Consider the following 48,021-nt stretch of genomic DNA (forward strand, 5'->3'; position numbering starts at 1 on the left):
CGGGCGTTGCGCTCGGGGTCCTCTGAGGATTCGCCCGCGCCCAACGGCCCCAGCACGATGAGCTTGCGGCCCAGGTCCATCTGATGGTGGAGCCATTCGTGGTAGACGTGGGACTCGAACACTTCCGAGGAGTTGAACGAGACGATGACGGCTCGCACGCCTTCCATGGCCGCGTCGTCGGGCATGGGGCGCGCGGCCACGTCGGCGGCCAGGGCCACGAGGCCGAAGTAGTTGAGCACGGTCTGGAAGCCGTGGAAGGCCACCGTGTTCACGATAGATTGGCCCGTGGCGCTGTTGTAGAGGATGAGCACCTTGCGGTCCACGGGGCGCGGCCACGCCTCCACCTGCGCGGCGGAGGCTTCCCGCGCCGCGCCGATGGCGAGCCAGACCAGAACCGCCAGGACGGCGGCCAGCCTAGCGGCGCAGCGTGCGCGTGGAGACTCTGTCCAGGGCGACCGTGGCGACATACGGCACCAGTCCGTTTTTTCTCGCGTGGGCGATGGCTTCGTCGATGCGCTTGGCATCCTTGGGGTCGGCATAGTCGAGGCTCAAAAGCGTCAGGCGCGGGTTGGCCCGCTTTGCGGCCCGGGCGGCTCCCAGGAGTTGATCGCGGTCGGAGGCGCTGGTGGCCCGGTATTTCTTGGTCTCGAAATCGTAGTCGGAAAAGAGGCACTCCAGCAGGGTGAAGTCGATCTCCGGGGCGAGGCGCTCCAGGATGGGCGCGGCGCGGTTGACGCAAAGGAGCACGCCCGGGTGTCTGCGGCGGATTTCCCGCACGAACTCCACGGCCGCGTCGATCATGCCCGCGTGGCGTTCGGGGTCGGTCTGTTCCAGGTGGATGCTGGAGTCCAGGGTGTCCAGGAAGAAACCGTCGTAGCCGCGCTCCAGGATGGGGGGGAGGATGCGCTCCAGCACGAAGGCGCGCCAGGCGGGATCGCGGATGTCCACGAAGCGGGAGTTCCAGGAGTTGTTCTTGCCCAGCACGAAGGGCTTGTCCTGCACGTCGCCCCAGAAGCGGCCGTCCATGTCCACCTCGCCCAGGCTGGCGTAGCCCAGGCTCAGGGGGCGGCCCTTGCGTTTGGCTGGCGCGGGCAGGTTGGAGCTTTCCAGGGCAAGCAGGTCGAAACGCGTGAGGGAGGCGATCGGCTTGGCCCCGTAGTAGCAGGCCCAGGAACGCACGGGCGGCTGCGAGGGCTCGGCGGCGTGCGCCTGTCCGACGGCGACGAGCGCCAGCAGGAGGGCGAGGAGCGTCAGAACGCGGGCGGGCATGGCGCGGGCGTCAGTTGGCGAGGGGCTTTCCGGCGACGCTCGCGCCGGGTCCGCCGTTGATGGGGGTGGAACCCGAAGATTGCGGCCTGGGCGCGGCGGTTTCCTTTGCCGGTGGCGCGGCCGTCGGCTCCTTGCGGATGGCCGCCTCGATGTCCGCGGCCATCTGGCGGCAGATGGTCTGGGCCGAACGGCTCAGGGAGTCCTTGCAGAAGAGGTCGCAGCCTCCCACGCGCGAGATGGTGGCCACCCAGAGCACCTGGCCCGAGGCCACGTCCATCAGACGCAGGGTGATGCCCACGGCGGGCTCCTCGTCGAGGCCGCGCTTGTAACGGAATTCCGTGACCGCGCCGAAAAGCACGGCGTCCACGAGAAGGTCCTGTCCCAACTGGCGCGCGCGCTGGGTGAGCGCGGCGTCCTCGATGTCCTGGTCCTTGCCGGCCATGCGGTTCCACACTTCCGTGTTTTCCAGAAGGCGGAACGACTGCACCGTGCGCAGTTCCGTATAGAGCAGGTCGCTTATGATCTGCCCCGCGCTGGGGTGCGTGGTCAGGTTGGCAAGGGGCATGATGGCCACCGTGCGCTTGGCGCGCAGGTTGGCCCCCGGAGTCACGTAGACGGAAACGCTCTCGCCAGCGCAGCCGGAAACCGACAGGACGAAGAGAACAAACAGGACGAGTCCGAGGAGCGGAGATGCTGCCTTCGGAAAGTTCCAATTCGTTCGGGGGAGAGGTGTGCGCGGCGTTTGATGCAAAGGGGAAGGGGTCACGGCAGCATCCTCGCTTTGAAATACGTTTAGTTCCTACAATCAATGCGTTCGGTTCACAAGAGGAAAGCACGGCTGGAAAGGTTTGGATGGTGTTTTTTTTGAGACGTGTGATTGATGGTTTTGTCGTTATTTCGGATTTCCCATAGGCATGTTCAACTGTAGCGTGCCCTGCGAAGTGTGCGGCATTCGCCTCCCGGTCCGTGACCAGTCGTCATGAGCCGAAACGAATCGCATTGCGGAGAGTTCCGCTCTCACTGCGCCTGTCATGCGCGGTGTCCCCGCTTTCGTCGCTCTCCGTGAACATATCCCCCGGGAACCCACGGTGACAGGCCTTCGCGCGTGGGCTCTGGACAAGCGGGCGCGATCGGTTACAATCACCGGCAAGCCTTGTGATGGAGGAACGATGACCCAACATCCCCAAGAGAACGACGCCGCCCTCCTGGCGGCTGTGGAGCAGGTCCGCTCGGGCCGGGATAAGGCCGGGCTTCTGGGCCTGACGGCAGGCCTGGAGGCCGTGGTGATCGCCACCGAACCGGACCGCTTCCGCGATGGCGTGCGGGAACTGCTCGAAACCACCGGCCATGCGCTTTCGGAGGCCTTCACCACGCGGGAGGGCGATTTTGCAGTGCTCTCCCTGGAGGGCTCCGCCGATCTGGTGGTGCGCACGCGCGCCGGTTCGGGCAACCCCTTCCGGGAAGCCAACAAGGGGGTCAAAACGGGCGATGTGCCGGGCACACGCCTGGAAACATTCATCTTTCGTTGCGAGGACGTGGAGCGCTACGTGGGGCTCCAGCAGGCGCGAGGCACGGCCTTCCTGGAGGAAGACCCCTTCGGGAACGCCGGACGGCGCTTCGCCCAGACCGCGCCCTCGCCCTTCACGGGCAACTCCGTGGGCCTGCTGGAGCGTCGTGACGCCTCCCGGAGCTATGCCCCGGCCGACGCGCGGCCCCTGGACCTCGCGCTGGCGAAAAACGAAGCGCCCCACCTGGCGCGCATCGGCAGGCTCGACCATGTGGCCACGCGCGTGCGCGCCGAGGAGCGCGACGCCGCCATCCTGGAGTTCATGGGACTCACCAGCTACGACTTCGCCTTCGCGGTCTACGTGGAGTTCCTCAATTCCATCACCAACGTGGCGCGGCTGGCCCCGGGCGAATACGCCCAGGTGTTCACCTCCGGCATCGCGCCCTTCACCACGCCGGAGACTTCCGGCCCCACGGAACTGTTCATCCACAACTACGGCCCGCGCAGCCACCACATGGCCTTCGACACCCGGGACATCGAGGACGTTGTGGAGGCCCTCAAAGCCCAGGGCGTGGGCTTTCTCTCCGAACTGGTGGGCTCTCGCGAGGAGGGCCTCAAGCAGATTTTCACCAAGATGAGCCGCAACACGCTTCTGGTGAACGAATACATTCACCGTTACGACGGTTTCGACGGCTTTTTCACGAAGTCCAACGTGACGCTTTTGACGCAATCGACGCTCAACCAGTAAGCAGGAGGTGTGCCGTGGCATTGGGACGCACGGGATTGACGGCTTTGTTTCTGGCCCTGGCGCTGGCCGCCGCGACGCAGGCCCGCGCCCAGGCGAACCAGTTTCCCGTGATCACGGGCGAACACTGGGTGAATGCCACTCCCGAGGAACGGCTGGCCTTCATCGCGGGGCTGACCACCATGGTCGAGCTGGAAAAGGAAGTGCAGGGAGACAACCCGCCCCCGGACCAGCGCACCTTGGTGCCTGCCTGGGTGCAGAGCCTTTCGCGCTTCAAGCTCAAGGAGATCGTCGCCGCCCTTGACGAGGTGTTCGCCAAACAGCCGGACATGAAGGCCAAACCCGTGGTGGAAGTGCTCTGGTACGAGGTGGCCTTCCCCAAACCAGCGAAGCAATAGGAGGTCCGCCATGACCAGAACCATCGCATCGGGCGTCCTGGTGATGACGCTTCTCTTCTCCGGGGCCTGCACCAACATGTCCAAGACCCAGCAGGGAACCCTGAGCGGCGCGGCCATCGGCGCGGGCGCGGGCGCGGGCATCGCGGCCATCTCGGGAGGCTATGTGGGCGTGGGCGCGGCCGTGGGCGGCGCGCTGGGCGCGCTGGCCGGAGGCCTTTACGGCAATTCGCAGGAAAGAAAAGGCAGGTAACCCAAATGGTTCAAAGGGCCGTCCCGTGGGGCGGCCCTTAGTGTTCCATCGCCGGGAATCGGGTGTTGCAGGGGCGGTGGGGGGCTGCCTGGTTCCGTGGTGGTTCGTATGACGTACTGGTCCGGATTGTCGGGCGGCGGCCGCTCCGCAGGGCTCACGGCTGTCCGGGAGGATGCCCTTGTCAGCCGCGCTCCTTGCGCCTTGCCGCGAAGAAGCGGGTGAGCGTCGCGCCGCACTCTGCGGCCAGCACGCCGCCCAGCACCGGGAAACGGTGGTTCAGGAAGGGCAGTTCCACGCCCTTCAGGGCGGAGGATACGGCCCCGGCCTTGGGGTCGGCCGCGCCGTAGACCAGCCCCCCGATGCGCGCGTGCACCATGGCCCCCACGCACATCAGGCAGGGCTCCAGGGTCACGGCCAGGATGGCCCCGTTCAGGCGGTAGTTGCCCAGCGCCCGGCCCGCATCGCGCAGGGCCAGGATTTCCGCGTGGGCCGTGGGGTCGTTGGCCTCGATGGGGCCGTTGCAGGCCTCGGCCAGGATGCGCCCCGTGGCGGCCTCGAGCACCACCGCGCCCACCGGGGCCTCGCCCCCGCGGCCCGCCCGCCAGGCCTGCCTGAGCGCCCGGGTCATCACCAGACGCCAGGATTTCCAGCCCGGAGGCGGCTGGGAGAGGAGGGCGGAGGGGGGCGTTGTCGGTTTCATGGAAGCGGCTGCGCCCCGGGCGTCCGCCCCGTCGTCGCGCGGGGGGCAGGCGCGCGGCTCCTTCGGATCGACGGCGGCGGCCCTGTCGGTTGGTCTACGCGTTCCCTTTCAGGTGGCGCACGGCGTTCTCCAGAAGCGCGATGCCGAGGCTCGGCCGTTCGCCCCGGGTCCAACCCGGGTGGTTGGTGGGGTCGTTGAAGGCCTCGGGGTGCGGCATGAGCCCCAGGATGCGCCCGGAGGGGTCCGTGAGTCCGGCGATGGCCATGGGCGAACCGTTGGGGTTGTAGGGGTATTCCATGGTCGGCAGGCCCGAGGCCGGGTCGGCGTATTGCAGGGCGATGAGGTTTTCCGTGACGATGCGCGAGAGCGTGGCGTTGTCCTGGGGGATGATCATGCCCTCGCCGTGGCGCACGGGCAGGTCCAGGTGCTCGATGTCCTTGGTGAACACGCAGGGGCTGGCCCTGTTCACGCGCACCTTGACCCAGCGGTCCTCGAAGCGGCCCGAGTCGTTGTTGGAGAGCGTCACCTGGCGCTCGAAATATTTCTTGTCCAGCGCGGGCAAAAGCCCGAGCTTCACCAGGAGCTGGAAGCCGTTGCAGATGCCCAGCACCAGCCCGCCCCTGTCCAGGAAGGCGCGCAGCAGCTCCAGAAGCGGCGTGCCGTCCTTCGTGGCCGCGAATTTCCAGCGGATGGCCCCGGCCTGGCCCGCGCCGAGGTCGTCGCCGTCCAGAAATCCGCCTGGGAAGATGAGGAAGTTGTAGCCGGGCAGGTCCACCCTGCCGGCGGTGATGTCGGAAAAGTAGACGATGTCGGTCTGGTCGGAACCGGCCAACCGCGCGGCATGCGCGGACTCCGACTCGCAGTTGGTGCCGAAGCCGGTGACCACCAGGGTTTTCACGAGGGCCATGCTGGGAGCTCCAAGGGGTTTCTTGAAAAAATCGGACCGGTCGCTTAGACGTGTCCGGAGGAAGATACTTGCCCCCGCCCAATGCGTCAACTGGGCCGGGGTTTACCACTTTTGCCGGTTCCAAGGAGGCAGGGCCGCATGAAGACAAAGTTTCTATTCGTCACGGGGGGCGTGTTGTCCTCCCTGGGCAAGGGGCTGGCCGCCGCCTCCATAGGCGCGCTCCTTCAGGCCAGGGGCCTGAGGGTGACCATCCAGAAGCTCGATCCCTACATCAACGTCGATCCCGGGACCATGAACCCCTTCCAGCACGGAGAGGTCTACGTCACCGACGACGGCGCGGAGACCGACCTCGACCTGGGGCACTACGAGCGCTACCTGAGCCTCCCCATGTCCCAGAACAACAATTTCACCTCCGGGCGCATCTACAACACCGTCATCCAGAAGGAGCGCCGGGGAGACTACCTGGGCGGCACGGTCCAGGTGATCCCCCACATCACCGACGAGATCAAACGCTCCATCCTCGGCGTGGCCAAGGACGAGGACGTGGCCCTCATCGAGATCGGCGGCACCGTGGGCGACATCGAAGGCCAGCCCTTCCTGGAGGCCATCCGCCAGCTGCGCTCCGACCTGGGCAAGGACAACGTCCTCTACATCCATCTGACGCTCATCCCCTACATCCGCGTGGCGGGCGAGCTGAAGACCAAGCCCACCCAGCACAGCGTCAAGGAGCTGCGCTCCATCGGCATCCAGCCCGACATCATCATCTGCCGCTCCGAGATCGACCTCGACCAGTCGCTCAAGCACAAGATCGCCCAGTTCTGCAACGTGGACCCCGACGCGGTGTTCACCGCCGTGGACGTGAACAACATCTACCAGCTGCCCCTCAAGCTTTACGCCGAGGGCGTGGACCAGAAGATCGCCATCCTCCTGCGCCTGCCCGCCAAGAACGCGGAACTCGCCGCCTGGAAGGACCTCACCCACAAGCTGGCCAACCCCCAGGGCGAGGTCTCCATCGGCATCGTGGGCAAATACGTGGACCTCAAGGAGGCCTACAAGAGCCTCCACGAGGCCCTCATCCACGGCGGCGTGGCCAACGGCGTGCACGTGAACCTGCTCTACGTGAACTCCGAGGAGGTCACTTCGGCCAACGTGGCCCAGCGCCTGGCCGGACTCGACGGCATCCTCGTCCCCGGCGGCTTCGGCTCGCGCGGCGTGGAGGGCAAGATCGCCGCCATCCGCCACGCCCGCGAGAACAAGATCCCCTTCTTCGGCATCTGCCTGGGCATGCAGCTGGCCTGCATCGAGTTCGCCCGCAACGTCCTGGGGCTCACCGAGGCCAACTCCGAGGAATTCAACCGCCTGAGCCCCGATCCCGTGATCTACCTCATGCGCGAATGGTACGACTTCCGCACCAAGAAGATCGAAAAGCGCGACATGGACTCCGAAATGGGCGGCACCATGCGCCTGGGCGCCTACCCCTGCGTGGTTCAGCCCGACACCAAGGCCATGGAGGCCTACGGCAAGGCCCAGATCGACGAGCGCCACCGCCACCGCTACGAGTTCAACAAGGCCTACCACGCCCGCATGGCCGAGAAGGGCATGGTCTTCTCCGGGCTCTCTCCCGACGAATCCCTCGTGGAAATCGTGGAGCTGCCCGGGCACCCCTGGTTCCTGGGCTGCCAGTTCCACCCGGAATTCAAGTCCAGCCCCATGAAGCCCCACCCGCTCTTCCGGGAATTCATCCGGGCCGCCAAGACCCAGCGGGAATCGTAATAAAACCTGCGCCCCGTCGGCCTTCTCCGGCCGACGGGGCCTTCCTCTCCCCCCTCATGCGACCCTTCAAACGCCCCGCGCGCCCCGGCCTCAGCCGCCGCGCCCTGGCCCTGGCCCGCGACGTGCGCCTGCTCGTGCTCGACGTGGACGGCGTGCTCACCGACAACCGCCTCTGGCTGGACGAGCAAGGGCAGTCCCTCAAGTGCTTCTCCATCCCCGACGGCATGGGCCTGAAGCTCCTGGAGCGCGCGGGCATCGAAGTGGCCGCCCTGAGCGGGCTGCCCAACCATCAGGCCGAGGAGCGGCTCCGGCAGCTTGGCGTCACGGCCTTCCACGGCGGCCACCTGCGCAAGCTCCCCGTCCTGGAACGCATCCTCTCCGAGCGCGGCCTCGACTTCCCGCACCTGGCCTACATGGGCGACGACTGGCTCGACGCCGCGCCCATGCGACGGGCCGGGCTGCCCATGGCCCCCGCCGACGCCCAGCCCGAAATCCTGCGCCTGGCCGCCTGGGTCTCCCGCCTGCCCGGAGGGCACGGCGCGGTGCGCGACGCCGTGCGCCTGCTGCTCACCGCCCAGGGAAAACGCGAAGCCCTCTGGCGCGACATCGCCCTGTAGCCGATACGTCGGGCGAAATGCGGCGATGGCCGCCTGTCCGGCCGCGCAGAACCCGGTGAAACCCGCGAAGCCACCCGGGAGTGCGGAGGGCGAAGCCCTTTGCGCGCCGGAAGGTTCTCCCCGGACTGCCCGTTCGTCCGCCCCCGCCGTCCTTGGCGCTTCACGGAAAAAGCCGTCAAGTCTTGCTTCCGGTTCGGTTTTGGTGCATAACCACCGGGCTAGGCGGGCGTCCGGCATTCTTCTTGCTAGCCGCCCGGTCCAATCCACAAGGAGACGACAGCACGATGGCACTTGAGCTCAGGCAGCAACTCAAGCTTTCGCAGCAGCTGGTGATGACGCCCCAGTTGCAGCAGGCCATCAAGCTGTTGCAGCTTTCCCGTCTGGAGCTGGTGGAGACGGTGCAGCAGGAGCTCATGGAGAACCCGCTGCTCGAAGAGACCCAGTTCGACGACGAGCGGCCCGAGCCCACCATCGCCGAGGACTCCCACGCCCCCGACCCCACCCAGGAGGAGGGGGCCATGCAGCGCGAGCTGATGAAGACGGCCGAGTGGGACGACTACCTGGGCGATTTCGCTTCCACCTCGCGCCAGGCCACGGTGCGCGAGCACGAGACGCCCGAGGAGGGCATGTCCTTCGAGGCCAGGCTCACGGCCAAGCCCTCGCTGGAAGGCCACCTGGCGTGGCAGATCAGCCTTTCTCCCCTGGACGCGCGGCAGCAGGCCATCGCGGACGAGATCGTGGGCAACCTCGACTCCGGGGGCTATCTGCGCTCCAGCGCGGAGGAACTCGCCCAGGTGCTTGCGGTCACTCCCGAAGAGGTGGAGGTTGTCATCCAGGTGCTGCAGCGGCTCGATCCCGTGGGCGTGGCCGCGCGTTCGCCCCAGGAGTGCCTGCTGGTGCAGCTGGAGGTGTACGGCTACACGGACCCGGTGCTCCTGGAGATCGTGCGCGACCACCTGGAAGACCTGGAGAAGAAGCGCTACAAGCCCCTGGCGAAAAAGTTCCGCTTGAGCATGGAGGAGGTCAAGGAGTATCTGGAGATCATCCAGACGCTCGACCCCATGCCCGGCTCGCATTTCAGCTCGCCGGACCCGGTGTACGTGAGCCCGGACGCGTTCGTGTACAAATACGGAGACGACTTCGTGATCGTGCTCAACGAGGACGGCCTGCCCAAGCTCCAGCTTTCCCCCTACTACATGGAGGACATGGGCCGTTCCAGCGCCAACAAGGAAAAGGAATATCTCCAGGACAAGATGCGCAGCGCCCAGTGGCTGATGAAGAGCCTCTATCAGCGCCAGCGCACGTTGTTCAAGGTGCTCGAATCCATAGTGAAATTTCAGCGCGAGTTTTTCGAGGACGGCGTGACGCGGCTTCGCCCCCTGATCCTGAAGGACGTGGCCGACGACATCGGCATGCACGAATCCACCGTGAGCCGCATCACCACGAGCAAGTACGTGGCCACCCCGCACGGCATCTACGAGCTCAAGTTCTTCTTCAACTCGGCGCTGGAACTCGACGACGGCTCCTCGGTGGGTTCGGAGTCGGTCAAGGCCGTGATCAAACAGCTCATCTCGGCCGAGGACCCCAAAAAGCCCACCAGCGACGAACAGATCGCGGAGATTCTCAAGCAGCGCCTGCAGGTGAACATCGCGCGGCGCACTGTGGCCAAGTACCGCATGGCCATGGGCATCGAGTCCTCCTCGAAGCGCAAGGACGTTTTGTAGTCAAATCCGCCGCCACGCGGCGTCACCCCCGGAGGTCATCATGAATATCGCTTTCAATTTCAAGAACTTCGAGCCGTCTCCCGGCCTGCAGGAATATGCTGCCAAGCGTTTCGACAAGCTCTCCAAGTACATGAGCAATTCCGACAACGCCGAAGTGGTGGTCACTCTTTCCGTTGAAAAGACCCGCCAGATCGCCGACGTGGTCATCGACGCCGACGCCATGCACATCTCGGCCCACGAGCGCTCCGACGACATGTACTCCACCATCGACATGATCACGGACAAGCTCGACGCCCAGCTGCGCAAGCTGCGCGAGAAGATGAAGGACCGCCGCAAGGCCACCCAGGGCGACGTGACCATGGGCGTGGTGAGCTTCACCACCGAGGGCAAGGTCCACGCCATCGAGGAATCCGACAAGTACAGCCCCAAGCCCATGAGCGTTGAAGAGGCCGCCGAGCAGCTCGACGCCATGCACTACGAATTCCTGGTGTTCCTCGACGCCGAAACCGAGCGCGTCAACGTGCTCTACAAGCGTAAGAACGGCGACTACGGCCTGATCGATCCTGGGGTTTCCCTCTGATGCGCCTGGGGGAATACCTGCGCAAGGACTTCGTCCTGGAGGACCTGGCGGCCGGGGGCAAGCCCGACGTTCTCGCGGAGCTGGTGGCCCCCGTGGCCGCCGCCTTCCCGGACGTGGACCCGGCAAAGGCGCTGCGCGTGCTCATGGACCGGGAGAATCTCGGCACCACGGGCATCGGCGACGGCGTCGCCATTCCCCACGGCAAGATGGATTCGCTCAAGGAGATCGTCATCGTGGCCGGGCGCAGCCGTGCGGGGATCGATTTCGAATCCCTGGACCACAAGCCCTGCCGCATCTTCTTCCTGGTGCTCGCGCCCGAACACGTGGCGGGCATGCACCTGCGCATCCTGGCGCAGATCTCGCGGCTTCTCTCGGACGAGGGCTTCCGGCGCTCCTTCCTGGACGCAGCCGACCACGAGGCTCTCTGGAAGGTGCTTTCCAGCCACGCGTGAACCTGCCGGGCCCCGTGAGGGCCGGCGGCTTCGTCACGCAAACGGACGCGATGTGTGATAGGCCGGTCCCCGCCGCGCGACCACGCGGCGGGGACTTTTCACAAGGAGCGATGCCATGCCGGGAGCGAGCGTCCATCTGCCCGTGGTGGTGATCACGGGCCTGTCGGGGTCCGGGAAATCAACGGCCCTCAACGTTTTCGAGGACATGGGCTATTTCTGCGTGGACGGCCTGCCGCCCGTGCTCATGCCCAAGCTGGCCAGCCTCTTCCAGGGGCAGGCGGCAGTGCGCCACCGGGGCCTGGCCCTGGGACTGGGCGCCACGGACCTGGACGACAGCTGGGAAACCGCCCTGGGCGAGATACGCGCTTCGGGTAGCCACATCCAGATCGTGTTCGTGGAGGCCTCCACCCAGGAGATCATGCGCCGCTACGCCACCACGCGCAGGCCCCATCCCTACGAGTCCGAGGGCTACGGCCTGGGCGAGGCCGTGGACGAGGAGCGCCGACGCATGGCCCCCCTGCACGACGCCGCCGATCTGGTGATGGACACCACCGGCTTCTCCGTGCACGACCTGCGCCGCCAGCTCCAGGAAAAATGGATGTTCCTGGAGGGCCAGGGCACGGCCATGAAGGTGCACGTGATGAGCTTCGGCTTCAAATACGGCATCCCGGCCGAGTCCGACCTGGTGTTCGACCTGCGCTTCCTGCCCAACCCCTATTTCGAGGCCGGGCTCAAGCCCCTCTCCGGGCAGGACAAGGCCATCGTGGACTACGTGCTGGAATCCCCCCAGGGCAAGGCCTTCCTGCCCCGGCTGGTGGATTTCCTGCGGCAGATGCTGCCCCTCTACGCCCAGGAAGGCCGCTACCGGCTCACCGTGGCCGTGGGCTGCACAGGCGGCCGTCACCGCTCCGTGGCCGTGGCCGAGGCGGTTTTTGACAGCCTGCGCGAGGCGGGCTACACCATGACGCTTGAACATCGACACATCGAAAAGGGCTGATCCGACCAAGATGAACGACCAGACCGAAGCGCGCAAATCCGTGGGCGTGATCATCGTCACCCACACCGACTACGGCGACAAACTCCTCAAGGCCGCGGAAATGATCCTGGGTCCCCAGCAGGACGTGCGCTGCGTAAGCGTGAACGTGGGCGTGGACACGGCCGAGACCGTGAAACAGCTCGACGCCGACATCCGCGCCCTGGATTCGGGCGGCGGCGTGATCATCGTCACGGACATGTTCGGCGGCACGCCCACCAACCTCTCGTTGTCCCTCATGGGGCAGCGCCTGGTGGAGGTGGTCACGGGGGTGAACCTGCCCATGCTCATCAAGATTCTTTCCACGCGCACCAAAGCCCTTTCGCAGCTGGCCGCCGACGCCAAGACCGCCGGGGTGCAGGGCATCGTGGTGGCGGGCGAGATCCTGCGCAAGAAGGTGGCGGGGGAGTAGGGCGTGTTCTGGGTGCGCATCGACAACCGCCTGGTGCACGGTCAGGTGATCGAATCCTGGCTGCCCTTCACCGACGCCCGCTACATGGTGGTGGCCAACGACGAACTGGCCCAGGACGAACTGCGCCAGCAGATCATGTCCATCGCCATCCCGCTGGGCATCGACTTCTCCTTCGTGAAGGTGGCCGAGGTCCAAACATATCTGGACTCGCGCAGGCTCATGGAAAGGGACGTGCTGGTGCTCTTCGCCTCCTGCCCGGACGCCCGGCGCGCCTTCGAGGCCGGGCTGGACTTCCGGAAGCTCAACCTGGGCAACCTGCACTACGGCCCGGGAAAGCGCCAGGTCTGCCAGCACATCGCCCTGAGCAAGGAAGACGAAACCTGCCTGGACTTTCTGCGCGGCAAGGGCGTGAACCTGGACTACCGCTGCATCCCCAGCGATCCCGTGGACCTGCCGGGCTGACGCGCCGCGCTTTCCTTTTCCCGCCGATTGGTGCATAGATGGCGAAAGCGCTTCGCCCCGGACAACCCATGGAACTGCCCGCATCCTCCATCACCTTCATCCTGGCCAACGCTTTTTTTTTGCCCTCTTTTCGAGCTTCCGCTTCCTGATCAATCTGCCGCTCCTGGACAGGCCGCTCACCCTGGGCTTCGTCTGGGGCCTTTTCACGGGCGACTGGGCCGCCTGCCTGGGCGTGAGCCTGTTCTTCGAGCTGCTCTGGCTGGACGTCATCCCCGCCGGGACCATCATTCCCCCCAACGCCCTGGCCCCCACTCTGGCCTGCCTCGCGGCGCTCCATCTCTACGGCATCTCGTCTCCGGCCGTTGCGGCAGTGCTCATCGTGGCCTGCCTTCCGCTGGGAAGGCTCTTTTCGCGGCTTGAGAACTACCACCGCGTCTTCTGCAACGAAGGCTTCAACAGCTTCGTGCTCTGGGTGAAGAATCCGGGCCGCCCGGGCGGTCCCGCCGCCATGACCCGGCGCTCCATTCTGGTGATGTTCCCCATCAACATGGCGGCCTTCACCCTGGCCCTGGCGTGGCTTCTGGCCCTGGCGCACCTGGGGCTGCCGCTGCTGGCCCCGGAGCTGTCGGAACTCAAGCTCACGTGGCCGCACCTGTGGGCCGTGGGGAGCATCGGCGCGGTGCTCTCGCTGCGCCACCGCCCGGCCTACGCGGTGGTGCTGGCAGGCGCGTTCCTCGCGGTGTTCAGCCGGATCATCCCATAAGGCTCGCACGGCGCGGGACGAAGGTCTTGGCAAAGGCGGACCTTTGTGATATTTTCCCCAAAGTAACTTCGCACATCACCTCAGGAGGGATCCGATCATGGCAGCGTACGTCGTTGGACACAAAAACCCGGACACCGACTCCGTCGCCTCGGCCATCGCCGTGGCCGACCTGATGAGCAAGCGCGGCATCGAAGCCGTCGCCGCCGCCCAGGGCAAGACCAACCCCGAGACCGATTTCGTTCTTTCGAAGTTCGGCGTGAAGGCTCCCGAGATCGTCACCGACGGCGCGGGCAAGCAGATCATCCTGGTCGACCACTCCGACCTGGCCCAGAGCCTGGAAAACCTCGCCAAGGGCGAGATCCTGGGCGTCGTTGACCACCACAAGCTGGGCGACGTGACCACCCCCAACCCGCTGGAAATGTGGGTCTGGCCCGTGGGCTGCACCTGCACCGTGATCGCCAGCATGTACGACTTCTACGGCATCGAGATCCCCAAGGCCATGGCCGGCATCATGCTGTGCGCCATCCTTTCGGACACCGTGATGTACAAGTCCCCCACCTGCACCCCCGCCGACAAGGCCGCCTGTGAAAAGCTGGCCAAGATCGCCGGCGTCTCCGACATGATGGCCCTGGGCATGGAGATGTTCAAGGTGAAGTCCGCCGTGGACGGCACCCCCATCCGCGAGCTGGTCTTCCGCGACTACAAGGACTTCAACATGTCCGGCACCGCCGTGGGCATCGGCCAGCTCGAAGTGGTGGACCTGTCCATCCTCGACAAGTACAAGGCCGACCTCCAGGCCGACATCGCCAAGGTGAAGAGCGAGAAGGGCCTGCACTCGGTGTTCCTGCTGCTCACCGACATCATGAAGGAAGGCTCCGAGATGCTCATCGTCACCGACGACGCCGCCGTTGTCGAGAAGGCCTTCGGCGTGAAGCCCGCCGGCGCCTCGGTGTGGCTGCCCGGCGTGATGAGCCGCAAGAAGGACGTGGTTCCCAAGTTCGAGAAGGTCTTCGCCGGCTGATTGCCGCCGCAAAGCACGCTTAAGGATTGATCAGGCCCGGGGCGGGAAACCGCTCCGGGCTTTTTTGCGTCCGGGACCAGGCCGATTCCCTAAACACGCGCGGGAGGTCGATGGACACCCCTGGCAGGGCCGTCACCCGGACCACGGAGCTGGTGGCCTCGTCGCTCTCGCCCGGCTCGGGCAGGCGCACGTCGAAGGGGGCCACAAAGACTTCGCAAGGCCTGCCCTCAAGGGGGTAGGCCAGGATGCTGGCCAGACGCACCACAACCTGCTGGTGGCTCCGCGACCGCGCGGGCGTCCAGGCGTGGGCCTCGCCGGGGAGGAAATCCCAACGCTCGTCGTCTTTCCAGGCCAGATAGTCGCCGTAGGTGTGCCGCGCGTCGGCCCGTTGCGCCAAGCCCAGGCTCTGCCTCCGTGGAGGTTCCGCCGTTTCTCTCGAAACGTAACGCCGCCTGGGAACAAGGCGAGCCCGGCCGGGGTCGGCCGGGCTCGCGTCCGTTCGCGCCCTTCGTCAGCCTGCCGTACGTGCGGCGAGGTCGCGGATCAACTCCAGGGCCTCGGGGCCGGGCGCGCGCTCCACGCGCCGGTAGACCCGGCCGTCGGGCGTGCGCGCCAGCAGGCCGTGGTCGAAGAGCTCCCGGCGCAGCAGGGCGTGGTCCCCGAAGAGATGGGCCTGGCGGATCACCTCGTTGACTCCGGGCTCGTCCATGTCGCGCCCGGCGGGCACCCTGGCCCAGAGCGCCCAGAGGCAGGGTTCGCGGTGGCTGTGCTTGCCCGGCCAGCGGATCAGGCGGCCCTGGGCGTCGAAATAGCCCGTCAGGCGTCTGAATCGCCGGGCCTGGGCCGCCGCGTCACGGGCGTTGCGCGCGCCGGGGGGCACCGTTTCGCCCGCCTCGTTCGTGGCGCTGGCCGCGGCCGGGGCGTTCTGGCCATCCGGCCGGACGGGAGCCGCCGGGGCCGCGCCCATGCCCGCGCGCGCCACTTCCGCTTCGCGTGGAGCCGCTTCGACGCCGTATCCGCCGCCGAGCGGGGTTTCAGCCAGGACAGCGCCGTGTTGCTCAGACCCGCCCGGAGAAGCGCCCAGGGCTTCCGGGCCCTGCGCCGGGTCGAGGGAGTCGGGGGCGTCGGGCAAAGCCGATCCGACGCCCTGGGCGGCCCTGGCATCCAGTGGGTCGGCGCGCAGATGCTGGAAATTGCGACGACCGCCCGCGCGGGCGAGCATGTTGAGCAGTTCGAGGTGGCTGGGGATGCGGCCCAGGGAATCCATCTGGGAACGCAGGGACTTGGCCAGGGCGGAAACGTCGCCCACGGCAAAGGGCAAAGGAATGCGTGACATCGCTCATCCTCTCGGACGCGCCTATCCCACGGGGGGATCGCCGGTGGTCGCCGTCTTCCGACTCGGCACGGGGACAAGGTGTCGAGGGAGTGGAGGGAAAGGGCAGGTTTAGCACCCCTCGCGGGGCGGCGACGCCTGGGTGAACTGCCGACCGGGAGCGCTTATACGAAAGCGGGGCCGCCATGGCAAGCCCCTGCCGGGCCGCTGAAGCGCACTGCTGGCAGCGAAGGCCTCAGACGCGAGGGAATTTTCTGGACCGAAGTCTCGGTTCCGGGCAAGGGGTGTCCCCGGTCCGTGGGGGGGAGGGGGAGGCTGCAACGCTCCAACAAAAAAGCGCGCGGACTTTCGTCCGCGCGCCATGGTTCGCGTGTCCGGGGCGTCTAGAGGATGCCTGCCTTCTTGAGCACGTCGGCCAGTTTGGCCTCGTTCTCCTTGCCCATGTTCACCATGGGCAGGCGCAACTCGGGGGTGACTCGCCCCATGAGGCCAAGAGCGGTCTTGGCGGGGATGGGGTTGGTCTCCATGAACATGGCCCGGTTGAGAGGCGCGAGGGCGTAGTGCAGTTCGCGCGCTTTGGCCGTGTCGCCGTCCTTCCAGGCCTTGCACAGGCCGCTCATGAGGGCGGGGGCAACGTTGGAGACCACGGAAATCACGCCGTGGCCGCCGATGGCCAGGGTGGGCAGCACGGTGAAATCGTCCCCGGAGAGGATGATGAAATCCGGCCCGCAGAACTCGATCACCTCGGAGATCTGGCAGAGGTTGCCAGTGGCCTCCTTGATGCCGACCACTTCGGGGGCGCGCTTGCGCAGGGCCGCCACGGTCTGCGGCAGCAGGTTCACCGAGGTGCGCCCGGGCACGTTGTAGACGATGAAGGGCATGGGCACTTCCTTGGCGATGGCCGCGAAGTGCTCGATGAGCCCAGCCTGGGTGGGCTTGTTGTAGTAGGGGGTGATGAGCAGCGCGCCGTCGGCCTTGGCCTCCCTGGCGCAACGTGTCAGCTCGATGGCCTCCCGCGTGTTGTTGGAGCCGGCCCCCGCCAGCACGGGCACGCGGCGTTTCACCTGGTCCACGCAGATGGAGATCACTTTGGCGTGCTCCGCGTGGGACAAGGTGGCCGATTCGCCCGTGGTTCCGCAGGGGACCACGCCGTTGATGCCCTGTTCGATCTGCCATTCGATGAGGGCGCGGTAGGCGTCCTCGTCAACCTGGCCGTTCTTGAACGGGGTGACGAGCGCGGTGAAAGCTCCAGTGAATTGCATTGCCGACCTCCGATGGATTCGAAGCGCCCGGTGGCTACTTCGCTTGCTTGTCGCCCGGGTCCTCCACGCCCTGGAGCAGTTGCTCCATGGCCGGAGCCGGGGGATACGAGTCGTCGAGCACCACGGCCTGGGTGGTGTAGTTCGTGCCCTGTTCCCACTTGAAGCCTTTGTCGGAGGGCATCTCCAGCAGGTCCAAGGTGTAGATGGCCTTGCCTTTGGTGTAGGAGCGCATGTGCAGCACGCGCCCGCCCTCGGCCGGCTTGGCCGAGAAGCCCACGCCCGAGCCCAGCCCCAGGAGGATGTCCAGCCCGGGTTTGGTCTTTTCCAGGAAGTCCGACTCGGCGTGGGAGCCCCAGGGGCTCACGCCGACGACGAGCTTCGCCTGGGAACGGGCCTCCTTGACGGCGCGCTGGATGGCCGAGAGCTGGGCCTCGGAGGGATCCTCGCCGGGCTTCTTGGCTTCGGGGAAATAGATCACCGCGACCTTTCCCCTGGCCGAGTCGATGAAAACGGTTTTGGGCTCCTTGGGGTCGAGCGTCACCCATTTGGAGGGGAGTTTCACGCCGGCATGGGCGAGCTTGCCCGCCTCGGCCGGGCTCACGGCCATGGCGTCGTAGTCCAGGGCCTGGTAGGCCTGGGCCAGCGGCCCCCATGCGCCCGGGGTGGCGTGCTCGGCCCCGTCGTCGGAGACGAATTCATAGGGGCCTCCGATGAAGAGGAGGTTCCCCTTGGCGCCCTGGGCGCGGAACTTCTCGAATGCGCTGGCCCGCCGGGCCAGTCCGCCGATGGTGCGGTTGCCTCAGGTGGGGCAGGGCTTGAGGTAACCCCAGGAGTTGCCTGAGAAGACGATGGTCAGGGGCGGCTCGGCCGAGGCCGGAGCGCCCTGGAACAGGAGCGACAGAAGGGCTGCGAGAGCCAGATAAAAGCGCATACGGTGCCTACTTGTTGAGGAATTCCTTCAGTTCCTTGCCGGGCCTGAAGAAGGGAAGGCGCTTGGGGGCCACGTCGACCACCTCGCCGGATTTGGGGTTGCGCCCCGTGTAACCTTTGTAGCCTTTCACCTTGAAGCTGCCGAAGCCGCGGATTTCCACGCGGTCGCCTGCGACAAGGGCCTGCTTGATGGAGTCGATGAACGAGTTGACCACGGCCGAGGCCTCGTCCACGTGGATCTGGCGGGTTTCGGCCAGGGCGTTGATGAGCTCGCTCTTGTTCATGACAGCCTCCATGAGGGGCGCGCCGCTGGACGGTCGCGCGGTTTCCGATTCCAAAGTCTTGTTTTTGTTGTATTGCGGATAGCTCAGGGGCCGTCAAGTCAGGCGGCGGTAATTTTTTTCAAAATCGGCTTATCCATGAGCAGGGCTTTGTTTTCGGCGCGGTGGCGTCCGATCTTGATGGCCAGGCTCAGGATGTCCTGGGAGGCCCGGCAGCGGGGCGCGTGCTTGATGAGCGGCACCTGGCGGCGCACGGCGTCGGGCACGTTGGGGTCGGTGTGCACGCAGCCCAGGTAGCCGATGTCCAGGTCCAGGAAGCGGCGGCAGGCGGCGTTGAGGCGTTCGAAGGTGGTCTGGGCCTCCTTGGCGCTGGAGGCCTGGTTGACCACCAGTTGGAAGTCGCGCACGCCGTGGCTGGCGTTGAGCACCTTGATGACGGCGTAGCAGTCGGTGAGCGAGGTGGGCTCGGGCGTGGCCACCAGGATGCGCATGCGCGTCATGGAGGCCAGGGAGAGCACGGTCTTGCCGATGCCCGCGCCCAGGTCGAAGAGGAGGTAGTCGTACTCGCCGAGCACGTCGTTGAGCTTGTCGAACACCTGGTCGCGCATGTCCTCGTCGAGTTCCAGGAGTTCGGGCACGCCGCTGGCCGCCGGGAGAAAGTCGAAGCCGCCGGGCTCCACCTCGGCCACCACGTCGCGAGGCGTCACGCCCGGGCGCAGCAGGTCCTGGAGGGTTTTTTCGGGGGAGATGCCCAGGAGCACGTCCACGTTGGCTAGGCCCACGTCGAAGTCCATGACGAGCATCTTGTGGTTGGCCCGGTAGAGGGCGTAGGCCAGATTGAGGGTCAGGTTCGTCTTGCCGACCCCGCCCTTGCCCGAGAGGATGGAAAGGCTCAGCGTGGAGCGCGGATTGACGCTTTCTTGGCTCATGTGTCTGGTCCCGTGAAGAGGAATTTCTTCTCCTGGGCATGCACCAGCGTGGCCCTGGAGGTGTCGAAAAGATCGGGAATGGGGGCTTTCACCAGCCTGTCCTTGCCCTGGCGCTTGGCCTCGTAGAGGGCCTTGTCGGCCAGGTCCACGAACTGCTCCACCGACACGGGCGCGCGTCCCTTGGTGCACACCACCCCCGCCGAACAGGTGACGCCCACGGCCGGGTCCACTCCGTCGCAGGCCACCTTGCGCTGGCGTATCTCCTGGAGGATGCGCTCCAGGGTGGTCTCGGCCTGGGCCAGCCCGGAACCGGGCAGCACCAGGGCGAACTCCTCGCCGCCGATGCGCGCGGCCATGTCGTAGATGCGCTTGTGGCCCAGGAGCGCCCCGGCCAGGGAGAGGAGCACGCGGTCGCCGCAGGGGTGTCCGAAGCGGTCGTTGACGGCCTTGAAGTCGTCCAGGTCGAGGATGGCCAGGGAGACGGGGGTGCCGCCCCGGTAGGCGCGGTCGAGCTCCATCTTCAGGTTGCGCTCGAAGGCGCGGCGGTTGGCCAGGCCGGTGAGCGGGTCCTGCCGGGTCTGGTGGGCCAGTTCCTCGATGGTGCGCTGGATGCGTTCCAGGTGGGGCGTGGCGTCGCCGCAGGCGGGCAGGGCCAGCCACTGGAGGAAGTGCCCCTCGCGGGCGATCTCCTCCCACTGGTCCAGGGTGAGCCCGGCGCACATGCGGGCGATCACCAGGCCCTGCGGGCACTCGCCAGGCGTCTCCCCTGCCCGGCGCACCAGTTCGTCCCTCAGGCGCGAAATCTCGGCCATGAGGTCCGCCTGGGATGCGTCGAGGTTCGGGGGATGGTCTGGCTCAGGCATGGTAGTGCAGCAGGTACTGTCGGATGAAGGTGTCGATGTCGCCGTCGAGCACGGCCTCCACGTCGCCCGCATCGCAGCCGGTGCGGTGGTCCTTGACCAGGCGGTAGGGCTGGAGCGTGTAGGTGCGGATCTGGCTGCCGAAGCCGATGGCGTCCTTGGACTGGTATTCGGCCTGGCGCAGGGCCTGCTGCTTGCCCAGTTCGAGATCGTAAAGGCGGGCCTTGAGCACCTTCATGGCCGACTCGCGGTTGCGGTGCTGGCTCTTCTCGTTCTGGCACTGCACCACGATGCCCGAGGGCATGTGCGTGATGCGGATGGCCGAGCTGGTCTTGTTGACGTGCTGGCCGCCGGGGCCGCTGGCGCGGAACACGTCCACGCGGATGTCCTCGTCCTTGACCTCGATCTGGATGTCCGCGCCCGCGTCCGGGTAGACGTCCACGGAGGCGAAGGAGGTGTGGCGGCGGCCGGAGGAATCGAACGGCGAAATGCGGATCAGGCGGTGGATGCCCTTCTCGGCCTTGAGGAAACCGTAGGCGTAGGGGCCGTTCACCTGGAGCGTGACGGACTTCACCCCGGCCTCGTCGCCGGGCAGGAAGTCCAGTTCGTCCACGGTGAAGTTGTGGCGCTCGCACCAGCGGCGGTAGAGGCGCAGGAGCATCTCGGCCCAGTCCTGGGCTTCGGTGCCTCCCGCTCCGGGGTGGATTTCCAGGATGGCGCCGGAGGCGTCCTCGGGGCCGGAGAGCAGGGTGGCCAGTTCGGCCTCCTGCACCAGGGCGCCCAGGGTGGCGAGCTGTCCGAAGAGTTCCTGGAGCACCTCGGGATTCTGGTCCTCCTGGGCCATGGCGAGCCATTCGTCCAGGTCTTCCCGGGCCTTCTGGAGGGTTTCGCAACGCTCCACCTTGGCGGTGAGGTCGGACTTTTCGCGCAGGAAGGGCGTCATGCGCTCCGGATTCTGCCAGGCGTCGGGCTTGGAAATCTCGGCCTCGATGGCCGCCAGACGCGCGGTCTTTCCGCCCACGTCAAAGACGCCCCCAGAGCGAGTCGTACTGGTCCTGGAGTTCCTTGGCCTGGGTTCTCAGTTCGGGGTATTGCAGCAGTGCCATGTGCTCGTCTGGCCGTCTCGCGGCCGGGTGACCATCGCCCACACCAGCATGACCAGCGCGGCGGCCAGGGCCGCCCCTTCGATCAGCCCGTACAGGCGGTGGTAAAGGGTTGTTGCCGTGATCAAGCCCACGCCGGAGACGGCGGCGGCCGCTTCCTGGAAGAGGGCCGTCTCGCCGGAAACGCGGCCTCGGGGATCGAGCAGGGCTGTGTAGCCGGTGTTGGTGGCGCGCAAGAGGTAGCGCCCCTGCTCGACGGCCCGGAGGGTCGCCAGCTCCAGGTGTTGCCTGGGGGCCGCGGAGCGGCCGAACCATGCGTCGTTGGAGATGTTCACCAGGACGTTGGCCCCGTTGGCCACGCGCTCCTGGGCGAGTTCCGGAAAGATCGATTCGTAGCAGATGAGCATGCCCATGGCAAGGCGGCCGCTGCGCAAAGGGGCCGTGGTTCGCCCGGGGGTGAAGCCGCCCACGCCCTGCAGGAGCGACGAGAGCAGGGGGATGTCCTCCCCGAAGGGGGCGTACTCCCCGAAGGGCACCAGGTGCTCCTTGTCGTAGTGGCTCTCCAGGCCCTTGTCCGTGATCAGGAAGGCCCGGTTGTAGATGCGAAGCTTGCCCCGGGCGCGGTCGAAGCCGGGCGCTCCTGTCACCAGGGGCACGCCGGTCTCCCGGGCGAAGCGAAGCACCCGGTCGCTCTGGGGCGAGGGCTCCTCGGGGAAGAAGGTCAGGGCCGTTTCGGGCCACAGCACCACCTCGGGGCGCGTTCCCAGCACCGAGCGAGTGAGGGTCTCGTATTCGCCCAGGGTGCGCCCCAGGGATTCCTCGTCCCACTTGCGGGCCTGGTCCACGTTGCCCTGGATCATGGCGGCGGCGAACCGGCCCTCCTCGGGCAGAGGGCGTTCCAGAGCCCAGGGGCCGTAGGCCGCCGCAAGCCCCACCACGGCGCAGGCCGCCAGGCGCGGCCGCCAGCCAGGCCCGGCCAGCCAGACGCCGCAGGCCGCGACGAGGCCCGAGAAGGCGTAGGCCCCCATCAGGGCCAGGCCCTGGATGGCCGCTGGCCACGGGGCGAAGGCCCCGGCCAGTTGGAGCCAGGGGAAGCCGGAAAAGAGCCAGCCGCGCGCGGTCTCCAGGCCCGTCCAGGCCAGGCCCGCGAAAAGGCCCAGCGCCAGGGGGCCGAAGCGACCGCCCACCGTGCGCAGGGCCCAGCAGAAGAGGGCCGGGTAGCCGCCGAGCACCGCGCCCATGAGCAGGGGGCAGGGCACGGCCAGCACCCAGGGCAGGTAGCCGTAGTCGTGCACGGGCAGGGCGATCCAGTAGAGGCTGGCCGAGGCCGCCAGGGCGCCGCAGAGCCAGCCGTGGTAGAGGGCCGCGCGGCCCGAGGGGGCGCGCCGGGCCAGGAGCGCCAGGACCAGCGGCCAGGCCAGGATGGCCGGGGGCACGCGCAGCAGGGGGTTGGCGAACCCCAGGAAGGAGGCCAGGGCCCCCAGGAGGATGAGGCCCCAGGGCGCGGGGGGGCGGTGCGAAACGGAGCGGAAAAGGGCGGTCATGGATGCCGGGCCGTGTTGGGAGGGTTGGCGGGCCTGGCGGGCAGGCCCCTCGCGCCCGGCGGGGCCGGGCGGGGACATGGTGGCGCGTCTCGCCGCGTCAGGCGGGGAGTTCGTCGCCCCCGGGCTCTTCGGGGAGCGGTTCGGCCAGCACCCAGCGCACCTGGCGGCGGTCGGCCTCCACCACGGTAAAGCGCCGTCCGGCGGCTTCAAAGGATTCCCCGGGCCTGGGCACGCGTCCGGCCAGGTCGGAGAGGTAGCCGCCCAGGGTTTCCACCTGGTCGGAGTTGAGCTCGATGCCGAAGCGTTCGGCCAGTTCCTCCAGGGGGAAGCGGCCGTGGAAGCGGTAGCTGCCGTTCTCCAGTTCCTGGAATTCGGCGGGGCGTGTGGGGTCGTGTTCGTCCTCGATCTCGCCCACGATCTCTTCGAGCACGTCCTCGAGGGTGACCAGCCCGGAGGTGCCGCCGTATTCGTCCAGCGCCACGGCGATGTGGATGCGCGCGCGCTGGAACTCGGCGAGCATCTCGCGCAGGTTCTTGGTCTCGGGGATGTAGAGGGGCTTGCGCATCACCCGGGCCAGGGGCGGCGGGGGGGCGCTGGCGTCCATGAGGAAGCGCAGCAGATCCTTGGCGTGGACCACGCCCAGGATGTGGTCGCGGTTCTCGCGGTAGACGGGGATGCGCGAATGGCCGTGCTCCACGATGAGCCGCGTGACCTCGGCCACGCCGTCCTCCTCGTCCGCGCAGACCATGTCCGTGCGCGGCACCATGATGTCGGCCACCTGCTTCTCGCCCAGTTTGAGCACCTTGAGCAGCACCAGGGCGTCCTCGGGCTTGATCTCTCCGTCCTGCTGGGCCGACTCGATGAGTTCCGCCAGGGGCAGGTCGTCGCGCCCCTTGAACAGGCGGGTGAACAGACTCCAGAATCGTCCTTCCGGTCCTTCTTCCAACGTGGTCCTCCCTGTTTGCGTCCCGGCCGGTCGGCCGGACGGCGTTTGCTGGCGGTCTCCGGGGCCGCGAGAGCCTCTCGCGGAGGGGGCGCCGCCCTTCTCCAGGATGCGTTCAGCCGGTTTGGCCGCCCAAGGCGGCGGGGTCGGCAACCCGCGGGGGCCTGGCGCACGGTGCGCCACCCGACGGCCCGGCGGGCCGGACTATGCGATGCCTTTGTTACGATACAATTCCAGGTGCAGCTCGTAGGCCCAGTCGTCGATTTCGCGCACGCCGAAATCGCGATTGACGCTGCGCCAGCGCAGCCCCGTAAGGGGCGGGTCGTTGGGCACGCCCACCGTTGCGAAGGCCATGCCCAGGGAGAGTTTGCTCCTGGAGTCGCAGTCGTCGAAGCATTTGAGCACGCGCAGGGTCACGTAGTGGGTGGCGAAACCCGAAAAGTCCGGGGCGGCCACGGTGAGCTGGGCGTAGTAGTGCTGGTTCACGGTGATCTTGTTGTCCACGGTACGCAGCGCGGCCGGGGCGATCTCCACGCGAACGCCGCCGCCGGAGATGTTCACGAGCTTCACCTCGTTCTCCTCGCCGTAGGTCCAGGAGTAGGTGGGTTCGCCCCAGTGGTCTGGGTCGTGAAGGTCGGCGCGGCGGGGCATGTGGTCCTCGGCCCAGAGGCGGAAGGTGCGCACGTATTTGTCCGGGGGCTCCACGCGCAGGTGCATGCGGTTCTGGTTGAGCTCCAGGCGCAGGGGGCGCGAGAGCTTGAGCAGGAGCACCTCGTCGGGCAGTTGCTCGTAGCCGGTGATTTCGGCGATGAAGGAGAACGTGGAGAGGAGCTTGGGGTTGTCGGGCATGCGCAGCCGGAAGGAGAGCTCCAGCGTGCGGCCCACCCAGGCCGGGTTGATAGCGCGGATGGAGGACATCTCCAGGACCAGGCCGTCCTTGCCCGCCTCCAGGAGCGTGCCGTCGGAGGAGCGCGCCGCCCCAAGGTCGCGGTGGAAGCTCACGCGGACCTTGCTGCGCTGGGCCACGGCGGCGTCGAGCAGATCCATGATCTGGCCGTAGCCCGTGATCCAGGTGATGGGCTTCTCCAGCATCACCTCCTTGGGCTGCTTGGAGAAGACGAAGGCCAGCGTGGTGAGCCCGGCGAAGGCCCCGAAAAAGGCCACCACCAGCAGCACGGACTCCAGCGTGACGCGCCCGGCCAGGATGTCCTCGAACATCCTGGAGAAGAAATCCTCCAGCGCGGCATCGAAGCGCGGAATGTCCAGCACGCCCAACCCCTCGTTCATGACCGCTTGAGCTTCTTGAGGTGGATTTCCAGGCAGGCCAGCGAGGCGGGGGTGATCCCCGAAATGCGCGCGGCCTGCCCAAGGGTCAGGGGTCTCGTGCGGCCAAGCTTCTCCACCACCTCGTTGGAGAGCCCCGCGACCTCCCGATACTCCAAGTCCGGCGGGAGCGCCACAGATTCCATGCCTGCCAGGCGTCCCGCCGTCTCCTCCTGGCGTTTGAGGTAGCCCGCGTACTTCACGCGGCACTGGGCCTCCTGGAGCACGTCGGGGGCGAAGTCCGCCAGGGCGGGCCACATCGCGGCCAGGGATTCGATCTCCACGGCGGGCTGGCGCAGGATGTCGGCCAGGGCGACGTTCTTGCCGGGCGCCGCGGCCCCGGCGGCGGCCAGCAGCTCGCGCGTGGCGGCGTCGGGGCGCACGCGCACGGCCTCCAGGCCCTCGATGCAGCGGAGCAGGGCGTCCTGCTTGTTCCGAAAGGTCTGCCAGCGGGCGTCGTCCACCAGGCCCAGGGCGCGCCCTGCGGGGGTGAGGCGCTCGTCGGCGTTGCCCTCGCGCAGGAGCAGGCGGTGTTCGGCCCGGGAGGTGAACATGCGGTATGGCTCGGTGGCGCCCTTGGTGGTCAGGTCGTCCACGAGCACCGCGATGTAGGATTCGTCGCGCCTGGGCAGGAAGGGGGCCTCGCCGCGCAGTGCCTGGGAGACGTTCAGGGCGGCCCAGAGGCCCTGGGCGGCCGCCTCCTCGTAGCCCGAGGTGCCGTTGATCTGCCCGGCCATCCAGAGCCCGGGCAGGGCCTTGGCCTCCAGGGTGGATGAGAGCTGCTCGGGGTTGGCGTAGTCGTATTCGATGGCGTAGCCGGGGCGCACGATCTGGGCCTTTTCCAGGCCTGGGATGCAGGCCAGCATGGCCTTCTGCACGTCCAGGGGCAGGCTGGTGGGGATGCCGTTGGGATAAACCTCGGGGCTCGTCAGGCCCTCGGGCTCCACGAAAATCTGATGCCGCTCCTTCTCGGGGAAGCGGGCCACCTTGTCCTCGATGGAGGGGCAATAGCGCGCCCCCGTGCCCCGGATCACGCCGGTGAACATGGGGGAGCGGTCGAACCCGGCGCGGATGGCCTCGTGGGCGGCCTCGTTGGTGTGGGTGAGCCAGCAGGGAACCTGGGGCAGGGGCACGCTCCGGTTGAGGAAGCTGAAGGGCTCGGGCGGGTCGTCCCCGGGCTGTATCTGCATTTGCGAGAAGTCCACGGAGTCTTTGAGCAGCCGGGGCGTGGTGCCTGTCTTGAGACGTCCCAGGCGGATGCCCAGGGCCGTCAGGCTGGCCGAGAGCCCCTGGGCGGCCGGGTCGCCCAGGCGGCCGCCGGGAAAGTTGTTGAGCCCCACGTGGATGAGCCCCATGAGGAACGTGCCCGTGGTGAGCAGCACCGCCCGCGCGGGGTGCGTCTCGCCCAGGGCCGTGGCCACGCCCGAGGCCCGTCCGTCCGTGGTGAGCACGGCCGTGGCGGTGTCCTGGCGGATCCAGAGGTTCTCGCGGGCGAAGAGGTCGCGCTGCACCACGCGGGGGTAGACGTCGCGGTCGATCTGGGCCCTGGTGGCGCGCACGGCGGGGCCTTTGCGGGTGTTGAGCCTGCGGAACTGGATGCCCGCCTCGTCGGCCCAGAGGGCCATCATGCCGCCCAGGGCGTCGATCTCCTTGACCATGTGGCCCTTGGCCACGCCGCCGATGGCTGGGTTGCAGGAGAGGTGGCCGATGCGGTCCACGTTGATGGTCAGGAGCAGGGTGTCCAGGCCCAGGCGGGAGGCGGCCATGGCGGCCTCGCAGCCCGCGTGGCCCGCGCCCACCACCACCAGGTCGAAGCGGTCCGGGAAGGGACGCTTGGCCATGGACGGACCGGCCGGGGGGAGGGGGCTCTCTGGCATGGCGGCGTGGCGTGGGGCCGGTCGCGCCGGCCCCGTGCGCCTAGTCCTGTTGGTCGAAGAGCGCCCGGGCGATCACCTGGGCGTCCCCGATGTTGTTCTTGATCAGGGAGCGCTCGTTGGGCTGGTGGGCATTGGGGGTCCAGGTGGCCCAGACCACGGCGTCGAGCCCCGCGCGGCGCAGGTAGGCGGCCACGGTGCCGCCGCCCACGCCCATGGGCCGGGGGGTGCCGCCGTAGACCTCCTTCACCGCGCGCAGCACGCGCCGCACCACGGGGGCGTCCTTGGGCGTGGCCGGAGCGGCCTGCTCCTTCTGCACCAGGTCGTACTGGGCGGTGACGCCGTAGGACTGGCAGATCTCGCGGCCCATCTCGTAGACGGCCTCGAGCACGTCGTCGAGGTCGTACTGGGGCAGCACGCGGCAGTCGATGTAGAACACGTCCCGGCCGGGGATTGTGTTCACGTTCTCCACGTTGGCCTCTTTCTTGGTGGGCTGGAACGTGGAGTTGGCGGGCTTGAAGAGTTCGTTCACGGCCGGGAAGCGGTCGTGGAGCTTGGTCAGGCGCAGGATGAAGGCCGCGCTGGCCACCAGGGTGTTCACGCCCTCCTCGGGGGAGGAGGCGTGGCACTGCTTTCCCGAAAGCGTGATCTTGAGCCAGAGCATGCTCTTCTCGGCCACCTCCACCATCTCCGACGACGGGATGCCGAAATCCGGGATGATGTAGAGGTCGTTGCCGCCGAAGAGTTCCGGGTGGTTCTTGAGGAGCCAGTCCAGGCCGTACTTGGAGCCGTTCTCCTCGTCGGCCACGAGGAGCACGCCGTAGTTCACGGGCGGGGTGATCCCCAGTTCCACCAGACCCTTGGCCACCAGCAGGGAGGCAACAACGCCCTGGTGGTTGTCCTCCACGCCCCGGCCCACCATGGCCTCGCCGTCCAGGACCATCTCGAAGGGGTCGCCGGTCCAGAGGGTGGGGTCGCCGGGGGGCACCACGTCCAGGTGGGAAATCACCCAGAGGGTGCGCGAGGCGTCTTTCCCCGGCACCACGGCCTTGATGCTGGGGCGGTGGCCGCAGGGGACGCGCCTGTCCGGGGCGCGGAACTCCTCCACGTCGGTGATGCCGTGCTCCGCAAGCCAGCCGAGCATGAAGTCGGCCTTGGCGCGCTCGCCGTGGCCGCCGTTGTCCGGCCCCACGGCGGGGATGGCCACCATGGCGCGTTGCAGATTCACCACGACGTCTCGCGAGGCGGCGATGGAGCGAAGCAGTTCGGCGGGCATGGAAATCTCCGAAGAATGCGGGATATGGATCGCCGGGCGATCCTATCCCCTCGGACGCGCTGTTGGCAAGGCGGCTGGAAAAAAAGGCGGGAGCCGAAGCCCCCGCCCGAAACCGCGGGTTAGCGGCCGCGCGCGGCGCGCTTGGAGGCCTTGAGGGGGTTCACCTTGACCTTGCCGGTCTTGTCCTTCTCGGCCTTCACGTGGGTGGCGAAGTTGCACACCCCGTGGGACCATTTGCGTTCCGGCTGGGGGTAGCTGGTGCAGTACTTGGCGCCTTCCACTTCCTTGGCGCGCTCGCAGCCCTCGCACTTTTCGACGATGGGCAGGCACTCGACGCCGTTGACCACGTAGCTCATGGAATCATCCTCCGTTGACGCCCGGTTGGGCGATACGATTCGTGTCGCTGGGAACCGCGATCCTTTTCATCATTCGGCGGTTTCTGTCAACCCCCGCGCGCCCATTGTCGCACGCCTTCCAGCGCAAGGTCCAGTTCGCGGCGGTCGATGGTCAGATGGCGGCCGTCCTTGTAGAGCACGCGCCCGGCCGCCATTGTCAGGCGCACGGGCGCTGCGTGGGCGGCGTAGACCAGGTCCGAGACGGGATCGAATCCGGGCTGGAGGGCCGGGTGGTCGCGGCGCAGGGCGATCAGGTCGGCCTGCATGCCGGGGGCCAGCGCGCCTACGTTGTCCAGGCCCAGGGCCGCCGCGCCCTCGCGGGTGGCCATGTCCAGCACGTCTCGGGCGGGCAGGGCGGTGGGGTCGCCCTCGCAGACCTTGGCCAAGAGGGCCGCCGCGCCCATCTCGGAGAACATGTTCAGCGCGTTGTTGCTGGCCGCTCCGTCCGTGCCCAGGCCCATGCGCACTCCGGCGCGGCGCATGGCCGTTACGGGAGCCATGCCCGAGGCCAGCTTCATGTTGCTGCGCGGGCAGTGGGCCACGGCCACGCCGCGCTCCGCCAGGAGCAGGGCCTCGGCCGCCTCGACCTGCACGCAGTGGGCCAGGAGCAGCCCCGGCTCCAGGAGCCCCAGGCCGTCCAGCACGGCCAGGGGCCTTTTGCCGAAGCGCTCCAGGCACAGGGCCGTCTCCTGGGCGTTCTCGGCCGCGTGCAGGGTGAGGATGCCCCCCGATGCGCGGCGCATCGCGGCCAGGCGCTTGAGCGTTTCATGCCCTGTGGCGTAGACTGAGTGGGCCACCAGGCAGGTCGTGAGCAGGGGCTTGTCCCGGCAGGAGTCCTCCAGGGCGGCCACGCGCTCGAAGGCCTGGTCCATGGTGGCGTAGGAGGCGTTGGGGGTGTCGAAGACGCCCTCGCCCAGCACGCAGCGCATCCCGGCCGCATGAACGGCCCGGGCAACGTCCCGGGCGAAGATGTACTGGTCGTTGAAGGTGGTGGTCCCCCCGGCCAGCATCTCGGCGCAGGCCAGGGTGGTTCCGATCTCCACGATCTCCGCCGAGAGCCGGGCTTCGGCGGGCCAGATGCGCCCGGAGAGCCACTCCATGAGCGGCAGGTCGTCCCCCAGGCCCCGGAACACGGTCATGGCCGCGTGGGTGTGGGCGTTCACGAGGCCAGGCAGCACCACGTCGCCGGAGCAGTCCAGAAACTCCCGGGCGGGCGTTGCGGCCAGTTCGTTCCAGGGGCCCACGGCGGCGATGGCGGAACCCTTCACGGCCAGGCCCGCGTCATCGATGACTCGGCGCTCCCCGTCCTGGGGGACGAGGATGCCGGCGCGCAGCAGCAGGTCGGCGGGGAGGGTGTCGTCGTGCCCGATCATGGTGCGATTGTGCCCGCCGGACGTGGGAAGTCAAGTTTGAGCTTGCGCGGACCGGGAGGCTGGGGATACCCCGTCTCGTATGGATCGAATCCGGCTATGGATGCCGCTGGCGGGGCTGGCGGCCATTTTCATTGCGCGGGCGCGCTGGCCGGAGCAGGCCGTGGGGCTCGCGTGCGTGGTGGCTTCGCTCAATCTGGCCTGGGCCAGGGCCGCGACGCACCGTCTCCTGGCCGGACGCCCGCATGTTCGGACAACGCTGGCCTGGCTCTCCCTCGCGGATTCCTGGCTGCGGTGGATCGCCGCGGCCGCCCTGGGCTTCGTGGCTGCAGGGTGGGGACAGGACATGTGGGCAGGGCTTCGTGACGCCCTGGCAAACCCCATGCCCCTCAACGCAATGGAAGGGCGCGAGACCGTCAAAGCGTGGCTGCTGGCCCAGGGGGCGAACATCTATCCGTCCATGGAAGGCCACCCCTTCCTCGTGACCATCTATCCCCCCGTCTACCATGCGGCCACGGCAGCGAGCGCGCTCCTGACGGAATGGGGCATCGGCGCGGCCCGGCTGGCTAGCTTCGCGGCCCATCTGGCCCTGGCGGCGATGGCCGGGGCCTTCCTCCTTTGCTGGACGCGCTCCCGGACGGCGGCCCTCGGCGTTGCGCTCCTGGCCCTGGCCGAGCCCGTGCTGGCGGCCTGGGGCATTCACGCCCGGCCGGACATGCTGGCCTGGAGCCTAGCCCTGGGCGGGGCTTGGGCCTTTCTCCTGGCCTCCCGGGGGGGGCGGCGGGCCGCAAGGCTCGCCGTGTGCTCCGGCCTACTGTTCTGTCTGGCCCTGTACACGAAGCAACAGACCCTGCCGTGGCTGCTTGGGTGCCTGGCCTGGGGGGCGCTGGCCGGGCCGGCTGGGCGGCGCGCCGTCCCGTGGGCCGCAGGGACGGTCCTGGTTTCGGGGGGGGCTCTGTTGTGCGGGCTCTCGCTGGCCTTCGGGGAAGGTTTCCTGCGGGACGTGTTCCTCTATCCCCTGCGCATGAGCGCGGCCGCGGGGGTCAGTTCGGGGGAGAACCTTCTGGTGCGGGCCATGCAGGTCTGGGAGGCTTTCCGGCCCCTGTGGATTCTGGGGACGCTGGGCGCCGCGGCATCGATGCTTGCGCGTCGATGGGAGCTTCCCGCGGCGCTTCTGGTCATGAATGTCTTGTTTCTCCCCAGTCTGCTGGCCTCCTGGGGGGCGGACGTCAACTACGCCTTCGGAGCGCTGACGGCATCCCTCCTGGCCGCCGGCGGGCTCCTCGCCCGACTGGAACGGCTGCGCCCTTCCGGGCGCGCCCTGGCGCTGGGGGCGCTGCTCCTGGCGGTGCCGTCCCCGGGCGGCATACGGGATCGGACGGACGAGGGCTCGCGGCGCCTGGCGGCGCTGGACGGCCCCGTGCTGGCCAACACCGAAGGTGGCCATCTGTTCCTGGGCCGTCGCCCTGGGAAGGAGGTGGTCTTCTTCGACGCCATCGAAACCAGCCTCTACGAGCAGGCCGGATTCTGGCGGGCCGATTCCTCGGCCCTGGTGCGCGACATCGCCGCGCGCCGCTTCCGGCATGTGGCGCTTTTCGGCGATTTCGCCGCCAGGGCCGTCGCGGATGCCCTGGCCGTGTTCTACAAAGCCAGCGCCCAGGCCGGATTCTACCGCGTCCTGGTCCCCGATCCGGCCGCCAGGGTGCTTCGTGTGGGGCCCGGCGGGGGCGTTACCCCGGAAGACCAGGGGGCCGGGCTGTCCGTCCTGTTGGAGGATCTCGCTCAGGAGACGGAGGGTCTGGCACCGGCCCGGGAGGGTGTCCCGGGCTTCTTGCGCGTGACCTTCGACGCTATCGAGGCTCGACCCGGCATGGAGGCGCGGGCGCGCGTGCGTCTGGCGGGGGGCCGCGCCGGATGCGTGTTGCGCGACTCCCATGGAGCGGTGCTGGCCGCACGGCAGGCAGGGGGGGAGGGGAGTCGGGATCTGGTCCTCACGGCCCGGCCCGGCGAGGGGCCGGTCACGCTCGAAGTCTCGGTGGAGGGTAGGGCCTGGCTGGAAACGCAGTACGGCGCACTGGCCGTGCTGCGCCTCGGCGTGGGGGACTAGAAGAAGGCGCTCGTCTCCCTGGCCCAAAGCTGAGCCCAGGGACCCGTCAGGCGCACATGCGCCACCACCGGCGCGCCGGGGTCGTGACAGGCGACGGAGGCGCTCCAGCGCGCGCCGATGGGCGTCCATACGCCCTGCTTTCCCTGGAGCAGCGCCGCGCGCCTGGGCGTTCCGCCCTGCTCCAGCAGGAGTTCCACCGAGCTGTCCTCGCCGCTCACGCGCGGATAAAACGACATCTCGCGGCTTTGCGGGCGCACCTCGAAAAGCAGGGTTTGGCCGGGCCGCCCGGCAGGGACCGTGTAGAACTTCCAGTCCTGGGCGTCAGCCGTTTCCAGGCGCGGCTGTCCCGGCTCGGCCGCCAGGAGCCGTTGGGGCAGCGGTCCCGCCTGGGGCAGTTCCTGGTGCAGACCCTGCACCAGCACGGGCTGACGTCCCGCAAGGCATTCGAGCCGTTGCAGAACTCCCTTGAGCCCCCACCAGCCGGGATCGCGTGAGGCAAACCATCCCAGTACGGCAAAGTTGGCGGCCAGTGGGGCCAGCAGGTAACGCGTGACGAACGCTCGGCGGGAAAACAAAAGGCATTCTCCTGTTGTTTCAAGACCATGGCGCGGAGTCGCTTGACGAAATGCGCGGTTTCACGTAGCGGCACCAAGGCATACATATCATTTTCAGGAGAGAGCTGTCATGGACCTTCGCGCCTTGTTACGGGAAATTCCCGACGTGCCCAAGCCGGGCATCCTCTTCTTCGACATCACCCCGTTGCTGGGCGACGGCGTGGCCTTCCGCAAAGCCATCGACACCTTTGCCGAGCGTTTCGCCGACAAAGGCGCCACCAAGGTGGTCTGCGCCGAGGCGCGCGGCTTCATCTTCGGGGCGGCCCTGGCCTACAAGCTGGGCATCGGCTTCGTGCCCGTGCGCAAGCCGGGCAAGCTCCCCTGGAAGACCGCCTCCGTCACCTACGACCTGGAGTACGGCACCGACACCCTCTGCATGCACGAGGACGCCCTGCTGCACGGCGAAAAGGTCCTGGTGATCGACGACGTGCTGGCCACCGGCGGCACCCTCACGGGCATGCTCCAGCTCATGAAGAATTTCGAGGCCGAGATCGTGGGCATCGGCATCCTGGTGGAACTGTGCTTCCTCAACGGCCGCGACAAGCTCAACGGCCTGCCGCTGGACTCCATCATCCAGATCAGCTGAACGGCCCCGGCCCGACAGCTCAACCAGCCGGGCGCGGCCCGGCAAGGGAACCCGCAAGCGACATGAAGATCGGCATCATCGGCGGCAGCGGCCTGGACAACCCCGACATCCTGGAAAACCCCAGGGACTTCGAGGCGGACACCCCCTACGGCAAGCCCAACTCCACCCTGCGCCAGGGAACCATCAAGGGCCGCGACGTGGTGCTCCTGGCCCGCCATGGCCGGGGACACACCTGCCCCCCCACCTTCGTGAACTACCGGGGCAACATCCTGGCCCTCAAGGCCGCCGGGTGCACCCACATCCTGGCCACCACGGCCGTGGGCTCGCTCAAGGCCGAGATCAAACGCGGCGACCTGGTGGTGCTCGACCAGTTCATCGACTTCACCCGCCTGCGCCCCCTCACCTTCCACGAGCGCTTCGAGCCCCACTGCCCCGTGCACACCCCCATGGCCGACCCCTTCGACCAGGGCCTGCGCGAGAGGCTCATCGCGGCCTGCGCCAAGTTCGGCTACAGCCACCACCCCACCGGCACCGTGGTGACCATCGAAGGCCCGCGCTTCTCCACCCGCGCGGAATCCAACATGTTCCGCCAGTGGGGCGCGGACGTGATCAACATGAGCATCGCCACCGAGGCCATCCTGGCCGCCGAGGCGGGCATCCCCTACGCTGCGGTGGCCATGTCCACCGACTACGACTGCTGGAAGACCGACGAACCCCCCGTCACCTGGGAGGACATCCTGCACATCTTCAAGCAGAACGCGGAGAAGGTGACGGGCGTGCTCATCGAGGTGATCGCCGGCATGGAAGCCTCCAAGGCCTGATGCCGTGACCCGTCCCGCCTGCCTGCTCCTGCACGGGTTCGGCGGCGAACCCTTCGAGATGCTCCCCCTGGCCGAGGCCCTTTCGGCCAGGGGGTTTTGCGTGAGCGTCCCCCTGCTGCCGGGCCACGGCGAGTCCGTGGAGGCCTGGAACCGCACCGGCTGGCCGGACTGGCTGGCCTGCGCCGCCCGCGACTACGAGACCCTGGAGCGCGAACACGGCCGCGTGGCCGTGCTGGGGCTCTCCATGGGGGGGAGCCTTTCCCTGGCCCTGGCCCAGCGCTACCGGCCCGCCGCCGTGGTCACCATCGCCTCGCCCGTGTTCCTCTACCGCTTCTGGCCCCCGGCGGCCACGGACTGGCGGCTGCCGCTTCTGTCGCTGCTGCGCCGCTGGCGGCCCGTGTGGCCCAATGCCGCGCGCAAGGAGGAGTCGCGCCGCATCGCCCCCTGGCAGGGCTACGAGACGAGCACGGGCCTGAACGCCCTGGCCTCGCTGGAAGCGGGCCTGCGCGAGGTTCGGAGCTGCCTGGGCAAGGTGACGGCCCCGCTCCTGGCCCTGCACGCCGTGGGCGACAGCAAGGTGCCCATCGAAAATCTGTGGGAGATCACCGGCAGGACGGGCTCGAAAACGCGCGAGGCCGTGGTGCTGCGGATCGACGAGCGCGTGACCTCGCGGCATATCCTCACCACGCACGCGGAGACGCGGGAGGAAGTGGCGAGGCGCAGCGTGGGTTTCGTGGAAGGAGTCTGAACCAGAGGCTTGCGGGGGCGCGAGGATCGAGGGCAAGCTTAGGGAAGTGATGCCTCCGGCGGGCACAAGGCGCCTGACCTTCCGGGCCGACGACAAACCTCTTTGGCGGGGGAGGCGTTCGCTGGCGGCACTGCCGCCGCGCTCCAGTCCGCGGGTCCCGGAGGACTGCCACCGGTGTCGCAAAGTCGGAGTCGGCGGCCTCAGAGGCCCCCCCTGAAAGCATGTATTCCGGGTGGCTCCCCTTCGTCCGCGATAGGCGCCTCGCATGTTTCAACTGGCCCGAATGGGGCAGGGCGGGGCAAGGGCCGAATAGTTAGACCATCTGCAAGAATCAGTTGAGGGCGATCCGCCGTCCATCAATATGGGGTGCTCCCAGAGGACCAGCTTGGGGCTTGATGAGTTTGGCAGGGCTGATATATTGGTTGGCAAAAATAACGGAGCGGACACTCTGGCGTGATGCATTTTTCACATCCTATCATGCGTTTTCTCATGATTTGTGTGCATCGGCAGGCATGATCATGGTGCGTGATAATTTAAAAAGCATTTATTGCCGTATTTAAGGTAAAATCGTGGCGGAAAGCAAGCTCAAATCATTTGTTCTGTTGTTGCTCACGACTGCTGCTGTTTTCGTGTTTCTTGAATTTGCGAGCAAATTGTATTTTTATGTATCTGTGCGTGATGAAAGCGGGCCTGCAAAGGTTGATTTTATGGACATGCAGAGCTTCCAGAAAGGGGAGTATGCAGCGAAAGATGATCTTCTCGGATACCGCCTGATAGAGGGGAAAAAGGTCGGAGAATACTCGTTCAATAGTCTCGGGTTCCGTGGCAAAGATTTCCAGGTGTCTAAACCAAAAGACACAATAAGAGTGATGTGTGTTGGAGGGTCGACAACAATAGGATCAAACGCAGGTGGTGACAATTATACATATCCGTATATTCTCGAGGAGCTGTTGCGTAAAGTATTCCCGAAAGGTCAGCGCATTGAGGTTATCAACGCTGGCGTGTTCGGTTATCATAGCTGGCATAGTCTGTTGCGCGTTGAGAAAGAGTTTGATCGCTACGATCCTGATTTCTATGTCTTCATGGATGGGCTCAATGATGTCATGGCCGCTTACTCCATCGATAAAAAGGCTCTTGAACACTTCGCCAATGGTGCCGGATCACCCTATCTCTCTCAATTGGTGAACAATAATTCGGAGAGTTTCGTCGGCCGCATCAGTGCATTCCTGCGGGTGTCTGCCCTGTATTCCTTGATGGAGCACGCGGGAAGAACTGTTCAAGACTGGCTGGAGTCGCTCAATTTTGATTTAAAGATGCGTGAAAAGATGGGTCTGTTTGGCTACAGGCGTAACGTAGAGCGAATGGTGTCCATTCTTCGAGAAAAGCACAAGGGGGTTGTGCTCCTTAACTATCCTTGGATTGTTGACGGAACAATGAAGAATGAGGAGTCCGCCAGCACTCTGCCGTACAGGATTGATCCTGGTCTTCTGAAGTTGTATGATTTTGGACGCGCCTACGTTCAGCGGACAAATGCAGAGATTGCCGCAAAATTATCGGTGCCATATGTTGATATGCAGCCCATTTTTGATGAACAAGCCAAAGAATGGGGGCTCAAACGGTTATACTCGGACAATCTTCATTTCACGAGGTATGGCAATTATCTGTTGGCCAAGGCTGTCTGCCGTGAGTTGGTCCGCAACGAAGCCTTCACCCATATGGCTGGTCAGGCTGCGGAGAACGTCAACCTCGACGCCCTCTTCCCCGAGATGTCTTCCTGGCGGCCTCTAGAGCCGGGTGAAGCCTGCATGGGCCATGACCTTGTGGGATGGTTCGGCGTCTGTTCCGCCAAAAGCCGCATCCACGTGAGCGGATTGGACGACATCGAGATCGATCCCCTGGGAAAATGGCGCTGGGCCTATGGGGGGATGATAGGCCTAAAATTTACGGCAGAAGCCGGACAGCGTCTGCGCATCGAATTCGCCATCAACAACCCCATCCCTGGCCAGGGGCTTTCCATTCAAGCGAACGGGGTGGAGGTGTACAAAGCCACTGACATTCCCGCGCAGAAATGGCTGGTGGAAAAAAGAGAGGGGACTTGCCAGATTACGGCCAAGGCCGGTGAGAATCAGGTGAACCTCGTGTTCTTGCAGGGCAACCATCAGGGGTTCGATTTCGCGCCCGCCGATGCCCGGACTTTGAACGCAGCCGTGCTGCACTTGTCGATTGATAACCAGTAACTCCCCGGGCGTGACCGAGCGCTCTTTGGCACGCCCCGCGCCCCGGGATCAATTCTGACCAGCGATACGGCTCTAGCAAGGAAGGGGCCCTGCGGAATGGGAAGGCCGGTTCTTGCCGCCGGGGAGGGGCGGACCGGGGGGCTGTCCACGGGGCGGTTACGCTCCAGAACGTAAGCCAGGGGCGTCATCGAAGACTGGCGCGGCCTCTGCATCGAGATCCACACCAAAGAGGCCTGGGGATAACGTCACCCAGGGCCTTCGCGGAAAGGAATGGCTCCCGCATGCACTAGACTGGCCGCCCTCAGGTCTCAGGGAGGCGGAAGCGGCCCTGAGGGGCAGGCGCAACGCACTTCGGGGCGCGTTGCCTGCACGAACGGCTGCAAGGCCAACCTGAGGGCCTCACCCGGAAATGCTGGTTTCTTCCCCCTGGCAAAGCGTCGCTAGCACTTCCCCTGCTGCTTCTTCTTGTCTTCCATCACCAGCTTGTAGTTCACCGCGTCTTCCAGGGCCTGCCAGCTGGCCTGGATGATGTTGTGGGAGACGCCCACGGTGGTCCAGGTGTCGGTCTGGTCGCCGGTGGTGATGAGCACGCGCACGTGGGACGCCGTGCCCGAGTCGTGCTTGGTCTTGGCGTTGAGCACGCGCACCTTGAAGTCCAGCAGCCGGATTTCGCTGATTTTGGGGTAGAAACGGACCAGGGCCTTGCGCAGGGAGTTGTCCAGGGCGTTCACGGGGCCAAGACCCACGGCGGCCGTATGCTCCACGTGGCCGCCCACCTGGACCATCACGGTGGCCTCGGCCAGGGGGTCTTCGCAGCCGGTCTGTTTCCAGTCCAGCACGCGGTACTTCACCAGGCTGAAGTAGCGGCGCGTCATGCCCAGGGCGCGGCGCATGAGCAGCTCGAAGGAGGCCTCCGAGGCCGAGTATTCGTAGCCCACGGCCTCCTTTTCCTTGATCTCGCGCAGGATCTCCAGCACCTCGGGCGAGCCCTTTTCCAGGGTGATGCCGTATTCCTTGGCCTTGAAGAGGATGTTGGCCTGGCCGGACATATCCGAGAGCACCACCTGGCGCAGGTTGCCCACCTTCTCGGGCTGCACGTGCTCGTAGAGGCTGGAGTCCTTGGCCACGGCGGCCACGTGCACACCGGCCTTGTGGGTGAAGGCGGACTCGCCCACGTAGGGCTGGCGCGCGAAGGGCACGCGGTTGGCCACCTCGTCCACGAAGCGCGAGGTTTCGGTGATCAGGTGCAGGCGTCCCTTGGGCAGGGCCTGGCGCTTGAGCTTGAGCTCCAGCGTGGGGATGATGGAGCAGAGGTTGGCGTTGCCGCAGCGCTCGCCGAAGCCGTTCACGGTGCCCTGCACCTGCACGGCCCCTGCCTGCACGGCCATGAGGGAGTTGGCCACGGCCATGTCGGTGTCGTTGTGGGCGTGGATGCCGATGCGCGCCAGGGGGAGTGCCTTTGTGACGTGGTCGCAGATCTTGCGCACGTCGCAGGGCAGCGTGCCGCCGTTGGTGTCGCAGAGCACGAGCACGTCGGCCCCGGCCTGATGGGCGCGCTTCAGGCATTCCATGGCGTAGTCGCGGTTGGCGCGGAAGCCGTCGAAGAAGTGCTCGGCGTCGAAGAAGAGTTCCTTGCAGCGCGGGCGCAGCCAGGCCAGGGAGTTCCCGATGAGCTCCAGGTTGCGTTCTGGCTCCACGCGCAGGGCCTCCACGGCGTGGCGGTCCCAGGTCTTGCCGAAGATGGTGATCACCGGGGCCTGGCTGGCGGCCAGGGCCTTGAGGTTGGGATCGTTTTCGGCGGCGTGCTTGGCCATGTGGGTGGAGCCGAAGGCCGCGATGCGCGAATGCTTGAGCGAGAGGGCCTGGATGTCCTCGAAGAAGCGCTTGTCGGTGGGGTTGGAGCCGGGCCAGCCGCCTTCGATGTAGTCGATGCCCAGGTCGTCGAGCTTTTGGGCGATGCGCAGCTTGTCTTCGGCGGTGAGGTTGATGTCCACGGCCTGCGCGCCGTCGCGCAGGGTGGTGTCGTAGATCTGGACCTTGACCATGCTCTCCCCTTGCCGGGCTTTCCGGCGTGTCGTCCCCGGGCTGGCGGCTGCCGCCGGGGGCGCTGGCCGCGAAAACGTCCGCCGACGCTTCCCGGCAGGAGGCCATGCCTCCCGTGTCTCCGGCAGGAGGCCATGCCTCCCGTCTCTTCGGCAGAAGGCCGACCCATCCGGCAATCCGGGAGGAGCCGGACCTCCCGGCAGTCCGGGCCGGAAGGGGGACGCGGCGGCGCCCCCCCCATTGTCCGGCGATCGACGGCCGCGCTAGCAGGCGGCCTTGAGTTCCTTGTCCAGTCCGAAGGCGGTGTGCAGGGCGCGCACGGCCAGTTCCACGTACTTCTCGTCGATCAGGCAGGTGATCTTGATCTCGGAGGTGGCGATGAGCTTGATGTTCACGTTCTCGTCGCACAGGGCCTGGAACATGGTGGAGGCCACGCCGGAGTGGTTTCGCATGCCCACGCCCACCACGGAGACCTTGGCCACGTTGGTGTCGTGCTGCACGGATTCGGCCCCGATCTCGTCGCCGACGCCCGCGAGGATGGCCAGGGTCTGGTCCAGGTCGCCCCGGGAGACGGTGAAGGTCATGTCGGTGTAGCCGTCGTGGCTGGTGTTCTGGATGATCATGTCCACGAGGATGCGCTTGGCGGCGATGGCGCCGAAGATGGTGGCGGCCACGCCGGGCTTGTCCTTCACCTTGTAGACGGTGACGCGGCACTGGTCGCGGTCGAAAGCGATGCCCGAAATCACGAGATCTTCCATCATGGCGTCGTCCTCCTGGGTGACCAGCGTCCCCGGATCATCGGTAAAGGTGGAGCGCACCCGCACGGGCACGTTGAATTTCTTGGCGAATTCCACGGAGCGGATCTGGAGCACCTTGGAGCCGGAGCTGGCCAGTTCGAGCATCTCGTCGTAGCAGATGCGGTCGAGCTTGCGGGCGGCGGAGCAGACGCGGGGGTCGGTGGTGAACACGCCGTCCACGTCGGTGTAGATCTCGCACACGTCGGCCTTCACGGCGGCGGCCAGGGCCACTCCGGTGGTGTCGGAGCCGCCGCGTCCCAGGGTGGTCATTCGACCTTTGCAGTCCACGCCCTGGAAGCCCGCCACCACGAGCACGTCGTGGTCTTCGAGCAGGTTGCGCAGGCGCGCTTCGTCGATGCTGATGATGCGCGCCTTCATGTAGGCGTCGGTGGTGGTGATGGGAATCTGCCAGCCCTGCAGCGACTTGGCGCGGATGCCCTCGGACTTGGCCAGGAGGGAGAAGAGCGCGATGGAGACGTTCTCACCGTTCACCACCAAGGCGTCCATCTCCTCGGGATCGGGCTTTGCCGAGAATTCGTTGGCCAGCCCGATGAGCTTGTTGGTCTCGCCGGCCATGGCCGAGAGGACCACGATGACCTTGTAGCCCTCGTCTAGCCCATTCCGCACCCGCGAGAGCACCTTGCGCATCCGTTCCAGCCCGGCGACCGACGTGCCGCCGTACTTCTGTACCATGATTTTCATGAGGAGCCGCTCTGTGAAGAGGTTGCGTTGATCCGTTGCAGCCAGCGCGCGGCCCACGGCCCGTTGGCCGTGAGCGTGGCCTCGCGCCCGTCGCCTTGTTCCTCCAGGCGCACCAGCAGATGGTCCGCGGGCAGGAAGCCGGGCGGCAGGTACTCGGCCCATTCCACCACGAGCAGGCGCGCCGCGCCCGCGTGGAGGCTTTCGAGGATTTCGTCCAGATCGGCCCCGGGCAGGCCTTCGCCCAGCCGGAAGAGATCGACGTGCACCACCTGGGGCGTGGTGGGGTAGACGTTGGCCAGGTTGAAGCTCGGGGAGGCCACCTCGGCCTGGTCGCCGCCGGGCAGCGCCTCCACGAGTCCCCGCGTGAGCGTGGTTTTGCCCGAAGCGAGCCCGGCCTGCAAGCACAGCGCGGGGTTGTCCCATCCCTCGGGCAGGCAGCGGGCCAAGGCCGCGCCCAGGGCCAGGGTTTCGGGCTCGCCGGGCAGGAAGAGCCCGGCCACGGCTATTTCCTGGCGGAAAGGGTGCGCAGAATGTCCTCCATGCCGATCACGCCGCACACCCGGCCCGCTTCCATCACCGGCACGGTGTGGAAGCCCCGGTCCACCATGAGGGTGGCCACGTCCTCCACGGGGGTCTCGGGGGTCACGGTCTGGGGATCGGGGGTCATGGCCTGGGACACGCTGATGGCGGCGATCTTCTCCATCTCGCGGTCCAGGTCGGCCATGGAGGTCATGGGCACGAGCCCGTCGAGCAGGGTGAACACCGTGGGAAGCGAGAGCCGCTTCTGCTGGGCCACCAGGTCCGACTGGCAGAGGATGCCCACGAGTTTCCCGGAGGCGTTCACCACCGGGCAGCCGTTGATGCGCTTCTCAAGAAGCGTCTGGGCGGCCTCGGCGATGGAGGTGTCGGGCGTGAGGGTGACCACCTGGGCGGTCATGATGTCTTTAGCTTTCAGCATCGAGCCACTCCGTGAGGGCGCGGGGCAGGGCCTGGACGATCTCGGAGGCCAGGTTGCCCCGGTAGGGGAATTCGCCGGACACGAGACGCCCGGCGAGTCCGTGCCAATACACCCCCAGGCAGGCGGCTAGCAAGGGGGAAACGCCACGGGCCAGCAGGCTTCCGGCCACGCCCGAGAGCACGTCGCCGGAACCGCCCACCGCCAGGTTGGGCTCCGCGAAGGGGGAGACGTACACCGACCCGGAGGGGTCGCCCCCCTGGCAGATCAGCGACGCCGGACCCTTGAGCACCACGGCCGCTCCGGTGCTTTCGGCCAGGCGGCGCACGCAGCCCGCGCGGTCGGACTCGATCTCCGGAATGGCGAGCCCCAGCATCCGGGCCGCCTCGCCCGGGTGCGGGGTGATCACGGAGCGCTCCAGCCGCCGGGGATGCGCGGCCAGCCAGAAAAGAGCGTCGGCGTCCCACACGGCCGGGGGCAGGGGGCCGCCCTGCAGCAGGGCTTCCAGGAACCGGGCCGCGCCGGGCGTGCGGCCCAGGCCCGGGCCGATCACCAGGGCGTCCCAGGCCTCCAGGTGCTCACGGATCGGGGCGGCCATGGATGCGTCCCACTGTTCGCCCTCGCCCAGGGGGAGGGTCATCACGTCGGGGCACCCGGCCTTGAGCACGGGTTCGAGCCCGCGCGGGCAGGCCGCCGTGACCAGCCCCGCCCCGCAGCGCAGCGCGCCCAGGGCCGAGAGGAACGGCGCTCCCGTGAGCCCGGGTGAGCCGCCCAGCACCAGGAGCCTGCCCGCCGCGCCCTTGTGCATGGCCGGGTCGGGCAGGGGGAGCATGAGCGCCAGCTCCGGGGCCAGGAGGCGGTGGGCCGGGGGCAGGGCCTCGCGCACGGCCCGGGGGATGCCGATGGGGCGCACCAGGAGCTCCCCCACGTAGGGCGAGGCCTGGGGCAGGGCCAGGCCCAGCTTGGCGGTTTCGAAGCTCACGGTGGCGTCGGCGATCACGGTGGGGCTGCCCGGGCGGCCCGTGAGCCCGCACAGGCCCGAGGGGATGTCCAGGGCCAGCACGAAGGAGCGCTGGCCCAGCCGGTTCACGGCATCGATGAGCGCGGCCGTGTCCGGCCTGGGGTCGCCCGAGAGACCCGTGCCCAGCAGGCCGTCCACCACGGCGTCGGGCGGCTGGGCCTTGGCCTCTTCCAGGGCCTGCGCGGCCCGGAGGACCACCACGCCCGCGCGCCGCGCCAGGCGCAGGTGGAAGCCCGGAGCGCCCTTGTGGGCCCCGGAGGGCCGGGCCAGGCCCAGCACCACCTCGGCCCCTGCGTCGTGCAGGTGCCGGGCCAGGGCCACGGCGTCGCCGCCGTTGTTGCCGGGGCCCGCCAGACAGAGCACGGACTTGCCGCGCACCCCGTCCAGCTTCTCCGCCAGGGCGTGCAGGGCCTCGCGGCTGGCGTTCTCCATGAGCAGTTCGGTCTTCAGGCCCAGGCGCGCGGCCTCGCGGTCCCAGGCGTTCATCTCGGCCGGGGTGAGCAGGGGGGCGGTGAGCAGCGGGTCGATCATGGCCATGGGCCTCGCGTTCAGGGTGCTTCGAGCGCCACCACGGCGGCGGCGGTGTCGCGGCCGTGGGTGAGGCTCACGTGGGAGTGGGTGACGCCCAGGGCCTTGGCCCGCTCAAGGGCCGCGCCGGAAAGGCGCAGCACGGGCCTGCCCGAGGGCTCCGAGAGGATTTCGATGTCCTTGAAGGTCACTCCGCCGGAGATCCCCGTGCCCAGGGCCTTGGCGGCGGCCTCCTTGGCGGCGAAGCGCGCGGCCAGCCAGGGCACGGCGTTGCGCGGACGCTGGGCGATCTCAGCCTCGGAGAGTATTTTGTGGAGGAAGCGCTCGCCGTGGCGCTCCAGGGAGTCGCGGATGCGGTCCAGCTCCGCCACGTCGATGCCAAGGCCCACGATCACGGGAAGTCCCCCCGGTTTTGCGAGGCGCTAGTCCGCGAAGCCACGGATGATCCCGGCCATGGTCCCCACGGCCTCGCCGATGCCCGTGAGCACGGCGCGCGAGATGATGCTGTGGCCGATGGAGTATTCGCTCACGCCGGTCACGTCCTTGAAGGCCCATACGTTGTCGTAGTTCAGGCCGTGGCCCAGGTTCACCTTGAGGCCCAGTTCGCGGCCCAGGCGGATGCCCGCGAGCACGCGCTCCAGTTCGCGCTGGCGGTCCTGGGGCGTGGGGGCGTCGGCGTAGGCCCCGGTGTGGATCTCGATGTATTCGGCCCCGATGGCCCTGGCGGCCTCGATCTGGGCGGGTTCGGCGTCGATGAACAGGCTGGAGCCGATGCCCGCGGCGTGCAGCGGGGCCAGGAAGTCCGCCAGCTCCTTTTCGCGCCCGGCGCAGGCCAGGCCACCCTCGGTGGTGAGCTCCTGGCGCTTCTCGGGCACCAGGCAGACCATGTGGGGCCGGATGCCCAGGGCCAGGCGGCCCATTTCGGGGGTGGCGGCCATTTCCAGATGGAGCCGGGTCTTCACGAGCTGGCGCAGGAGGGCCACGTCGCGGTCCAGGATGTGGCGGCGGTCCTCGCGCAGGTGGACGATGATCGCCCTGGCCCCGGCGATCTCGGCCAGGTGGGCGGCTGTGACGGGGTCGGGCTCCTGGGCCAGGCGGGCCTGGCGCAGGGTGGCCACGTGGTCGACGTTGACGGCCAGAATGGGCATGGACGTTCTCCTTGCGTTCCGTATCAAACGTGCCGTATATCTTTTGCGCTCACCAGCCACAAGCTCTTGTTGACAAAGCTCCCCGGCGCTCGTATCGGGTGCTGCCCCTTGGGGGCTCAGAAACCAAACACGAAATGGAGATGCGCGGATATGAACCTGTGCATTGTGGGAACCGGTTATGTCGGCCTCGTCAGCGCCGCCTGCTTCGCCGAAATGGGCAACGACGTCTGCTGCGTGGACATCAATCCCGAAGTTGTTGAAAATCTTAGGAAAGGCAAGGTTCACATCTTCGAACCCGGCCTCGACGAAATCGTCAAGCGCAACACCGAGCAGGGCCGCCTGAAGTTCACCACGTCCATCAAGGAAGGCATGGAGCATGCCCTCTTCGTGTTCGTGTGCGTGGGCACTCCTTCCAAGCCCGACGGCTCGTGCGATCTCTCCTTTGTCTACCAGGTGGGCAAGGAGATCGGCCAGAACATGCAGGACTACAAGATCGTGGTGGACAAATCCACCGTGCCCGTGGGCACCGCCGACAAGATGCGCTCCATCATCGCCGAGGAGCTCAAGGCGCGCGGCGTGTCCCTGGAGTTCGACGTGGTCTCCAACCCCGAGTTCCTCAAGGAAGGCGACGCCGTCAACGACTTCCTCAAGCCCGACCGCGTGGTGGTGGGCACCGAGAACGTGCGCACCGCCGAGCTGCTCAAGGCCCTCTATTCGCCCTTCGCCCGCAGCCGCGACAAGCTCATCGTCATGAGCGTGCGCTCCGCCGAGATGACCAAGTACGCCGCCAACTGCATGCTGGCCACCAAGATCTCCTTCATCAACGAGATCTCCAACATCTGCGAGCGCGTGGGCGCCGACGTGCGCGACGTGCGCGTGGGCATCGGCAGCGACCACCGCATCGGCTACCAGTTCATCTACCCCGGCATGGGCTACGGCGGCTCCTGCTTCCCCAAGGACGTGAAGGCCCTCATCGACACCTCGCGCCAGTACGAGTTCGAGCCCCAGCTGCTGGCCTCCGTGGACGAGGTGAACAACCGCCAGAAGCACGTGCTCTCGGGCAAGATCCTCAAGTACTTCGAGCCGCAGGGCGGCGTGGTCGGCAAGACCCTGGCCATCTGGGGCCTGGCCTTCAAGGCCAACACCGACGACGTGCGCGAGGCCGCCGCGTTCGAGCTCATCCGCGACCTCACCGCCAAAGGCATGAAGGTGCGCTGCTTCGACCCCGTGGCCGGTCCCAACACCCGCAAGGAGTTCGCGGGCGACCCCAACGTGGAAGTGGTGGACGAACAGTACGCCGCCCTGGAAGGCGCGGCCGCCCTGGCCGTGGTCACCGAGTGGAACCAGTTCCGCAACCCGGACTTCGAGCGCATCAAGAAGACCATCAAGGCGCCCCTGATCTTCGACGGCCGCAACCTCTACTCGCCCTCCTTCATGGGCGAGCTGGGCTTCGCCTACTTCTGCATCGGCCGCAAGGACCCCAAGTAGTTCGAGCGACCACGGTACGCCACACGGGGCCGCCGGGAAACCGGCGGCCCTTTTCAGTTCGATAACAAACCCCGAAACGGGGTTTGTGGGAGCCGCTTGCGGGCGGCTCGCTTCGGAAGAAGCAGCCGCCATACGCCCCTCCCCGTGCGAGGCTCGGCGTCGAGGGCTTCGCGCCAGGTCTTCCGCCGCCCCGTCCGCGAGAGCCCCCCGATGGATCGACTCTTACGGACCCCGGGCCTGTTCCCCTGGTCGACATTTTCTGCTATCGGCACATGAAGGTCAGCGGGGCGTCCGCCATCCGGCGGGGTGCCGCCCGCGCGCGGCCGCGTCCCGGCGGGCCAGCTTTCCGCCGACCCAGGCAGGGAGGACCCCATGACCCACGACAACCGCAAGCGCAGCCGCGTGCCCATGGACATCGAGGCCGTCCTGGCCTGGGGCAACCTCCACAAGCACCCCGTGCGCATCCTGAACATGAGCCTCAAGGGCGTGCTCTGCGAGCCGGAGCCGGAACTCGGCCGGGTGGACCGGTGTACCCTCACCGTCAGCCTGAGCAGGACCATCGGCTTCCACGTGGAGGCCCGCGTGGTGCGAAACGACGCCACCGGCCTGGCCCTGGACTTCGAGAGCATGGACGAAGAAGCCTTCCTCCACCTGCGCAACCTCGTGCGCTACCACTCCGACGACCCCGACGCCATCGACAGGGAGCTTGTGAGGCCCGCTTTCGAGGTCTCCCGGAAGGAATAGGGTCGCGGCCTTGAAAGCCTGACGGGCTTTCAAGTTTCAAGCCTTGATCGAACGGTCTGTCTTGACGGCCGCCCGGAAGGTTTCCCAGGGGGCAACACGGATGGGCGCGGGCAACGGCGCACGCGCCAAGTCCGGGCGAAGGCCTTGCCGCCAGGGCGTCGGGCCTGTCCCGGCCGTGTTCAGTGGGTCAGGCCGTTGCCGCCGTGGCTTTCCTTCACGGTCTGCTGGGGGTGGAAGTGCAGCTTGATCTCCTGGCCGGGCAGCTCTTCCATGGTGTAGGTGCCCGAGAGGCCCAGCTCCAGGTCCAGCTCCGAGGCCCGCGAATAGAGCGTCAGGGCGGCCAGGGCGGCCTTGTCGGGGGGGCAGTCCTGGTTGAAGCACAGGAGCAGCAGGCCGTCGTCCTTGGAGTCGAGCACCAGGAAGAGGTTGTGCTCCACGAAGTGGATGCCGTCGAAGGCGTGGGTGGTCTTGAGCCCCAGGGGGGCGAGCAGGGCGTTGATGGTGTCTGTGGATGTCATGGCGGTCCTTGCGGCGTTTGGAGAGCCGTCTTGTAACGGCAGTGAGCCCGCCATGCAAGCGCGCCGTTCCCTGCGGGCTTGCCAGGGAGCGCCGGGCGTGTTTTCCTGGGACACGCCACCTCAAGGAGACCCGAGCCCATGGACAGCGTTCAGGCCGTCATGACCCCCCTCGAAGCCCTGCCCTCCGTTTCTCCCGAGACCTGCCTGCTCGACGCGGCGGAGGCCCTCAAGCGCAGCGCCTCCGACGCCCCGGTGCCCCTCATCGTGGCCGTGCGCGACGCTTCGGGCCGGATGCTGGGGGCGCTCGGCATGGTGGACCTCCTGCGCGGGCTCAACCCCGAGTACGCCCGCGACGGCTTCTTCGACGCCATGAAGGAGCAGGGCATGGGGCAAAGCCTGGTGGGCTTCTTCCTGGAAGAAGTGAACCTCTCCCCGCAGTCCCTGGAGGCCCTCTCCGACCGGGCCGCCGCGCTCACGGTGCGCGATCTGCTGCGCCCCCCGGCCCGCGAGGAGACCATCGACGCCGAATCCACCGCCGACGTGGCCGTGGACCTCATGGTGCTGCGGCGCAGGGACTACCTCCTGGTGGTCCGCAAGGGCGAGGTGCTGGGCGTGGTGGACGCCGCCGGCGTGTTCGACGCCCTCATGCGCCGCGCCGTGCGCTGCGCCACGTCGACAGACGGTTGAAACGTCCGCGCGGGCCACGCCGGGGAAAGACGGGCGAGGCGGTGCGCCCGCCGGGCGGGCGCGCCGAGGCGATGTCCGGCTACCAGCCCAGCACGTAGTAGCGCAGATAGAGATAGGCCATGGAGATGGCCACGGTCAAAATCATCACGGGCATGCCGTACTTCATGAAGCGCAGGAAGGTGATCTTGTGCCCGGCCTTCTCGCTCATGCCCACCACGATCACGTTGGCCGAGGCCCCGAT

Annotated in this window: 50 protein-coding genes (1 of these 50 cut by a window edge); 21 read left to right on the plus strand and 29 right to left on the minus strand. The window is 67.2% G+C overall.

The genetic code is table 11. The features are described 5' to 3' along the window. The 3 genes in view from NNJEOMEG_RS14970 to NNJEOMEG_RS14980 are tightly spaced (at most 10 nt apart) and all read right to left on the minus strand, a layout consistent with a single transcriptional unit that may run on beyond the window. Positions 1-467: the beginning of a polysaccharide deacetylase family protein gene (locus NNJEOMEG_RS14970; RefSeq protein WP_173085864.1), read on the minus strand. It extends 1,690 nt beyond the left edge of the window; 467 of the gene's 2,157 nt are visible here — the first part of the coding sequence; the start codon lies at positions 465-467; its stop codon lies beyond the left edge, outside the window. Further along, complete coding sequence (locus NNJEOMEG_RS14975) at positions 415-1,269, minus strand: glycoside hydrolase family 191 protein (protein ID WP_173085866.1); 855 nt, start codon at positions 1,267-1,269, stop codon at positions 415-417. Before NNJEOMEG_RS14975 ends, NNJEOMEG_RS14970 begins: the two co-directional genes overlap by 53 nt. Positions 1,270-1,279: 10 nt before the next feature. After that, complete coding sequence (locus NNJEOMEG_RS14980) at positions 1,280-2,035, minus strand: LpoB-related protein (RefSeq protein ID WP_308464645.1); 756 nt, start codon at positions 2,033-2,035, stop codon at positions 1,280-1,282. 403 nt (positions 2,036-2,438) lie between these two features. Between NNJEOMEG_RS14980 and NNJEOMEG_RS14985 the strand changes: the two genes are divergently transcribed. From NNJEOMEG_RS14985 to NNJEOMEG_RS14995, 3 genes are read left to right on the plus strand one after another with little or no spacing between them, the layout of a single operon-like run. Beyond that, positions 2,439-3,524 carry a hypothetical protein gene (locus NNJEOMEG_RS14985; protein ID WP_173085870.1) on the plus strand — a complete coding sequence of 362 codons (1,086 nt, stop codon included), beginning with the start codon at positions 2,439-2,441 and terminating at the stop codon, positions 3,522-3,524. Positions 3,525-3,538: 14 nt separating this feature from the next. Further along, on the plus strand, positions 3,539-3,919 hold the full coding sequence (locus tag NNJEOMEG_RS14990) for a hypothetical protein (RefSeq protein ID WP_173085872.1): 381 nt from the start codon (positions 3,539-3,541) through the stop codon (positions 3,917-3,919). A 10-nt stretch (positions 3,920-3,929) separates the two neighbouring features. After that, the gene (locus NNJEOMEG_RS14995; RefSeq protein WP_173085874.1) at positions 3,930-4,169 is read left to right on the plus strand and encodes a YMGG-like glycine zipper-containing protein; all 240 of its coding nucleotides are present in this window, start codon (positions 3,930-3,932) and stop codon (positions 4,167-4,169) included. 181 nt (positions 4,170-4,350) lie between these two features. On the opposite strand, the gene tadA is transcribed toward NNJEOMEG_RS14995, so the two are convergent. Continuing rightward, complete coding sequence (tadA, locus tag NNJEOMEG_RS15000) at positions 4,351-4,869, minus strand: tRNA adenosine(34) deaminase TadA (protein ID WP_235956989.1); 519 nt, start codon at positions 4,867-4,869, stop codon at positions 4,351-4,353. A gap of 94 nt (positions 4,870-4,963) precedes the next feature. Continuing rightward, positions 4,964-5,776 (minus strand): phosphoribosylformylglycinamidine synthase subunit PurQ, encoded by an 813-nt coding sequence (locus NNJEOMEG_RS15005; RefSeq protein ID WP_173085876.1) that lies wholly within the window; start codon positions 5,774-5,776, stop codon positions 4,964-4,966. Between the two features lie 138 nt (positions 5,777-5,914). Here NNJEOMEG_RS15005 and pyrG point away from each other — a divergent pair, with 138 nt between their 5' ends. The 10 genes from pyrG to NNJEOMEG_RS15055 all read left to right on the plus strand — a co-directional run bounded on the left by pyrG (position 5,915) and on the right by NNJEOMEG_RS15055 (position 14,613). Next, positions 5,915-7,549, plus strand: a complete 1,635-nt coding sequence (gene pyrG, locus NNJEOMEG_RS15010) for a CTP synthase (RefSeq protein WP_173085878.1) — start codon at positions 5,915-5,917, stop codon at positions 7,547-7,549. A 56-nt stretch (positions 7,550-7,605) separates the two neighbouring features. Further along, positions 7,606-8,166, plus strand: coding sequence for a KdsC family phosphatase (locus tag NNJEOMEG_RS15015; RefSeq protein ID WP_173085880.1), 561 nt, complete (start codon positions 7,606-7,608; stop codon positions 8,164-8,166). 284 nt (positions 8,167-8,450) lie between these two features. Beyond that, entirely contained in the window at positions 8,451-9,890 is a 1,440-nt protein-coding gene (gene rpoN, locus NNJEOMEG_RS15020; protein ID WP_173085882.1) for an RNA polymerase factor sigma-54, read from the plus strand. A gap of 40 nt (positions 9,891-9,930) precedes the next feature. Next, positions 9,931-10,470: a ribosome hibernation-promoting factor, HPF/YfiA family gene (gene hpf, locus NNJEOMEG_RS15025; RefSeq protein ID WP_173085884.1), complete on the plus strand. Its 540-nt coding sequence runs from the start codon at positions 9,931-9,933 to the stop codon at positions 10,468-10,470. Beyond that, entirely contained in the window at positions 10,470-10,922 is a 453-nt protein-coding gene (locus NNJEOMEG_RS15030) for a PTS sugar transporter subunit IIA (protein WP_173085886.1), read from the plus strand. Before hpf ends, NNJEOMEG_RS15030 begins: the two co-directional genes overlap by 1 nt. A gap of 115 nt (positions 10,923-11,037) precedes the next feature. Beyond that, complete coding sequence (gene rapZ / locus NNJEOMEG_RS15035) at positions 11,038-11,919, plus strand: RNase adapter RapZ (RefSeq protein WP_173085888.1); 882 nt, start codon at positions 11,038-11,040, stop codon at positions 11,917-11,919. 10 nt (positions 11,920-11,929) lie between these two features. Further along, positions 11,930-12,367 carry a PTS sugar transporter subunit IIA gene (locus NNJEOMEG_RS15040; RefSeq protein WP_173085890.1) on the plus strand — a complete coding sequence of 146 codons (438 nt, stop codon included), beginning with the start codon at positions 11,930-11,932 and terminating at the stop codon, positions 12,365-12,367. Between the two features lie 3 nt (positions 12,368-12,370). Next, positions 12,371-12,829 (plus strand): PTS sugar transporter subunit IIB, encoded by a 459-nt coding sequence (locus NNJEOMEG_RS15045; protein WP_173085892.1) that lies wholly within the window; start codon positions 12,371-12,373, stop codon positions 12,827-12,829. Positions 12,830-12,911: 82 nt separating this feature from the next. Next, complete coding sequence (locus NNJEOMEG_RS15050; RefSeq protein ID WP_268885696.1) at positions 12,912-13,592, plus strand: PTS sugar transporter subunit IIC; 681 nt, start codon at positions 12,912-12,914, stop codon at positions 13,590-13,592. A 97-nt stretch (positions 13,593-13,689) separates the two neighbouring features. Continuing rightward, positions 13,690-14,613, plus strand: coding sequence for a manganese-dependent inorganic pyrophosphatase (locus NNJEOMEG_RS15055; protein ID WP_173085894.1), 924 nt, complete (start codon positions 13,690-13,692; stop codon positions 14,611-14,613). 19 nt (positions 14,614-14,632) lie between these two features. Here the strand turns inward: NNJEOMEG_RS15055 and NNJEOMEG_RS15060 are convergent, their stop codons facing one another. From NNJEOMEG_RS15060 to NNJEOMEG_RS15130, 15 genes are all read right to left on the minus strand, one after another. Further along, the gene (locus NNJEOMEG_RS15060) at positions 14,633-15,010 is read right to left on the minus strand and encodes a PDDEXK family nuclease (protein WP_173085896.1); all 378 of its coding nucleotides are present in this window, start codon (positions 15,008-15,010) and stop codon (positions 14,633-14,635) included. Between the two features lie 114 nt (positions 15,011-15,124). Continuing rightward, entirely contained in the window at positions 15,125-15,949 is an 825-nt protein-coding gene (locus tag NNJEOMEG_RS20750) for a DUF2087 domain-containing protein (RefSeq protein WP_235956990.1), read from the minus strand. Positions 15,950-16,329: 380 nt separating this feature from the next. Continuing rightward, a complete protein-coding gene (gene dapA, locus NNJEOMEG_RS15070; RefSeq protein ID WP_173085898.1) occupies positions 16,330-17,208 on the minus strand; it encodes a 4-hydroxy-tetrahydrodipicolinate synthase in 879 nt (292 codons plus the stop codon). A 34-nt stretch (positions 17,209-17,242) separates the two neighbouring features. After that, complete coding sequence (locus NNJEOMEG_RS21180) at positions 17,243-18,139, minus strand: UshA-like (seleno)protein family 2 (RefSeq protein WP_443093414.1); 897 nt, start codon at positions 18,137-18,139, stop codon at positions 17,243-17,245. 7 nt (positions 18,140-18,146) lie between these two features. Further along, positions 18,147-18,422, minus strand: a complete 276-nt coding sequence (locus NNJEOMEG_RS15080; protein ID WP_235956991.1) for an HU family DNA-binding protein — start codon at positions 18,420-18,422, stop codon at positions 18,147-18,149. Positions 18,423-18,520: 98 nt separating this feature from the next. Continuing rightward, positions 18,521-19,348, minus strand: a complete 828-nt coding sequence (locus NNJEOMEG_RS15085) for a MinD/ParA family protein (RefSeq protein ID WP_173085904.1) — start codon at positions 19,346-19,348, stop codon at positions 18,521-18,523. Further along, the gene (locus NNJEOMEG_RS15090; RefSeq protein ID WP_235956992.1) at positions 19,345-20,160 is read right to left on the minus strand and encodes a GGDEF domain-containing protein; all 816 of its coding nucleotides are present in this window, start codon (positions 20,158-20,160) and stop codon (positions 19,345-19,347) included. Before NNJEOMEG_RS15090 ends, NNJEOMEG_RS15085 begins: the two co-directional genes overlap by 4 nt. Positions 20,161-20,203: 43 nt before the next feature. After that, positions 20,204-21,308, minus strand: a protein-coding gene (prfB, locus tag NNJEOMEG_RS15095) for a peptide chain release factor 2 (protein ID WP_173085967.1) whose coding sequence is annotated in 2 segments (ribosomal slippage) — positions 20,204-21,232 and positions 21,234-21,308 — 1,104 coding nt in all. Because the reading frame shifts where the segments join, the coding sequence is not laid out codon by codon here. Then, the gene (lnt, locus tag NNJEOMEG_RS15100) at positions 21,287-22,933 is read right to left on the minus strand and encodes an apolipoprotein N-acyltransferase (RefSeq protein WP_235956993.1); all 1,647 of its coding nucleotides are present in this window, start codon (positions 22,931-22,933) and stop codon (positions 21,287-21,289) included. Before lnt ends, prfB begins: the two co-directional genes overlap by 22 nt. Before the next feature lie 19 nt (positions 22,934-22,952). After that, entirely contained in the window at positions 22,953-23,801 is an 849-nt protein-coding gene (locus tag NNJEOMEG_RS15105; protein WP_173085907.1) for a hemolysin family protein, read from the minus strand. A gap of 201 nt (positions 23,802-24,002) precedes the next feature. After that, positions 24,003-25,085 (minus strand): PilZ domain-containing protein, encoded by a 1,083-nt coding sequence (locus NNJEOMEG_RS15110; protein WP_173085909.1) that lies wholly within the window; start codon positions 25,083-25,085, stop codon positions 24,003-24,005. Then, positions 25,082-26,962 (minus strand): tRNA uridine-5-carboxymethylaminomethyl(34) synthesis enzyme MnmG, encoded by a 1,881-nt coding sequence (gene mnmG / locus NNJEOMEG_RS15115; protein WP_173085911.1) that lies wholly within the window; start codon positions 26,960-26,962, stop codon positions 25,082-25,084. The genes NNJEOMEG_RS15110 and mnmG overlap by 4 nt, the downstream gene beginning before the upstream one ends. Positions 26,963-27,038: 76 nt before the next feature. Continuing rightward, a complete protein-coding gene (locus tag NNJEOMEG_RS15120) occupies positions 27,039-28,271 on the minus strand; it encodes a M20 family metallo-hydrolase (protein WP_173085913.1) in 1,233 nt (410 codons plus the stop codon). Positions 28,272-28,390: 119 nt separating this feature from the next. Continuing rightward, positions 28,391-28,627: a PxxKW family cysteine-rich protein gene (locus tag NNJEOMEG_RS15125; RefSeq protein ID WP_173085915.1), complete on the minus strand. Its 237-nt coding sequence runs from the start codon at positions 28,625-28,627 to the stop codon at positions 28,391-28,393. Between the two features lie 86 nt (positions 28,628-28,713). Continuing rightward, positions 28,714-30,039 carry an amidohydrolase gene (locus NNJEOMEG_RS15130; protein ID WP_173085917.1) on the minus strand — a complete coding sequence of 442 codons (1,326 nt, stop codon included), beginning with the start codon at positions 30,037-30,039 and terminating at the stop codon, positions 28,714-28,716. 160 nt (positions 30,040-30,199) lie between these two features. Between NNJEOMEG_RS15130 and NNJEOMEG_RS15135 the strand changes: the two genes are divergently transcribed. Next, positions 30,200-32,143 carry a hypothetical protein gene (locus tag NNJEOMEG_RS15135; RefSeq protein ID WP_173085919.1) on the plus strand — a complete coding sequence of 648 codons (1,944 nt, stop codon included), beginning with the start codon at positions 30,200-30,202 and terminating at the stop codon, positions 32,141-32,143. On the opposite strand, the gene NNJEOMEG_RS15140 is transcribed toward NNJEOMEG_RS15135, so the two are convergent. Beyond that, positions 32,140-32,718, minus strand: coding sequence for a hypothetical protein (locus tag NNJEOMEG_RS15140; protein ID WP_173085920.1), 579 nt, complete (start codon positions 32,716-32,718; stop codon positions 32,140-32,142). The genes NNJEOMEG_RS15135 and NNJEOMEG_RS15140 overlap by 4 nt on opposite strands. A 109-nt stretch (positions 32,719-32,827) precedes the next feature. Here NNJEOMEG_RS15140 and NNJEOMEG_RS15145 point away from each other — a divergent pair, with 109 nt between their 5' ends. The 4 genes from NNJEOMEG_RS15145 (at position 32,828) to NNJEOMEG_RS15160 (ending at position 37,149) form a co-directional block, all read left to right on the plus strand. Then, positions 32,828-33,343: an adenine phosphoribosyltransferase gene (locus tag NNJEOMEG_RS15145; protein WP_173085922.1), complete on the plus strand. Its 516-nt coding sequence runs from the start codon at positions 32,828-32,830 to the stop codon at positions 33,341-33,343. Positions 33,344-33,405: 62 nt separating this feature from the next. After that, a complete protein-coding gene (mtnP, locus tag NNJEOMEG_RS15150; RefSeq protein ID WP_173085923.1) occupies positions 33,406-34,164 on the plus strand; it encodes an S-methyl-5'-thioadenosine phosphorylase in 759 nt (252 codons plus the stop codon). 4 nt (positions 34,165-34,168) lie between these two features. Then, positions 34,169-34,912: an alpha/beta hydrolase gene (locus NNJEOMEG_RS15155; RefSeq protein ID WP_173085925.1), complete on the plus strand. Its 744-nt coding sequence runs from the start codon at positions 34,169-34,171 to the stop codon at positions 34,910-34,912. A gap of 569 nt (positions 34,913-35,481) precedes the next feature. Beyond that, the gene (locus tag NNJEOMEG_RS15160; protein ID WP_173085927.1) at positions 35,482-37,149 is read left to right on the plus strand and encodes an SGNH/GDSL hydrolase family protein; all 1,668 of its coding nucleotides are present in this window, start codon (positions 35,482-35,484) and stop codon (positions 37,147-37,149) included. Between the two features lie 440 nt (positions 37,150-37,589). On the opposite strand, the gene cimA is transcribed toward NNJEOMEG_RS15160, so the two are convergent. From cimA to NNJEOMEG_RS15195, 7 genes are all read right to left on the minus strand, one after another. Beyond that, the gene (cimA, locus tag NNJEOMEG_RS15165; RefSeq protein ID WP_173085929.1) at positions 37,590-39,194 is read right to left on the minus strand and encodes a citramalate synthase; all 1,605 of its coding nucleotides are present in this window, start codon (positions 39,192-39,194) and stop codon (positions 37,590-37,592) included. Positions 39,195-39,455: 261 nt separating this feature from the next. Beyond that, positions 39,456-40,691 carry an aspartate kinase gene (locus NNJEOMEG_RS15170; RefSeq protein ID WP_173085931.1) on the minus strand — a complete coding sequence of 412 codons (1,236 nt, stop codon included), beginning with the start codon at positions 40,689-40,691 and terminating at the stop codon, positions 39,456-39,458. Continuing rightward, on the minus strand, positions 40,688-41,191 hold the full coding sequence (tsaE, locus tag NNJEOMEG_RS15175) for a tRNA (adenosine(37)-N6)-threonylcarbamoyltransferase complex ATPase subunit type 1 TsaE (protein WP_173085934.1): 504 nt from the start codon (positions 41,189-41,191) through the stop codon (positions 40,688-40,690). The genes NNJEOMEG_RS15170 and tsaE overlap by 4 nt, the downstream gene beginning before the upstream one ends. A gap of 2 nt (positions 41,192-41,193) precedes the next feature. Next, positions 41,194-41,649, minus strand: coding sequence for a CBS domain-containing protein (locus tag NNJEOMEG_RS15180; RefSeq protein WP_173085936.1), 456 nt, complete (start codon positions 41,647-41,649; stop codon positions 41,194-41,196). Beyond that, entirely contained in the window at positions 41,636-43,204 is a 1,569-nt protein-coding gene (locus NNJEOMEG_RS15185) for an NAD(P)H-hydrate dehydratase (protein WP_235956994.1), read from the minus strand. Before NNJEOMEG_RS15185 ends, NNJEOMEG_RS15180 begins: the two co-directional genes overlap by 14 nt. Positions 43,205-43,215: 11 nt before the next feature. Further along, entirely contained in the window at positions 43,216-43,590 is a 375-nt protein-coding gene (locus NNJEOMEG_RS15190) for a holo-[acyl-carrier-protein] synthase (protein WP_173085938.1), read from the minus strand. 27 nt (positions 43,591-43,617) lie between these two features. Beyond that, entirely contained in the window at positions 43,618-44,343 is a 726-nt protein-coding gene (locus tag NNJEOMEG_RS15195; protein WP_173085940.1) for a pyridoxine 5'-phosphate synthase, read from the minus strand. Positions 44,344-44,493: 150 nt separating this feature from the next. Here NNJEOMEG_RS15195 and NNJEOMEG_RS15200 point away from each other — a divergent pair, with 150 nt between their 5' ends. Together NNJEOMEG_RS15200 and NNJEOMEG_RS15205 are read left to right on the plus strand one after the other, a co-directional pair. Next, positions 44,494-45,831: a UDP-glucose dehydrogenase family protein gene (locus NNJEOMEG_RS15200; protein ID WP_173085942.1), complete on the plus strand. Its 1,338-nt coding sequence runs from the start codon at positions 44,494-44,496 to the stop codon at positions 45,829-45,831. 372 nt (positions 45,832-46,203) lie between these two features. Continuing rightward, a complete protein-coding gene (locus tag NNJEOMEG_RS15205) occupies positions 46,204-46,575 on the plus strand; it encodes a PilZ domain-containing protein (protein WP_173085944.1) in 372 nt (123 codons plus the stop codon). Positions 46,576-46,754: 179 nt separating this feature from the next. On the opposite strand, the gene NNJEOMEG_RS15210 is transcribed toward NNJEOMEG_RS15205, so the two are convergent. Beyond that, positions 46,755-47,093: a hypothetical protein gene (locus NNJEOMEG_RS15210; protein WP_173085946.1), complete on the minus strand. Its 339-nt coding sequence runs from the start codon at positions 47,091-47,093 to the stop codon at positions 46,755-46,757. A 138-nt stretch (positions 47,094-47,231) separates the two neighbouring features. Here NNJEOMEG_RS15210 and NNJEOMEG_RS15215 point away from each other — a divergent pair, with 138 nt between their 5' ends. Further along, entirely contained in the window at positions 47,232-47,780 is a 549-nt protein-coding gene (locus NNJEOMEG_RS15215) for a CBS domain-containing protein (RefSeq protein ID WP_173085948.1), read from the plus strand. Positions 47,781-48,021: the final 241 nt, after the last annotated feature.

Source organism: Fundidesulfovibrio magnetotacticus (genome assembly GCF_013019105.1).
In the GTDB taxonomy this organism is placed as follows: Bacteria; Desulfobacterota; Desulfovibrionia; order Desulfovibrionales; family Desulfovibrionaceae; genus Fundidesulfovibrio; species Fundidesulfovibrio magnetotacticus.

Coding starts and splice junctions, on each gene's coding strand:
- NNJEOMEG_RS14975 (WP_173085866.1), bottom strand. CDS start 1,269: ATGCCCGCCCGCGTTCTGACGCTCCTCGCCCTCCTGCTGGCGCTCGTC.
- NNJEOMEG_RS14985 (WP_173085870.1), top strand. CDS start 2,439: ATGACCCAACATCCCCAAGAGAACGACGCCGCCCTCCTGGCGGCTGTG.
- NNJEOMEG_RS14995 (WP_173085874.1), top strand. CDS start 3,930: ATGACCAGAACCATCGCATCGGGCGTCCTGGTGATGACGCTTCTCTTC.
- tadA (WP_235956989.1), bottom strand. CDS start 4,869: ATGAAACCGACAACGCCCCCCTCCGCCCTCCTCTCCCAGCCGCCTCCG.
- NNJEOMEG_RS15005 (WP_173085876.1), bottom strand. CDS start 5,776: ATGGCCCTCGTGAAAACCCTGGTGGTCACCGGCTTCGGCACCAACTGC.
- pyrG (WP_173085878.1), top strand. CDS start 5,915: ATGAAGACAAAGTTTCTATTCGTCACGGGGGGCGTGTTGTCCTCCCTG.
- NNJEOMEG_RS15015 (WP_173085880.1), top strand. CDS start 7,606: ATGCGACCCTTCAAACGCCCCGCGCGCCCCGGCCTCAGCCGCCGCGCC.
- rpoN (WP_173085882.1), top strand. CDS start 8,451: ATGGCACTTGAGCTCAGGCAGCAACTCAAGCTTTCGCAGCAGCTGGTG.
- hpf (WP_173085884.1), top strand. CDS start 9,931: ATGAATATCGCTTTCAATTTCAAGAACTTCGAGCCGTCTCCCGGCCTG.
- NNJEOMEG_RS15030 (WP_173085886.1), top strand. CDS start 10,470: ATGCGCCTGGGGGAATACCTGCGCAAGGACTTCGTCCTGGAGGACCTG.
- rapZ (WP_173085888.1), top strand. CDS start 11,038: ATGCCGGGAGCGAGCGTCCATCTGCCCGTGGTGGTGATCACGGGCCTG.
- NNJEOMEG_RS15040 (WP_173085890.1), top strand. CDS start 11,930: ATGAACGACCAGACCGAAGCGCGCAAATCCGTGGGCGTGATCATCGTC.
- NNJEOMEG_RS15055 (WP_173085894.1), top strand. CDS start 13,690: ATGGCAGCGTACGTCGTTGGACACAAAAACCCGGACACCGACTCCGTC.
- NNJEOMEG_RS20750 (WP_235956990.1), bottom strand. CDS start 15,949: ATGTCACGCATTCCTTTGCCCTTTGCCGTGGGCGACGTTTCCGCCCTG.
- dapA (WP_173085898.1), bottom strand. CDS start 17,208: ATGCAATTCACTGGAGCTTTCACCGCGCTCGTCACCCCGTTCAAGAAC.
- NNJEOMEG_RS15080 (WP_235956991.1), bottom strand. CDS start 18,422: ATGAACAAGAGCGAGCTCATCAACGCCCTGGCCGAAACCCGCCAGATC.
- NNJEOMEG_RS15085 (WP_173085904.1), bottom strand. CDS start 19,348: ATGAGCCAAGAAAGCGTCAATCCGCGCTCCACGCTGAGCCTTTCCATC.
- NNJEOMEG_RS15090 (WP_235956992.1), bottom strand. CDS start 20,160: ATGGCCGAGATTTCGCGCCTGAGGGACGAACTGGTGCGCCGGGCAGGG.
- lnt (WP_235956993.1), bottom strand. CDS start 22,933: ATGTCCCCGCCCGGCCCCGCCGGGCGCGAGGGGCCTGCCCGCCAGGCC.
- NNJEOMEG_RS15110 (WP_173085909.1), bottom strand. CDS start 25,085: ATGAACGAGGGGTTGGGCGTGCTGGACATTCCGCGCTTCGATGCCGCG.
- mnmG (WP_173085911.1), bottom strand. CDS start 26,962: ATGGCCAAGCGTCCCTTCCCGGACCGCTTCGACCTGGTGGTGGTGGGC.
- NNJEOMEG_RS15120 (WP_173085913.1), bottom strand. CDS start 28,271: ATGCCCGCCGAACTGCTTCGCTCCATCGCCGCCTCGCGAGACGTCGTG.
- NNJEOMEG_RS15125 (WP_173085915.1), bottom strand. CDS start 28,627: ATGAGCTACGTGGTCAACGGCGTCGAGTGCCTGCCCATCGTCGAAAAG.
- NNJEOMEG_RS15130 (WP_173085917.1), bottom strand. CDS start 30,039: ATGATCGGGCACGACGACACCCTCCCCGCCGACCTGCTGCTGCGCGCC.
- NNJEOMEG_RS15145 (WP_173085922.1), top strand. CDS start 32,828: ATGGACCTTCGCGCCTTGTTACGGGAAATTCCCGACGTGCCCAAGCCG.
- mtnP (WP_173085923.1), top strand. CDS start 33,406: ATGAAGATCGGCATCATCGGCGGCAGCGGCCTGGACAACCCCGACATC.
- cimA (WP_173085929.1), bottom strand. CDS start 39,194: ATGGTCAAGGTCCAGATCTACGACACCACCCTGCGCGACGGCGCGCAG.
- NNJEOMEG_RS15170 (WP_173085931.1), bottom strand. CDS start 40,691: ATGAAAATCATGGTACAGAAGTACGGCGGCACGTCGGTCGCCGGGCTG.
- NNJEOMEG_RS15180 (WP_173085936.1), bottom strand. CDS start 41,649: ATGCTGAAAGCTAAAGACATCATGACCGCCCAGGTGGTCACCCTCACG.
- NNJEOMEG_RS15185 (WP_235956994.1), bottom strand. CDS start 43,204: ATGGCCATGATCGACCCGCTGCTCACCGCCCCCCTGCTCACCCCGGCC.
- NNJEOMEG_RS15195 (WP_173085940.1), bottom strand. CDS start 44,343: ATGCCCATTCTGGCCGTCAACGTCGACCACGTGGCCACCCTGCGCCAG.
- NNJEOMEG_RS15200 (WP_173085942.1), top strand. CDS start 44,494: ATGAACCTGTGCATTGTGGGAACCGGTTATGTCGGCCTCGTCAGCGCC.
- NNJEOMEG_RS15205 (WP_173085944.1), top strand. CDS start 46,204: ATGACCCACGACAACCGCAAGCGCAGCCGCGTGCCCATGGACATCGAG.
- NNJEOMEG_RS15210 (WP_173085946.1), bottom strand. CDS start 47,093: ATGACATCCACAGACACCATCAACGCCCTGCTCGCCCCCCTGGGGCTC.
- NNJEOMEG_RS15215 (WP_173085948.1), top strand. CDS start 47,232: ATGGACAGCGTTCAGGCCGTCATGACCCCCCTCGAAGCCCTGCCCTCC.